Here is a 57,671-nt window from a genome sequence, read left to right on the forward strand (position 1 = left end):
CCGATAGGCAGCTTTCTATAAAGATTCATTATGAGCCTCCTTAGCTTTTTTTTATAATTATATAACAAAATACCCTTATGTACAAGCTGAGCTAACACGGAAACTTTAACAGGAAATCTTTCCCTAACGCTCCCTTTTAAAATACGCTCATCTGTGGTATAATACAATCAAGAGAGGGCATAGTTATGACTACTTCAAACAGGAAATATAAAGACTCAGTGTTTGTCGACCTTTTCAGTGAAGATGAAAAGGCTAAGGAAAATTTCTTGTCGCTTTATAATGCTTTACATGGAACAAGTCTGCCGCTTTCGTCTCCTGTCGAAAATATACGGCTTGAGAACGTTATGTACATGAACATAATCAACGATGTTTCCTGCCTTGTAGATAATAAGATTATTGTGCTTGCAGAGCACCAATCCACAATAAACGAAAATATGCCGTTACGCTTTTTAGAATACATCGCCCGGATCTATGAAAAACTGCAAGCACCGACAGACAGGTATTTAAGAAAATTGTCAAAAATACCTACGCCTGAATTCTATGTTTTTTATAATGGCAAGGAAGACTATCCTGAAACTACGGTTCTAAAACTTTCGGATGCATTTATAACAAAGCCCGAACACGCTCCGCTGGAACTTACGGTTCAAGTACTTAATATCAACACGGACAAAGCAAACAAAATCTTAGCAGACTGCAAACCGCTTGAAGAATACAGTCTCTTTGTAGAAGAGGTAAGAAAACAAACCCAACTTGACAGCGAAAACGGCTTTACCAATGCGGTAAAAATATGTATAGAAAAAGGAATCTTAAGAGAATATTTACAGCGAAAATCACGGGAGGTAATAAATATGTTAGTAGCAGAATACGACTATGATACGGATATTGCGGTACAGAGGGAAGAAAGTTTAAGGATAGGTATCCAGCAAGGTATCCGGCAAGGTGTACAACAAGGCATACAACAAGGCTTTGCCGACGGTTCATACAAAAAAGCTCTTGAAACGGCAAAATTGATGAAACATGCGAATTGTGAACTTGATTTTATTATGCAGATGACCGGTCTCAGTAAAGAAGAAGTGGAAGCACTGAATTAGTTGATAATTGCTTAATTACACATTACCAATTAAATCTACCGCTTTCAAGTTGGGGTGTCTTTCGGCTTGGGGCGGTTTTTTTGTGCGCGGGTATACTGGGATAACACGTACCCTTGAATCTCCAACATTATGAGTATATAATATATACAAGGAGAGACTTATGGAATATGAAGGTAGAATTTGCAGGCCTCCTATGGAGAGAGCCTCTTTTATGCTTCCCGTAATGGCCGGCTGTTCATATAATAAGTGTAAGTTTTGTAATTTATTCCGCAGTATAAAATATAGGGAATTACCTCTTTCGCAAATTGAAGAGGAGCTTATACGCGTAAAAGATTTAAACGGCAGCCTTTCAAAAATTTTTTTAGGAGACGGAAGCGCATTCAATTTAAAAACGGAACATCTTTTAAAAATATTGAATTTAATTCATAAGTATTTTCCCGATTGTAATTGCATAAATACGGATGCTACAATTACAGGCATTTTACAAAAAACCGATACAGAATTGGAAACCCTATATGCGCAAGGTATAAGAACTCTTTATATCGGAATAGAAAGCGGTTTAGACGATGTTCTTTTATTTATGAATAAGGATCACACAAGAGCCGAAGCCGAAAAAGCTGTATCAAAAATACAAAAGTACGGCTACAAGTTTGGCGCCCACATTATGACGGGTATTGCAGGAAAAGGCAGGAGCATTGAAAATGCCGAGTCAACGGCAGAATTTTTAAACAAGACAAAACCCATTCGCGTTATAAATTTTTCAATGTTTCTCCACAATGAAGTTCCTCTTTATAAAGACATAAAAGCGGGAAAATATGAGGCTGCAAGCGAGATGGAAAACCTTAAAGAAGAAAAAAGATTGATCGAGCTTTTAGGCAATGAATCTTCCCCTATCTTTTATGACGGTTTCCATGATTATCTGGAGTTTAGAGTAAGAGGAATTCTTCCAAAAGATAGGGACAAGATGCTAAAAAACGTTCAAGCCAAAATTGAAAGCTATAACCCTCTACAAAATGATTACTCTTTTGTAAGCGGAGAATGCACTCCTTCTCTTGAAAAAGCTGACGGCTCAGGCAAAATATGGAAGACTGCCTAGATAGAATCTAAGGCAAAACTCCTAGTTTGCAAATTTTCAATCCGTAACAGAACGGAGCCATTTACCTGACCTGATACGCCAAAGCCCCAAGAGGGCCTTAAAAGGTTCTTCGCTAAAAAGACAAATATAAATTCCCCATGCCGGAATAGAGGTATAAATAGATAAAAAATAGGCCAGAGGAATGGAGACACACCACATAACGGCCGTATCGCAGATTATACCGAAACGGGTATCGCCTCCGGCTCTTATTATGCCGACAAGCATACACATATTAAAGGCCTTTAACGGATAACAGCAGGCTAAAATTATAAAAAGCTTCATTACGGTCTGCAAAACTATTTCTTCTACATTAAAGAAAATCGGGGTCAAATACGAAATCGGGATAAGCATTGCACCGACAAAAGCCGCAACAAAGGGAGCAAAGATTGAAACCTTCGCCGCATAAGTTTTTGCCTCGTCATAATTTTTCTCGCCGATTTTTTTTCCTATTAAGACACTGACTCCATTACCTAAGCCTATAAAAATAACCCATGTCAACATAGAAACCGTGTTTGTAATATTGTAAGCGGCATAGGCAAAGGTACTGACTCCTGCAAATATTTTATGATGAAATGTAATACCTAATGACCACAAAGATTCGTTTATTAAAACCGGTAAGACTATTGCAAAGTATTGTCTGATAAATTTAAGATCAAAGTCAAAATGATTTTTTAGTTTTCCGAGTATGGGATATTTCTTTTTCTTTGTTACCGAAAAAAGAATTATAAGCTCGGCGACTCTGGAAGCTACAGTTGCAATAGCAGCTCCTCTGACCCCAAGAGCAGGAAAGCCCAACAAACCGAAAATCAAAATAGCATTCAGTATAAGATTTACAAAAAGTGAAACTAGTGTTGCACCGACCGCTACCCTTACCTTTTCTATAGAACGCAGGGTAATCATAAAAATAAAGTTTACCGCAAAGGGTAAAAAACAAAACGCCGAAACACTGAGATAGTCTACTCCTTTTTCTATTACAGCCTCATCCTTTGAATAAAGGGATAAAATTTCTTTCGGGAAAATAGAGCAAGCTAAGGTAAAGAGGGTACTGAAAAAAACTGCAACAATGAGAGAAACGGTAAAGGTTTTTTGTAAGCCTTTAAAATCTTTTTTACCCCAAAATTGAGCGGTAAAAACCATACCGCCCGAACCTATGCCGTACAAAATCAAGTTCAATAAAAAGAATAATTGATTCCCCAGCCCTACTGCCGCAAGCTCGATAGTGCCGAGCCGCCCTATCATTATTGTATCCAATATATTTACAAAAGAGCTTATAAAATTTTGCAATATTATGGGCACGGCAATTATAAATAAGTTTTTTAAAAAAGATTTATCAGAAAATACCGATCTTAAATTTACAACCGGTTTTGAATTTACAGTCATAAGTTTCCAAGCTCCTCGTGTTAAAAATGTAAAATTTCATTTCGATGCTTTATTCCTAAAAGAGATAAATTATTTTCAAGGCTGATACTTTGATCATAATTATCTTTTAGGTCAATCAAAAACCTGTTCATAGAAAAGTGCTGATAAAGATAAATTTGCGGTTCTTTTTTATCCGCATATAAATTCTTCATTTCATTTGCATAAGCATAAAATAAGCCGCGGGGTTTAAGCTCACTGTAGCCCACAAGCCATATAGGGCAGCCCAGTTTTTTTTGAAGTTCAGCCGTTTTTTGAGCCGTAAAAATTTGAGACTCTTCATAGAATTTTTTAAAAGAACCGTCCTCAGCTTTTTTTAAAATATAATCGAGCTGTTTTGTCTTTGCAGTATGGATAGGCGTTTTGTTTAGGATAATAACATTCTTTCTAAAATCGATTCCGAACGAGGGATTTTTTTTAAAGAAGTTATCGGCAATCTTTCCTGCAAGACCCACAAGATATTTTTGATTTTTATGAAGCTGCTCATTTTTCCCCGGATTATCGCCCACAACGATGAGCTTGATTTCGTCATCTTCGCTGACCAAATTCCAAGAATGATTATACACAATCGGAGTTTCTACAGGATAGGGAGGAGTTTTATTAGCTAGAGCCGCCTCTTCTTGAAGCACGGCCAAGCCCTCCTTAAAAAATGAAGCATTTTCTTTTTTAAAAGATTGGGCGGCACAGTTTTCTAAAGAAGGCTCCTTATATCTATACCCTAAAATATCAAGGTAATGCATACATTCATTTTTATACTCGCTTTTAAATTTGCAAAAAGCGTTCCATTTATATTTTTCCATCAGCGGACTATTATATCAGATTACCTATGTTTTTGAAAAGCACCGTTGGTAATTGATTAATGGACAATCTGTAATGTAATTACCAATTATCCATTAAACATTACCAATTAAATTATACTTTAAATTTGGAAACTTCGTTTGCCAAATTTTCAATGCTTTGCTTGTTCTTTTGACTTATTTCATTTACTTCCTGAACGGCATTGCTGATTTGTACGGCACCGGAAGCCATCTCGTTCATGCTGTCGGTGATAACGCGGGTAAGCTCATCGAGTTTTTGCATTTCTTGAGCTACATTCTCACCGCCTCGCAGCATTTCGGCGGAACCGTCATTTACCTGATTGGTTATCATATTGATGTCTCGAATAGCCGTCAAAACTTCCTTGCTGCCGTTCTCCTGTTCACGCATAGCATTCATTAGGTTTTGGCTCATCGTTCTAACTTGCTCGGAAAGGGCAAAAATAGCGTTAAATTTTTCTTCTGCCGTTCTTGAAGAGGCTGAAAGAGTTTCAATTTCGCCTGAAAGAACTTTAAGCGTTTCGGTAATGGTTTTACCTTGCGTGCTGGATTCCTCAGCGAGTTTACGGATTTCGTCGGCAACGACGGCAAAACCTTTTCCCGCTTCGCCTGCGTGGGCGGCTTCGATTGCAGCATTCATCGCCAAAAGGTTTGTCTGGCTTGCAATGTGCTGAATGACGCTTGAAGCTTCCAAAAGGCTGCCTGACTCTTCGGCAATACGTTGGGTTACGCTGTTTGCGCCTGAAATTGTCTCTTTACCGTCTGCAGTAGCGTTTGCAAGAGTTTTTATAACATCATCCGTTTTGCCGAGGGTTTGTGTGATGGAAGCTATGTTCCCGACCATCTGCTCGATAGCCGAAGAAGATTCTGCAACGCTCGCCGCCTGATTTTCGATACTGCCGTTAAGCTGTTTTATCGTGCGGATAATTTCTTCAATAGTAGCTGCCGTTTCGCTGACGCTTGCAGCTTGTGTAAGTGTCTGCTGCTTTACACCTTCGATATTTGCACTTATTTGGTGCACGGCACTTGCGGTTTCGGTCATGTTCGACGCAAGCTCGCTGCCTATATTTTCCATATCAACAGTGTTTAGACTTACTTGTTTAACAGATGAACCTATCTTTGAAATAGTTTGGTTAAAGTATTCGGATAGGTCGGTAATCTCATCATTACCGTGAACAGGAAGCCTAACGGTAAGGTCGCCTTCACCCTGAGCAATGTTTTTAAGAACTTTAACAGCAATATTTATCGGCTTAATCATTCCTCTGGCAACAAAAAAGACTATTACCAGCGCAGCAGATATAATCACTGTTCCGATACCTAACACCGAAGTACGCAAAGCATCGACATCTCCCATAAACTCTCTTACCGGAGCGCGGATAATAACCGACCAACCGGCTGTTTTCATCGTCGCAAAAGAAGCTATATAGGATTTACCCTGATATGTATAATAACCGACATCGTTTTTATCGGTACTCAGAACATGCTTCAAAAAAGCGGCAGTCGAAACAAGTTCGCTGTTTGTCTTTGCTTGCTCAATAATATTAACTTGGTTTTTGACAAGCTCGTTATCGTTATCGGCTATAATAACACCTCTGTCACCCATCATATAACAATTACCGGTTTTACCTACGACGATGTCAGATATATATTCCGATAACCGTAAGCCGTTTATGTCGGCTGATAAGACCCCGACTATATTATGCGTAGAATCGAAAATAGGAACAGCAAAGGTTGTTACGAGCGTTCCTGCAGCCCTTTCTATATAGGGTTCTGTAGCAAAGTTTTTCCCTGCAAAAGCCGTTTTAAACCATTCTCTGTCGCTTACCTGAACTGAACCTCCTGTATAATAAAAATTTCCGCTTTTATCGCTTACATTCATTTCTTTTATCTTATCATTAAAACTTGCTTCTCTCTGTAAAATAGCTACTTTTTCGCTATATGAATAAGAAGAATCATATAAAGCGGGCATCCTTGCAACGCCTTCAAGGAATTGCCATAAGGCGGTAACACGCCCGTCAATAATTTCTGCCGTATCATTTGCCTTATCAATTAAGTGCGTTTCTACCTTTTCCGTAACGGCTCTGCGTGCTCTGCGGGTGGCAAGAAAACCTTCCGTAGAAGAGGCGATAGCTATCAATAATCCGAAGATTATGATCAATTTATTCCGCAATGAAAAACGTTTTTTAGTTTTACTCTTTTTATTGTCCATAGTAAAAAACTCCTTACAGTTTTATTTAATTTAAGGGCAGAACCCTTAAAATCTCCCATATTATTTTTAGATTGACGGGTCTCAATCTGGGTGAGAATTTATTAGGGCATAGGAAAAGCTCCCGGCTGCAAGGCATTACATAGCGATAGAAAAGTTCATTTTGTGTTTTCATCTTCGGTAAAAATATCGGCAGATGGTCAATCGGTTTTATGCAGCAGTCTTCGTATTTTTTGTTTGCCGTACTCATAACTTTTTCCTAACTCGTTCTATTATAGCATAGATTAGCGTATTTTAAAAGAGATAAATATAGATATTTAACAATAAAATTAAGAAAACACTTAGCAATCTTCTGCAACCGAGACGGTTACACCCTCGTGCTTAAACTTGTCTAAAATTATTTTGCCTCCGAGGAGGAAGGCGGAAGGGGCCGAAACATTATAAACTCCGACGGTTTTTTTTACAAAGTCGGACTTTTCAAAATCATCTTCTATTCTTTCTATTTGACTTTTAGAAAAAAAGACGGGATTTATTTTTAATTCTTTTGCAAATTCAAGCAAACCTTTTTCATCTTTTTTTAACTCTATCGAGGCTATCGCCTTAACTGCCTTTAAGTCTTTATTTATTGAATCAAGGGCATGCTTTACCGCCTCGGCAACCGTTTCTTTATCCACACCCTTTTTTAAGCCTATCCCTAAGTTTAAATTTTTAGGCACCAAGTGAACCATGGGAAAGGGACTGCATAATGCCGATACGTCCTTTCTTTTTTTATTTGAAACGATGATAAGGCCTTCAAGTTTTTTTTCTTCGGTTAAAGCCTTTAGCTTTGAATTAAAATTTTTTTCTTGTAAAATAAAAAGATGCGGGTAATTTATGAGCGGTGCCTTATCTTCGGAATAAAAGCCTATAGATTTTTCGTCTACCATAAGGGCGGTAATTATTTTCGCGTCCTCCATTGACAAGATAGCATAATTGTTTTTTTGAGCAAACAAGTCGACGGCTTCTATATTTCGGCCATCGGAAGCCGTTGTAATTACGCTAACAGCACCGATGGCTTTTGCTATTCTTTCAGTGAGAGCATTGGCTCCTCCCAAGTGTCCCGACAAAAGCGAGATTACAAAACGCCCCAAATCATCGATCACGATTACCGCAGGATCTTGAGTTTTATCTTTTATATAATTCTTTATCATGCGGACGGCAATACCGGTAGAAGAAATAAAAACAAGGGCATCCTTATTTTTAAAATCATCAGGAATAAGGGAGCGGATACCTCCGGCTGTTTTTGCGTTATAAAAATGCTCAATTATCCAATCGTCTATCAAATCTGATAATTTTTCTCCCAATAAATTTCCTTTTTCGGTAAATGAATAGACCGCTATTTTTTTCATTTTTCCGCTTTTCTGAATTCGTGAGAAAATTCGGGATTATAAAGCTGAGACCTTTCATAATCTCCAGCGATAAAATTCCCTACCAAGATTTGAGCTGTTTTATTTACACCGGCTTTTTTCACTTTTTGAGCAATATTGCCGAGAGTTCCTATGATTATTTCTTGATCTTCCCAAGAGGCCTTGTAAATTACGGCAACAGGGGTAGCTTCATCCTTATAGCCCTTAAGGAGTTCTGCAACTACATTTTCTATATTTTGCACAGACAAAAAAATCGCCATCGAGGCCTTGTGTGCTGCAAGACTTGCCAGTTTTTCATCTTGAGGAACAGGGGTGCGTCCTTCCATGCGGGTCAAAATAACTGTCTGGCTTACATCGGGAAGAGTAAACTCTTTTTTGATGGCCGCCGCCGCTGCCGCATAAGAGCTAACGCCCGGGATAACCTCATAGTCTATCTTTAGCTTATCAAGTGCATCCATCTGTTCCCTGATAGCCCCGTAAATTGAAGGGTCTCCGGTGTGGAGCCTCACAACCTGAGCACTTCGATTTTCATTCATAACTTTGATAACTTCTTCAAGAGTCATTGAAGCCGAATTATAGGTTTTGCAATTATGCTTTGCAAACATAAGGTGCTCCGCTGAAACCAAAGACCCCGCATAAATAATAACATCGGCTTTTTCAATCAGTTTGCGCCCTTTTACCGTAATTAAATCAGGATCCCCTGGACCCGCTCCTACAAAATAAACCATAATATTCCTTTTTTGTTTTTATAATAATTATTCTACTATTCTTTAAAGGGATGTGTCAACGGCTAAAAACCCCTTACATAAATATTAAAAATCATATATAATAAAATAATTATGGGAAAAACATTTGTTTTTGTAAACCAAAAGGGCGGGGTCGGGAAGACGACTTCCGTGATTAATTTGGGTGCATACATTGCACTGGCAGGAAAAAAAACTCTTTTAATAGACTTTGACCCTCAAGGGAATATGTCTTCCGGTGTCGGAATTCAAAAAAAGCGGCCTACCGTTTATGATGCCCTTGCCCAAAAGACCTCAATAAAAAATACTATCTACCCTACTACGGTAAAAAATTTATCGGCAATTCCGGCCTCTATAGACCTTTCAGGAGCAACAGTAGAGCTCGTGGAAGAAGCCGACAGGGAATTCTATCTTAAAAATTTAGTCGAACCCGTAAAAGGCGAATATGACTACATCTTAATCGACTGCCCTCCGTCTTTGGGCATCTTGACCTTAAACGGATTGGCCGCAGCCGATCAAGTGTACATACCTCTCCAATGCGAATACTTTGCCCTCGAAGGATTAACCCTCCTTTTGCAGACCGTTCAAAGGGTACAGCAGAGCATTAACCCTTCACTTGAAATAGGCGGAATATTTTTTACTATGTTCGATTCAAGAACGAATCTTGCCCAAGAAGTTGTACAACAGGTATCCTCATATTTTAAGGACAAGGTTTTTTCAACCATTGTCCCGCGGAATGTAAGGCTATCCGAAGCTCCCTCACATGGAGTTCCGATTTGCAATTATGACGCAAAATGTACGGGAGCAAGGAGTTACGAAAAACTTGCAGATGAGGTACTGAACCGTGGCTAAAAAATCGGCATTAGGAAGGGGCCTTAATGCCCTCTTGGAAGAACAACCGGCAAATCAGATAGTGGAATCACTGAATGTTTCCGAAGACTCAATTATCAATATTGACCCTAAACTGCTGCAGCCGAATCCATATCAGCCCCGAAAAACCTTTGATGAAGAAAAAATAAGCGAGCTTGCAGAATCAATAAAAGAACACGGAATAATTCAGCCGATTGTAGCCGAAAAACATGAGGACAAGGGTTATTTTATAATAGCCGGAGAAAGGCGCACAAGAGCGGCCATCAGCTTAGGCTTGGAAACGGTTCCGGTAATCCTACGCAGCTTTGAAGAAAAAAAGAAACTGGAAGTAGCCCTTATCGAAAACATTCAGCGGGAAGATCTAAACGCAGTCGATGAAGCCCTTGCCTACCAAGAGATTATGGAACTTGCAGCCATAAACCAAGAAGAACTTGCAAAGAGAGTCGGCAAAAGCAGGTCGGCGATTACAAACAGTTTAAGAATATTAAAGCTGCCGGAAGAAATGAAAGATGCTTTGCGGGTAAATAAAATAACGGCTGGTCATGCACGTTCTCTACTATCAATATTAAATCCTGCCGATCAAAAAATTCTTTTTTCGAGAATTTTAGAATCTGAATTATCGGTTCGCGAAGCCGAGTCAATGGCAGCCGATCTTAATTCTGGAATCGGCCGCATAACAAAAAAACAAAAAAAGAAACGCAATCGCTTTCCACCGATGATTTTGAATTAAGAGATATTGAACAGCAGTTTATAAACTCCTTAGGTACAAAGGTTCAAATAAAAGGAAACTTAAAAAAAGGAGTTGTCGAAATATCATACTTTTCAAAAGATGATTTGGATATGCTATATAAAAAGATAAACTCTTAAACCGGAAAAAATTGGAGGATGATATGGCAAAAAAAGCAAGCGAATCAAAAACTACAAAAAAGGCTAAGACACCGGCAAAAACCGCTGCAAAAAAAACGGCAAAGGCTCCGGCTAAAAAAACTATTTCCGCCTATAAACAGTCGACGGCCGAAAAAAAACTCGTTACCGAATTAGCGGAACTTACAAAGCAAATGGATGCTGAAGGCCTCTTATTTTTAATAGAACAGGCTCGCGTTCACTTATATAATATGCAGGTAGAAGCTCTCGAAGAAGACTTGCAGGCAATAGAAGAAAAAAGAGCCAAAACCGTCAGCGTAAAAAAAGCACAGCCTAAAAAAGATTTTAGGATTGAAAGAGCAAGCGACGGTTCCGTGTACCACATAATAAGCGGCGGAAAATGGAAGCTGATCAATGCGGATGAACTTTTCAGTATTCTAAAAATCGTAAATGCAAAACTGGATGACAATGAAATAAGGCTAAACCTTATTCACTGGTTTTTTAAAGAAAGGGGAGACTTTGTTTCCGATCTTGGACTTGCAGATACCCACGATCCTCGATGGCTGGAGCTTATAAAACTTTTAAAAACAAATTTTAAGATAAAGATATAATGAGCCCTCAATTTAAAAACCTAAAAAAAACACTTGATGCTCTTGTAGTAAAATACGAAAAACCGGCCTTTATACCTGCCGATCCTATAAGTATTCCGCACCGTTTTTCTAAAAAAGAAGACATAGAAATTTCAGGCTTTTTTGTTTCTATTTTTGCATGGGGAAATAGAACCGCCATCTTAAAAAGTGCGGATAAACTGATGGCTCTCTTACAAAATCAGCCTCACGCATTTTTAACTCAAAGCACACCGGCTCAACTAAAAATAATAAACACTTTTTATCACCGCACACTAAACGGAGAAGACAGTCTCGCCATAGCAAAGGCTATAAGACGCATTTATTTATCGGGTTCGAATTTTGAAGAATTATTTAAAACTAAAAATCAGGATGAGCCTTTGATAATCAGGATGAGCCGATTTAGAAAAGAATTTATCAAAAACATGGATCCGCATAATACAAAGCATATAGCCGATATGGAAGGCGGTTCTGCAGCAAAAAGACTGAACATGTTTTTACGCTGGATGGTAAGGTCTAAGGATAAGGGGGTCGATTTCGGTTTATGGAAAAGCGTTAAACCGTCTGAGCTCTATCTCCCTTTGGATGTTCACTGTGCCCGAAGAGGAAGAGCTCTAGGCCTTTTAACCCGCAAACAAAACGATCGCAAAGCCGTAGAAGAAATAACGGAACGCCTTAAAGAATTTTGTCCCGACGATCCTGCAAAATACGACTTTGCTCTTTTTGCCCCCGAAGTCGAAAAGGCCTTAGCAGAAAGATAAGAGTTTTATCTCCACAGGAATTCGGGATAGTAGCCTTCTTTTACCTTATTTTCAAGCTCTTTTTTAACAATTTCTCTGTCTTCGGGATAGGTCATTCCGAACCATCTTTCGGTGGTAGTATAAACCTTAACCTTTCCTAAACCCTTTTTCATCATTGCCCCGACACCTTCAGGCAAAAGACATTCGGCTTTTTCGCTTTCTGCATATTTATGGATAAAGTCTTTAAAATACTCATTCATAAAATCGAAAATTTTAGGAGAGAAGCCGAATAGGTTCATCGAGACGGTTTCCTTACCTGAAAATTCAATGTTCTTTCCCTCATGTTCGGAAATAATCTTTTCGACTGAACCTTCTTTTTTGTATGCAATATCCTTGTGTTCGGTTATTCCGATAAGGTAACCGTTTCCTACTTGGCAGACACCTCTCGAAACTGAACCGGATCGGCTCAATGTTTTATCCAAGATATAACCGACCATAGCGTGTTCCGTAGAATCGTTCGTTAGGGTTGAAAGATGGGTTGCTATCGTTTTATAAGCGGAGCGGCCGTAGTAGTCATCGGCATTTATAACGGCAAAGGGTTCATTTATCTTTAACTCCGCAGACAAAATAGCATGAGCTGTTCCCCAAGGTTTTTTCCGGTTAACAGCCCTTTTTATCTGCTCATCGGTTAAAAAACCGTCCATAGATTGGAATACATAATCGGCATTACAATTGCGTGCAATCCTATTAAAAAAACGCTCTCTAAAATCGTTTTCAATATCTTCCCTAATTATAAAGACAACCTTTCCAAAGCCGTTATTCATAGCGTCATAAACGGCATAGTCCAATAAGGTTTCATCATGCCTGCCGACAGCAGCTATTTGTTTTACTCCTCCATATCGGCTGCCCATTCCGGCAGCCAGAACCAAAAGAGTTGGTTTCATAAATAAACCTCCTAGAAATAAAGTTAGGTTAAAATCCAACCTAAGCCATCATATCACATAATCGGAATAAATAAAAGACATTCTCAAATTTTCCCCAAAGGTTGACATTATTATCAAAAAAATACTAAAATAGCCTCCATAAAATTATAAGCGAGAAAACTATGGCTATTATAATAAAAACAACGGGGAAGGCTATCCCAAAAAGGATAATGCACAACAGCGATTTTCCCGCTTCCTTAGATACTTCTGATGAATGGATCAGAAGCCACACAGGGATAGGAAGCCGCTACATAGCTTCCCAAGAAGACACAAGTGCATCCCTCGGTGCCGAGGCCTGTAAGCAGGTCTTGGCAAATGAAAATCTAAATCCTCAGGATATAGACTTAATTATCTGTGCCACAGCCACGTCAGAATACCAAGGCTTTCCGTCGAATGCCTGTCTTATCCAAAAAGAACTTGGTGCAAAAAATGCGGCATGTTTTGACCTGTCGGCAGCATGTTCAGGCTTTTTATACGCAATAGATACGGCAGCAGCCCTCATGGAAAGGCACGGCCGGCGTTATGCCCTTGTCTGCGGCACCGAGGTTTTAAGCAAAATAATCGATTGGCAAGACCGTTCTACCTGCGTACTATTCGGAGACGGGGCCGGGGCAGCCCTCCTTGAAAACACCTTTGATAATTCAAAGAGGGGCATAGGCTCGGTAATTTTAGGTTCTGACGGAACAGGTTATGAAGCTCTTTATATGGCAGACCATCTAAAAATGAATGGAAGAACCGTCTACAATTTTGCAGTCGGCGTTATAACCGAAACCGTAAAAAGCCTTCTTCAAAAAGAAAACATCAATATGGAAGATGTAGACTTGGTTGTATGCCACCAAGCCAATAAACGCATTTTAGAAGCCGCCGCAAAAAGACTTAACACCGATATGAGCAAATTCGCATGTAATATGGAAAACTACGGAAACACTTCGGCCGCCTCCATTCCGATAACCCTCGATGATTTGAGGCTTCAAGGAAAATTGACTGAAGGAACAACAATAATTACGGCAGGCTTTGGGGCCGGGCTCACATGGGGCGGTGCCGTAATAAGATTTTAGTAAAGAGAGGACTATGATGAACAGTATATTTTTATTTTCGGGGCAGGGAGCCCAATTTAAGGGTATGGCTCAAGATATTGTTGATGAATACGGAGCTGCAAAGGACCTAATCAAAAAAATCAGCGATATAACCGGAGAGGATATCGATACCCTTTTACGGCACACCGAAAACGAAGAGCTTTCAAGGAGCGATAAGAGCCAGTTGGCTATAATTGCGGTTGAGACGGCTATTCTTGCCGTTTTAAAAGAAAAAGGAATAAACCCATCAGCCGTTGCAGGTTTCAGTCTGGGTGAGTTTTCAGCCCTCTATGCTTCCGGTATTTTAAGCTTTGAAGATATGATACGCATCGTACAAAAACGAGGGGCTATTATGCAGGCAGCCTGCGATAAGATTGCAGCAAAGGCAACGGAGGGCTCCGGTGCCCTGGGTATGTCGGCTATTTTAAAACTTGAGCCCGAAAAGGTTCTGGAGCTATTAAAGCCCCATTCCGATCCCAAAAGCGGAATAGTTTTTGCCGCCAATATGAATAGTCCCGTTCAAACCGTTATTTCGGGAACGGCTGAGGGCTTAAGCCTTGCAGAAGACTTGTGCAAGGAAGCCGGAGCAAAAAGGTGTGTCCGCCTTGCGGTTGCAGGCCCCTTCCACTCACCCCTAATGGAAGAAGCGGCAAAAGAATTTGAAGAGGTCTTAAAAAGCTTCGACTTTAAAGCCCCTCAAATCCCTGTATTTTCAAACGTTACGGGCAAGCAAGTAAAATCGGGAGAAGAAGCAAAAGCAAACGCAGTCCTTCACCTTACTCATCCCGTCCTATGGACGAGCGAAGAAAGGGAAATCGCTTCTTTAAGCGGAAGCTTAAAACCCTGCCGCCTCTTGGAAGTAGGCCCGGGAAACACCCTGTGCAATCTTTGGAGAGACAGCGGTTTTGCATCGGATGAACTCGCATGTTCACCGACAGGAACTTTGGAACAGCTAAATAAGATTATCGAATAGAAACGGAATATGCGGTTTATAAACAAACAGCTTGAAAAAATTTAAAGGAGATGTCTATGTCGGAACTTGCTTTTGAACAACTTTCAGCACAAGTTGATATGCTTTCCTATACGGAAAGAATTAGGCTGCTTGATAAAATAGTTAAGACTTTACACAAACCTGTAAAAACTCATAAAAGGGAAGATTCAGACTTTAACGCTGCCTTTGGATTATGGAAGGACAGAAACATTTCAGTTGAAGAGATAAGAAATAAGGCATGGGGACGTTCTTAATGCTTTACCTTTGTGATACTTGTATTCTGATAGACTACCTTCGAGGGAAACTTGAGGCTCAGCAAAAACTTCAACAAGACAGAGAGCAAGGTTTGGGGATGTCTTCCGTTACTTATATGGAGTTAATGGTTGGGGCTTTGAACAAGCGTGAAGCCGGTATTATAAAAAAGGCTTTTTCGGATTTTGAGATTGTGGAAATTTCTGAAACAATTTCTATAAAGGCAAAGCACCTGATTGAAAAGTATACTAAAAGTCATGGACTTTTGATTCCTGATGCTTTGATTGCCTCTACGGCATTAGAGTTGGGATTGCCGTTGTATACTACAAATATCAAAGACTTTCGGTTTATTACCGATTTAATTTTGGCATAGATTAAAATGTAAAACGATTTTATCTATAGAGTTTTGTGAGAAAGAATTTTTTGCTAAAGCACAAAACATCGTAATTAATGGAGGTATGAATGTTATTAAAAGGAAAAAAGGCATTGGTAACAGGCTCTTCGAGAGGAATCGGAAAAGAGGTTGTTAGAAGATTCATTGAAGAGGGAGCCGAAGTTTGGGGCTTATGTACAAAACCTTCTGCAAGCAAGGCGGAAATGGAGGCTTTTGCAAAAGAAAAAGGAAGCGTATTTCATGAAATATACGCCGACTGTGGCAATGTGGAAGGCCTTACCGAAACGGTAAAAAAAGCCCTCGAAGAATCGGGCGGCTTTGATGTACTTGTAAACAACGCAGGTATTACAAGAGACGGCCTTTCATTTAGGATGAAGCTTTCCGACTGGGAAGATGTTTTACGCGTAAACTTAACAGGCGTTTTTGTCGCCTCGCAAATTGTTTCTTCCGATATGATTAGAAAAAGAGCCGGATCGATTATCAATATGACAAGTATCGTAGGCCTTCACGGTCAAGGCGGACAGGTAAACTATTCCGCAAGCAAGGCAGGCCTCATAGGTTTTACAAAGAGCCTTGCAAAAGAAACGGCAGGAAGAGGAGTACGCGTAAACGCCATCGCCCCCGGCTATATTGAAACCGATATGACCGCCGCCGTAAACGAAGAAATGCGGAAGGCATGGGTCGAGGGAATCCCCTTAAAAAGAGCCGGACAGCCCCTAGACATAGCAAATGCCGCAGTCTTTTTGGCTTCGGACTTATCGCTTTATATAACCGCCCAAGTCCTAGGTGTCGACGGCGGACTGGGAGCATAGGCTATTTGCCGGTCTACCTGCATAAGGGTTGACCGGCTAAATAATGTTAAGCGGACTATGCCGCGGACGAGCTCGGTTTATAGAGTAATAGTATAAAAATCAAAAATAGAGTATAATTAATTCACATGAATAACTTGAAAACAGCTTTTGCAAAAAAAGATATTCAAAATAGATTTAATATTTCTCTTGCCACTGTAAACAATTGGATAAAAACCGGTGTAATTCCATCGCCTAAAGACGGATATTATACAAAAGATGTATATTCAGCCTTGATAACTTCTATTGAAACAAGTACAAATAGACTACAATCAAGAGCCAATCGCTCATATCAAAATTCTTCAGATCTTATATTTTTAGGAATCAAAGATAAAAAACGAAAAGAACTTCTTGTAAAACTTATTGAGGAGTTTGAAAACAGTAATCTCTCTATTCCGGAAGCAGTCGCTTGCCTAGGAAAACAAATTCTTATAAACAATAATTTATACGATAAAAACTCAGAAATTTTTACAAAAATAAATAGTATTTATAACGGTAAAAATATTTTCCAAAATTTTCATATAGAAAATAAGAATGATGATATTTTAGGTGCTTTTTATCAATCAGTGCAAAGCATTGCCTGTAAATCAAAGGATGGTTCATTTTACACGCCTGCTGAACTTCTTACTTCAATCGAAATTCCATTGAAAGCAAAAGTGTTAGACCCTTGCTGCGGAAGCGGAAGCATTTTAATCAATACACTCACAAAGCAGCATAATCCATCAAATATTTTTGCCTTTGATATTGATGAAACCGCTCTGTTAATCTGTTATATCAATCTTGTTATATTTTTTGAAGATGCATTTATTTCTCCTCATATTGAACGGCATGATTTAATTTTTACGGATACAAATAATTTGTTCAACCAGAATAAGGAAAAATATGATTTTATTGTTACAAATCCGCCGTGGGGAAGTAAACTCTCAAAAGAACAGAAAGATTTTTTGTTAAATACTTATCCGCTTTTAGATACAACAGAAGTTTTCAGCATCGCTTTATATAATTCGATGCAAAAATTATCTGAAAAAGGTGAATTAAATTTCTTCCTTCCTGAATCCATATTAAATGTTTCAACTCATAAGAATATTCGAAAATTTTTATTAAACTCTGATCGAAATATAGATATTCTACCATTGGGAATAGCATTTAAAGGAGTCCAATCAGAATGTGTGCTTTTAAAGCTTTCTGAAATTGTAAAAGGTAGTATCAAAATTACTGTTAAAAAAGAAAAAACGAACAAACTCAATATAAATAATATTTCTGCACCGGATTATTTTATATCTTATAATATTTCTGAAAATGATGATAAAATTTTAAATAAGATTTATTCTGAATATTCCGTGAAACTTCCCACCAATACGAAATTTGCTTTAGGTATTGTAACAGGAAATAATAAAAAATATGTTCACAAAATCAAAGGTAAAAATGAAGAAGCTGTGTTTCGAGGAAAAGATATATTACCGTATAAATTAAAATCACCGGAAACTTTTATAAGTTTTACTCCTGAGATATTTCAACAGGTTGCACCCGTAGAAATGTACCGTACTAAAAAAATTGTTTATAAATTTATTTCCGACAAAATTACCTGTGCATTGGATAAAAATAATTTAGTTTTAAACAGTGCCAATGTTATTATATCTAATAATTATCCCATGGAAATCTTAGTTTGTTTGTTCAACAGCCCAATCTATTCTTTTATCTATCAGAAAAAATTTAAATCAAAAAAAGTATTAAAACAACACTTTCAAGATTTTCCATTACCTATATTAAACAATGATCTAATTAAATTATTTTATGATGTATATGCAGACATATTGGCAGGTATAAAGAAACAGGAACATGCCGATAAAATCATTTGTTCCTATTTTAAAATATCAGAGACCGAATACAATTACATTAAGGAGAGTGTTTATGGAAACACTTGAAAATGAATTGGAACTCTTGATTTCAAAAGTCAAAAACGCTGATAATTTTTGCTCTGAAATTGAAAACATTCAAAATGTATATCCGTTCAATAAATACGAGTACATTATAACAAAACTCGTTGAAGAAAAGATTCTTTCTTATGATGATTATCTTGAACTAAGAAATGATTACATCAATAGAAACTTATATCTATATGTTTTTGAAATTTCTGCACCTAGAGGTTTCGGAGATACATGGGGATTTAGTCATTTACTTGCCGTAGAGCCTGAATTAAAACGGCCTTCAAAGAAAATTGATTTGACTTATAAAGGTCAGTATGATTTGTATTTACCGTACATGGGTAAGAGTATAAAAATTGAAGTAAAAGGTTCTCGTGCTGTAGATAGAAATAGACCTAATGAGCCTTTGTATATGAAAGCACTTTCTTCTAATTCGACAAAAGATTTTCTTATGAATTTTCAACAAGTAAAACCGACTTGTTGTGATGTCATGCTTTGGTTTGCTGTTTATAGAGATTGTGTTAAATATTGGGTTTTGAAAAATACAGATATATATGATTTGAATTTTTCACCCCAGCATAGAAATGCCGAAACTGCAACTAGAAAAGAAGATTACAAAAAAACCGATATTTACGAAGGACAAGTAATGATTACTCGTGAAAATATTGATTCTATACAGAAATTTCAAGTCGAAGGTCGAGCATTAAGACAAGCAATAATTGAAAAATATGAAGAATAATCGATAATAGTAAATTCAAATAATTGGCATATGATTTTTTTATAAAATATTATATACTATGAGGAATGGAGGTATGATATGATTGTAAAACCTATGGTTAGGAACAATATTTGTCTAAACGCCCATCCGCAAGGATGCAAAAAAGGCGTTGAGGATCAAATAGAGTACACAAAAAAGAGAATTACTGCTGATGTAAAAGACGGAGCAAAGGCTCCTAAAAATGTGCTGGTACTCGGCTGCTCGAATGGTTACGGACTTGCAAGCCGAATAACGGCAGCATTCGGCTATGGAGCTGCCACTATCGGCGTTTCCTTTGAAAAGGCCGGAAGCGAAACAAAGTACGGCACACCCGGCTGGTACAATAATTTGGCCTTTGACGAGGCGGCAAAAAGGGAAGGTCTTTATTCCGTAACTATAGACGGAGATGCCTTTTCCGATGAAATCAAAGCACAAGTAATCGAAGAAGCCAAAAAGAAAGGAATTAAATTCGATCTTATAGTTTACAGCTTGGCAAGCCCCGTGCGCACCGATCCCGATACAGGCGTTATGTACAAATCCGTACTCAAGCCCTTCGGCAAAACCTTTACCGGCAAAACGCTCGACCCGTTTACCGGCGAGCTGAAGGAAATTTCGGCGGAGCCCGCGAACGAAGAAGAAGCTGCCGCCACGGTTAAGGTTATGGGCGGCGAAGATTGGGAACGCTGGATAAAGCAGCTTTCAAAAGAAGGTCTTTTAGAAAAAGGCTGCATTACCCTAGCCTATTCGTACATTGGCCCGGAAGCCACGCAGGCCCTCTACCGAAAGGGCACCATAGGAAAGGCTAAAGAACACCTTGAAGCAACAGCCCACCGCCTAAACAAGGAAAACCCGTCAATACGGGCATTCGTTTCGGTGAACAAGGGCTTGGTAACAAGGGCAAGTGCGGTAATCCCCGTAATTCCCCTATATCTCGCTTCCTTGTTTAAGGTTATGAAAGAAAAAGGAAACCACGAGGGCTGTATCGAGCAGATTACCCGTCTTTATGCCGAAAGACTCTACCGCAAAGACGGCACAATCCCCGTCGATGAAGAAAATAGAATCCGTATCGATGACTGGGAGCTTGAAGAAGACGTTCAAAAGGCGGTTTCAGCTTTAATGGAAAAGGTAACCGGCGAAAACGCCGAAAGCCTAACCGACCTTGCAGGTTACCGCCACGATTTTTTAGCCTCAAACGGCTTTGATGTCGAAGGCATCAACTACGATGCCGACGTAGAAAGGTTCGACAGGATTTAATTGAGGTAATGGCAAAAAAAGCTAAAACGGATATTCGATCTTCGGCGGCGGAATATTTGACTTTTGTTGCAGCGGGCGGTAAAAGCGCTGAAAATATCGAAATACGGTATGAAGATGAAAATATTTGGCTGACTCAAAAAATGATGGCTGTTTTGTATGATGTTGATGTAAGAACAGTCAACTATCATATTAAGAAAATTTTTATTGATAGTGAATTGCAGGAAAATTCAGTTATCCGAAATTTTCGGATAACTGCCGCTGACAGAAAAGACTATGACACAAAACACTACGGATTACAAATGATTATAGCCGTCGGCTTTAAGGTTAACTCTGAGCGGGCTGTGCAATTTAGAAAGTGGGTCAACCGTATTACAAAAGAGTACACAATCAAAGGCTGGGTCATGGATTCGGAACGGCTGAAAAAAGGCTCTTTTCTTACGGACAAATATTTTGAAGAACAGCTGGAGCGGGTTAGAGAAATCAGGGCAAGCGAACGCAAGTTCTATCAAAAGATTACCGACCTGTATGCAACTGCTTTAGACTACGATAAAACAGCCGCTGCTACCAAAAGGTTTTATGCAACGGTACAAAACAAAATGCATTTTGCCGTCCACGGACATACGGCTGCGGAGCTTATTTATGAGCGTGCCGACAGTACGCAACCGCACATGGGACTGACTACATGGCAGGATGCTCCCGAAGGCAAAATTAAAAAATCCGATGTTATTATTGCAAAAAACTATTTAAGCGAGACTGAACTTTCGCAGTTAAACCGGATGGTAACTTCATATCTCGACTTTGCAGAAAATATGGCGTTGCGGAAGATTCCGCTTACCATGCAAGATTGGGAAACGCGGCTTACCGGTTTTATCGAAATGTTCGAATACGGACTTTTAAAAGATGCAGGAAAGGTATCTGCAGAAATTGCAAAACTTCATGCCGAATCCGAATTTGAAAAATACCGCATCATTCAAGATAAGACCTTTGTTTCCGATTTTGACAAATACTTAGCGGAATTGGAAAATACCATTAGCGGATAATTATAAAATATGGAAGATTATAATAAAGAGTTTAAAATCGATATTCCTAAAAAGCAAAGTGCACTTAAAGCTGAAATCGTCTCTTTTTTAAATAGCACCAATGGAGAAATCTATTTAGGTGTAGATGACAGCGGAACTATACATTATGATCTTATAAACGAAAAAAAGAAAAAATGGGAAGAAATACTCTCAAATTGGATTGTAAATGCTTTTAATCCCGATGTAACGAATTTAATATATATCTATCCAAATGAAACACCTTTTAGGATAAAGATTCTTAAGGGAAAAGAAAGACCTTATTTTTATAAAGACGGAGAAGGTTTTAATACAAAAGGCGTATATGTCAGAGTCGGCAGTACAAAAAGACTTGCAAGTTTTGATGAAATTCAAAGAATGATACGGCAGCATAGTCAGCATGATTACGAGCGTTTGTTATGTCATCGGGATGATTTAACCTTTAATTATGTAGAAAATAGATTTAAAGAAAAAGGAGTCCTTTTTAACAAATATGCTCTATCCCTCATCGATAAAGATGATAAATACAATAATGCAGCTCTCTTATTGAGTGACCAAAATCCTACTACTAGTAAATTTGCAGTTTTTCAAGGCACTACGGTGAATATCTTTTTGGATAAAAAAGAATTTACAGGTTCTATCTTAAAACAATTAGATGAAGTTCTCTATTTTGCCAATTTATCAAATCGAAAAAAAATCACCATTACCGGAAAACCTGAACGGGATGAATATTTGGATATTCCCGAAAGAGCACTCAGAGAAGCTATCGTAAATTGTTATTGTCATAGAGATTGGACCTTAAGCGGAGATATAAAAATAGAATTTTACGATGACAGAGTGCAGATTTTTTCTCCCGGCAGCTTGCCAGACGGATTGACATTGGAAAACATAAAAATGGGCATGGTTGCAAAAAGAAATAAAATTATCGTAGATACTCTGGATAAAGCCGATGTTATTGAAAATTATGCTTCGGGCGTACGCAGAATATTTGAAGATTATGCACATTTTAAAAAACAACCCGAATATTATATTTCCGATAACGGGGTAATAGTTACCTTATTCAATCGAAATTATGATGTCCAAAATGACGGTCAAAGTGGCGGCCAAAATGATGTTCAAAATGATGTCCAAAATGATGTTCAAAATGATGTCCAAAATGATGTCCAAAATGATGTTCAAAAATTGAGTGCGGAACAAAGAAAAGAAAAAATCATAGAACTGATGAAATCAAATAACAAAATCACAATTGATATGATAAAATGTATGATCAATGTATCAAAACCTACCATTGAGAGGGATATAGCTAAGCTAAGAAAAGATAATAAGATTGAATATGTAGGCAGCGCCAAAGACGGCCGCTGGATTGTAAAAGTAAATAATTAGACATTTACATATGGAGGATTTCGATAAATAGTTATGAAAAAACTTTTGATGATACCGATTACAGTATGTTTATTGTCAGGCGGTGTAAGAGCCTTTGCCTATGGAGTCAATAGCTTTACGGTTTATGATGCACAAGATAAGATTGTACACAAGATAACCGATAAAGACGAAATCAATGCGTTGTATCTGCTTTTTCAAGAATCTTTACTGATAGCAGCTGATGAAGCTTCGTTTACGGAATTGCCTAAAGACGCACAAGAGTTATACCGTTATGTTCTTTCGTATAATTACGGTGATAACGATGAGCAGGATTTTAACTTTATTGTATATAAAAATTATCCTCTTTGCCGAATTTCCGTTTCTCAATTACAGAAAACGGAGGACATCCCAAAAGAATTAACATGGAAACTTTTTAAATACGCATACGAAATCGTCAGTAAACCTGCCGAGGTGAAAAAGCAGCTTTCTTATTCTGTGAAAAATTCTTATATCCGCATATACGATGATAAGAACACTCTTTTGCTATTTATTACAGGGGAAAAAATTCTGGATATATTCGATACATTGTTTGGAGAAGATATTGCCGAAATCGAACCAGAAGAAAGAAATTTGAAAAGCCTTTTTACCGCCGAAAGCATTCATAATGGCCGAGAAGTCCTTGTGCATTATTCATTTATGGATGATGACAAAATTATGAAGCTGTATCTTTACAAAAACACAAAAGAAATGAATATAACAACCGATACCGGAGTTCTAAAAGTAAACCTTTCAGAAGAAGCGTATAGAATTTTAAGCAGCCCTAAAAGCTTTCAAAAAGAATTCGAAAAAAGAAGATGATAAAAAATGAAGTTAATAGGACAGTTGGTAATAAATAAATGGATCCAAGGGAAGGAACTATAACGGATTTTTCTTCTTCCGCCGAGTTAAAAGCTGCTTTTGAAGCTGCAAAGGCAAAAAACTGGAGATTCTATAAACGGGATACAGTTGGAAATGAGGAAGAGGTTTAGGATGCTTAAAAATGGATTTTTATAAGGGATAGACACTCTGCCCGTATAAATGATAAAATGTCGGCCTTTGCGGTTAACTAAATAAATAAAACTTAAGGAGTTTTTATGAAAGAGGATTTTATTTTAAAGGTGATAGAAAAGTTTGAAAAAGGCGATGCCGTGGTCTTGCAGATAAAGCAGGATGACTGCGAGCTTATCTTAAAAAAAGAAGGAGCTTTCCCTAAAAAGGAAGCTGTCATCCAGTCAGGTGCGTGCGGAGGAGTGCAGACAGCCTATCCTATGCCCTATGCAGCTATGCCGGCAGGATTTCAATCCGGTTTACAGAACGGATTTCAGACAGCTCCGGCAGGAACAACCGGGCAAGCGGCAGCACCTCAAGCAGCAAGTCCTGCTGCAGAAGCTCCGGCTCAAGCCTCACCCGCCGTTTCATCGGCTAACCTACTCGAAGTAAAAAGCCCCATTGTAGGCACCTTTTATAGGGCACCGTCTCCGGATTCTCCTCCCTATGTTGAAAAGGGCAGCACAGTAAAAAAAGGTCAGCCCCTTTGCGTGCTTGAGGCTATGAAGATGATGAATACCCTCGAATGCGAATATGACGGGGTTATCGAGGAAATCTTAGTTTCAAACGGAGACCTTGTAGAATTCGATCAGGTCTTGTTTAAGATAAGGGCTAAGTAGGAAGGTTCCTATGATTAAAAAAATACTTATCGCCAACAGAGGCGAGATAGCCGTGAGGGTTATCCGCTCCTGCCGCGAAATGGGAATAAAAACCGTCGCCGTTTACTCTACGGCGGACAAGGACTGCCTCCATGTGCTTTTAGCTGATGAGGCAGTCTGCATAGGCCCGCCCCCCTCGGCTAAAAGCTATCTTAACAGGGAAGCTCTAATCACGGCAGCCCTTTGCACTTCTTGCGAGGCCGTACATCCGGGGGTAGGCTTTTTATCGGAAAACGCAGGTTTTGCCCGCGAGGTAGAAAATGCAGGGCTTTTTTGGATAGGGCCAAAACCCGGCACAATCGAAATGCTCGGCGATAAGGTCCGTGCCCGCGAAACAGCCGTAAAAAGCGGACTTCCTGTAACCCCCGGCTCGGATGGAGCTATAAAGGAGTTGGCCGAAGCTAAAAAAACGGCCGAAAAATGCGGCTATCCTGTTATCATTAAAGCAGCCTCAGGCGGCGGCGGAAAGGGAATGCGCATCGTCTATAAAGAATCGGAATTAGCCGAAAACCTAAAAATCGCTTCCGCCGAAGCCGAAGCCAATTTTGCCGACGGCACGGTTTATATCGAAAAATATCTGGTAGATCCGCGCCATGTAGAGCTTCAAATTCTAGGCAATGGTAAAGGAGCCGTTTCCGTTTTGGGTGAAAGGGATTGCTCTGTTCAAAAAAATCATCAAAAGCTGATAGAAGAAAGCCCCTCTCCGGCTGTAAGCGAGGAAATGCGGGAAGCCATGTGTAAGGGAGCTGTCAGCCTTTTTTCTTCCCTTAAATACCGCGGGGCAGGAACAATCGAGTTCCTCGTATCGGGCAATAATTTCTACTTTATGGAAGTAAACGCCCGAATTCAGGTAGAGCATCCCGTTTCGGAGATGATTACCGGCACCGATATAATTGCAGAACAAATCCGTGTTTGTACAGGGGAAAATATGAAGTTTGCCCAAGGGATTTTGCCCACCAAGGGATGGGCTATCGAAGCCAGAATAAATGCCCGCTCTCCGGGGCTCATAAAGAATTTGAGGGTTCCCGGAGGAAACGGAGTGCGTTTTGACAGCTTTTTGTACCAAGGCTATTCGGTAGTTCCGTTTTATGATTCAATGACGGCTAAACTCATAGTTCACGGAACCGATAGAGCCAATGCCATTCAAAAGCTGCTTTGTGCCCTTGATGAGCTTAAAATTGAAGGCATCACTTGCAATATTGAAGAACAAAAGATTATACTTAACTCGAAAAAGTTCAAATCCGGTGTTTTCGGTACCGGACTCTATGAAGAGCTTTTTGGAAGTAAGTAAGAAAGTTTTTATAGGGAGACTTAAATGGATTGTCCTAGTTGTAAAGTATCATATGATGAAGAGGTGTTTACAGATAACCTGATGGTATGCCCTCATTGTAATTATCATTTACGCATAGAGCCGAGGCAAAGAATCACCTATCTAACCGATGAGAATTCTTTCAAAGAGCTTTATGCCAATCTTAAAACCTGTAATCCCATCGAAATGGAAGGTTATGAAGAAAAAATTTCGGCTGCAGAAGAAAAAGCGGCCTTAAACGAAGCCGTTATTACGGGTTCTTGTAAGATTAAAGGAAGAGATGCCCTTTTAGCCCTCATGTCCTTTCACTTTATGGGAGGCTCCATGGGCTCCGTTGTAGGCGAAAAGATTTCGCGCCTTATGCTAAAGGGAGCCGCTGAAAGAATACCTGTAATTATCTATGCGACTTCAGGCGGGGCACGAATGCAGGAGGGGCTTTTTTCTTTAATGCAGATGGCCAAAACTTCAAGTGCGGCCGCCGAGCTGGATGAAAAAGGGGTTCCTCTTTTTATAATGCTTTGTGACCCGACTACGGGAGGAGTTACGGCAAGTTTTGCAATGCTCGGAGATATAACGGCAGCGGAACCGGGTGCCCTTATCGGCTTTGCAGGCCCAAGAGTTATCGAAGGCACTATACGACAGCAGCTCCCCGAAGGATTTCAGAGGGCGGAATTTCAGTTGGAAAAAGGCTTTGTGGACTGTATAGTACCGCGCCAAGAGCAAAGACAATTTTTTGCCCGTATGATTGACGCTCACAGCCTCGGCCTTAAAGAAGCCCCTAAAAAGAAAAAGACAGCAGGAGAGAACTAATGAGCGGCACAGATCAAACAAACTTATTAAATAATTTAAAGGATATAGCCCAAAAAGCGGGACTTGATATAAGCGAGGAACTTGCAAAAATAAATGCAAAACTTGAAAGCTCAACAGCTCTTGCAAAAACATGGGAAAGGGTAGAACTCGCCCGCCACAGCGACAGGCCTAGAACATTGGACTACATAAATTTGATTTTCGATAATTTTACCGAACTTCACGGAGACCGTTTTTTCGGAGATGATCCCGCAATGATAGGCGGAATAGGCTTTATCGACGGAAGGCCGGTTACGGTGATCGGCACCCAAAAGGGAAGAAACTTGCGCGAAACCATTGAAAGGAACGGAGGTATGGCAAACCCTGAAGGCTACCGCAAAGCCATGCGCCTTGCAAAACAAGCCGAAAAGTTTAAAAGGCCGATTATTACCTTTATCGACACACAAGGTGCCTATCCCGGCCTTGGAGCCGAAGAAAGAGGAATCGGAGAAGCTATTGCCTTTAACTTACGGGAATTCAGCCGCCTAAAAACTCCCATAATCTGCATAATCATAGGCGAAGGAGGTTCCGGCGGAGCTCTCGGCATAGGGGTGGGAGATAAGATTTACATGCTTGAAAACGCCATATTCTCGGTTATATCCCCTGAAGGATGCGCTTCAATCTTATTGAGGGATTCAAGCAGGGCAAAGGATGCCGCAGCCATGCTTAAAATTACCAGCCGAGAGGTTCTTGACCTAAAGGTAATCAACGGCATAATCCCTGAACCCGAAAAAGGAGCTCACACCGATCCCAAAAAAACCGCCGATGCTATCAAGGAACAAATCCTAAAAGATTTAGCCGACCTTACAAAACGCGACCCTGCAGTTTTGGTAAAATACCGAAGCAAAAAGATAAGAAGCATAGGAAAATATTCGGAATAAACGGAGATTTCTATAAACTAAGCGGTTAAAAATAAAAAACGAAAGAAACCGCAATGGACACCAAGACCGCAAAGCTGTTGAGAGGCGTACATTCTTGTACACTTCTCAACGCTATAAAGGATATAGAAGCGGTTTTCATATAGGCACAATTACCAATTAACCCTTTGCGGCCCCTGCGGTTTCATTTCTTTTTACTTAACAGCATTTTCAATCATTTCAATATTTTCATCATTTGAAATAATTTCGAGAGCTTTCATAATATCATTATAAAGAATGCGGTCTTCGGTAACCTTGGAAATGTGTTTTCGGATAAGCTTCATCATCTCGCCGGTTCCCTTTCCGTATTTTTTTACTCCCCGTAAATCACAGGCTTGAGCAGCCGTAAGCCATTCAATAGCAAGAACATGGCGCACGTTTTTAACGATTTCGGTTATTTTTCGGGCAGCTGTAGTTCCCATACTTACGTGGTCTTCCTTGTTCCCCGATGAGGTGATAGAGTCAACACTTGCAGGGTGAGCCAATACCTTGTTTTCTGAAACAAGGGATGCGGCCGTGTATTGCGGAATCATAAAGCCTGAATTTACTCCTCCGTTTTCTATTAAGAAAGCAGGAAGGCCTCCGTTTAGTTGCGGGTTTACAAGGCGCTCGATTCGGCGTTCGCTTATATTTGCCAGTTCGCTTACGGCAATGCCTAAAAAGTCCATAGTTATAGCGATTGGCTGCCCGTGGAAGTTTCCGCCCGAAATAACATCATGATTGTCGGGGAAGACGAGCGGATTATCGGTTACGGCATTGATTTCTATCTCTAAAACCTTGCGCACATATGCAATAGCATCGGCGCTTGCTCCGTGGACTTGCGGAACACAGCGGAGGGTGTACGGGTCTTGGACATCATTTTCTCTTGTGTTGATAGAAGAGCTTCCTTTTAACATTTTGAGGATAAAGGCGGCCGTATCAATTTGCCCCTTGTGAGGGCGGGACTTATGGATTCGGGGGTCGAGGGCTGCAGTAATTCCTCTAAAGGCCTCAAACACCAAGGAGGCTCCCATGTTGGCGGTTTTTAAAAGCTGCTCGGCATCATGCAGGGCTAGGGCTCCGATACCTGACATTACGGGAGTTCCGTTAATTATGCCGAGACCGTCTTTTCCTGAAAGAACGACTGGCTTTAAACCGGCCTTTTCAAGCGCAGCTTTTCCTTCTATCAGCTTGCCTTCATAATAGGCTTTTCCTTCGCCTATCATTACTAGGGCTATGTGGGCAAGGTTTGCCAAGTCGCCGCTTGCTCCCAATGAACCTTTTTCGGGCACATAGGGAGTTACGCCCTTATTTAGCATATCTACAAGAATATCCGGAATAGACGGGGTTACACCCGAAAAACCGCTTGCATGTGTGTTTAGCCTTAAAAGCATTATGGCTCTAACTATGTCCTCCGGGAAAGGATTGCCGACACCGCAGGCATGGCTTAAAATTAAGTTTCTCTGCAAGGCACCGTTTTGATCCTTAGTAATTGTTACGGTAGATAATTCACCAAAGCCGGTCGAAATACCGTAGGTAGGCTTACCGCTTTTTACGATATCGTCTACAATTTTCTTTGAATCCTTGATTCTTTTTTTTGCATCTGCGGATAGTTTTACTTCCGCTCCATGGCGGGCAACAGCTACAACATCTTCGATCGTTAAACTGCTGCCGGTTACCGTTACAGGTTTTACCTTCATTTTTTGCTCCTTGTATTTGTATTTTTATAGCTGACCTATTTTATAAGTTTAAATTCTGCAATTACGGGATGGTGATCCGAAACTTCAAAATTTAAATCAATAGTTTTTACTCCGGTAATTTCAACATTGGGAGAACATATGAACCCATCTATTATCGTGGTGTAATTTTCTCCCTTAACGTAGGGCTTTTCCAAAAGACGAACTGTAGGCGTAGAGCTATCAAATCCCCATTTCCAGTCCTTTCCGATAAAATCGGCAGGAGAATATTCTATCCATTCAAGAAATTTATCAGGGGTAGTATAAGGCATAAAAAGGCTTTTTTCTACACCCGGAAAAAGAGAATTCCAATCTCCGCCGGCAATTACCCAATGTCCATCATTATAAAATTTTAAAGCAAGGTTTTTTAGATATTCCATTTCCTGCTTTCTTAATATGCCTGCTGCATCGTAAGCCGAAAGATGTAAGTTTATTATATAAAGATTTTTACCCGGAACATCGGTTTTAATTTCAGAAACAAGAAGGCAGCGCTTTAAGTTGACGGTTTTTAAGGGCCATGAAAAGGTGCCGGGAAGCTGATGACGTTCAGCTTTTTTTATTACGTATTTACTTAGCGTAAAGACACCGCTCTTAACCCGACCCAAGGGATTTGACACAGGAGCGGGCACAAGGACGGCATTGTAGTTCGCTGCAAAGACTGAATCATAATCGGCAAAAAAATCGGATATGGCTTTTTCTTGATTTACATAAAAGCTGCGTTTTGATTTTAAGTCGATTTCTTGGATTAGGTTAATACCGCAATCTTCTTTTTTAAGCAGAGCTTTTACTTTTTCGAGATTATATAATACGGTTTCCTTACTTCGGGCCGTCACATTTTTTCCCCCGTCATAAAAAAAGTCGTTTTCAGCATCAAGGCTGCAATAGCCGATGTTCCAGCTTAAAACTTTAAAGGCTTCATCAGCCTGAATGACTTCTTCTTTTGATCTTTTCGTTATATTTGCATTTTCAATCGGTTTAGGCCGGTATTCGGCTATGGTAACAAACACAAAAAAACCGGCAGTCAAAAAAATCAATACCGCTAAAACGGCCAAGGGAATAAAAATAAATAATTTGCGTGAAAGCATATCAGCCCGCCTTTTATTAAACTTATTGCTCTTTTTAGGATTATATCTAAAAAAACAGTTTTATTCAATTACAAAAGGTTAATATTAAGGGTTGATATCTGTTGAAAATTTGTTGATAATCTTGAATTATTAAAAAATATTGTGTATAATATAGGAATGACTATTTATACTGATTTACTGCATTTACTTAGATTGTTTTCTTTACGCAGAGACAGTGCCCAAGTTACACTGCAGCCTTTTCAAGATTATCTCCATCGTTATGCACGCCGGTTTTTACAACAAAAGCCGGAACTGGCTGTCCACCTTGAAATTTCTCTTGACACTCTTTTAAATGAACTAAAAAAAATCCAAGAGGATGGAGATATCGAAATAACAACGGATAAGTCCAATACAACCATTATATTCGTTCCATATTACCACGTAGATAATATATCCCGTCAATACGCAAATCTTGAGCAGCATCCCGATATTCCTTTTCCTCTTTTATCCGATCTGCCTAAAAATTTTCCGGGAAAACTTTTAAAGACAATCACCCTTTCAGATGACATAGCCTTAATAAATCCGGAATCTAAGGAAAGTTCTTTTTTATATGTACTAAACTATAACGGCGATATTCCGGCTCTCATCTTTCCGGGCTCTTACAAGACCGAAAAACTTTTAAATTTGGCATTAGATAAGGTTAAACTTTTTTTATCAAAAGATGAAAGCAGGGACTACATGCAAAAAAGGCTTCTGGTCGCCAATCCGGGTAAAGAATTTACGGTTAAAACTTTCATAACAAGAGCAATGTCACACAGCGTTAATAGTTTTCAAAATGTCAAAGAATCGGGCGACAACTATATATTGTGGGGTCAACTCTGTGCCTTTATAAAACAAGAATTTGCCAAAAAGAATGAAAAACTCCCCGATGAGATAGCCTTATTACAAGCCGTCGGCATTCTGGAATATTTAAATAACTATTATAGAAACAGAGTCCAAAAAGATATTCAAACGGACACGGCTTTAAAGAACCTCCTTCTTGCTTTTCAAAAGGCACCGTATTATTTTACAATGAAGCAAATAACCCAATTTACAGATTCCAGAGGGGTGCCCTTACTCGGACAATATTCTGAGGAAACTTTACAAAATTTTATGAAGGAAAAAACAAGCACTTCGGAAAAATACATAATTCCCGATATTCTCAGCTTTACAAATTCTTCAAATGATAGGTTTTACCTGCTTACAGAAAAAGTAGTGCCCCTTTTAATATCTCTCATAAACGAAGCAAGAAAACCCGTTAGGGAACTGTGTATAAAAAAATGGCACGAAATGCTCCTTAATTTTGAGCAAGACGAATCAATGAAAAACGATGCAGCTTTCAATGAATTGTTAAAAGAAATAGTCTCTCATTCAACTCCTAATTTATACGGTCTTTTAAATGCTCCTTTTATTTTATCCATAATTGCAGATCCCCGGTTAAATGAAATTCAAGCGATGGAGATAAACCGAATTTTTCCGGCAGGAAAACCTGCTGCCTATAATGAAATTTTAATGCTCAATAGATATGAGATTTTAAGCGACACTAAAATACTCCTTCCATTCTGGTACACTATTCCGATAATTTCTTCGATAATTGCTTTTTTCAAACGAAAGAAAAAAAAGCCTCAGCCTGTACAGCCTGAAAAAAAAGAAACTGTCTATAAAAAACCTAAACTCAAGTTAAAAGATGTTGCAGAAAAAATCGCTGCCGAATTTCTTCCTGAAGGCATGACAATAGATCAAGCTCTTGAAAAAAATTTGGATGAATGGAATCACACATTGGGTCACCCTGCAAGAGAGAATCTAACTGAAGATGTAAATGCCTTAATTCGTGATTATTTACGGGGAGTAAATAGAACTATTTCAGTTACAAGTTTTACTGCTGACAGAGTAAGAGGGCTGGCTAAAACACTTTTGGAATCTCCCGGCCTTTTAAAAATAAAAGAGCGAAATGCTATCGAAAACTATGTAGAGCTGTATATTCTAAAGCTGGTATCACAATATTCTTAAGCGCCGAATAATTTTATTTAATTTACTTAAGCCTCTTTAGACCAGTCCGTTTCTTTATCCATTTTGATCAGCACGGATTTTGTAATTTCTGCAATAGCTTCTTTTTCATTGACCTTTCTATTTTTAAAGATACATCTATGAGCTAGGACATAGGGAGCTATCATTTCAATATCAGTATCTTCAACCCAGTTCCGTCCATCAGAAAGAGCTATCGTTTTTGCAAGATGCAAAAACTGTAAAGAAGCTCTGGGAGATGCACCTAACTCAATATCCGGATGCTCTCTTGTTTTATTGCAAATATCTATTATAGCTTTTTGTAATGCCTTGTGACAATACACCCTTTCTTGTTCTCCGCGGGACTCAATTATATCGCCGATAGTTATAATGGGAAAAAGTTTTGAAAGAGCAAGCACACCTGGGTTGCCTTGAAGTATTTCAAGAGCCGATTCATCATCAGGATAACCTATAGAAAGAGACAACATAAAACGGTCAAGCTGAGCAGGAGGCAGGGGATAAGTACCCAAAGTTTCCACGGGATTTTGAGTAGCAGCCGTAAAAAAAGTATCGGGCAATTTATAAGTTTGTCTTCCAACAGTTACCTGTTTTTCTTCCATAACCTCAAGAAGAGCAGCTTGAACCTTAGGAGGAGTTCTATTTAATTCATCGGCCAAAAAAATATCGCAAAAAACAGGGCCCTTTACAAATTCAAAACTTTGAGTTTGTGCATTAAAAACATCAACACCAGTAATATCATAAGGAAGTAAGTCAGGGGTACATTGGATTCTTTTAAACTCGGCAGTGTTCTCGCAGTCTTTTTTTATTAATTTAGCTAAGGCCTTCACCATTGTCGTTTTCCCAACACCGGGAACATCATCTATAAGAACATTGCCGCCGCTCAAAAACGCTGCAACAAAAAGACGGATAACATCATCTTTACCCTTTACAACTAAACCGATATGTTTTGTAAGCTCATCTATTATATCTTTTGTGTTCATACCAAACAGTATAACCGAAAATAGGGTTTTGTTCTATATCACAAGACCTTATAACTTAAAACTAAAAATATCTTTTACCAAGACATTAATGGAATTTTTAAAATGTTTTTTATCCAATTTTTCAATTACAAAATTTTTACTATAAAGAGTATACCCGTTTTTATCGGTTAATTTAAAAGAAAGGTTTTTATCGGAATATGTCAACTGAAGAGAAAATTTAGAATTATCATCTTCTATAAAACGGGATGATGTTATCAATTTTTTTATTTTTTTGAATTGAGTTTTATGTTTTCGGTTTTGTCCATATCTATATTTATTTTTACTGGTAATTTTATATCATGTTCCAAAAAACCTGTAGGATTCAAATCAAAAAGAGATTCTAAGTAAAGATAATAAAGCTGCGGAGAAGTTTGTTTTGCAATCTTACTTCCTTCAGCATATAAGTTTTTAAGAGCAAATTTTTCCCATTCCGGATCCATTTTTGAAATACCTTCATTAAGCATTTTTAAATCCGATTCAATGATGCCTTTGTCTGCAAGATAAGCACCTGCACTTTGCGGAATAAGCATAGTTTCTATAGACTCTGAATTCTTAAGATATTTAAGAGCCTTTTTTCCTTTTCCTTTAAAGGCACGATAATAATAAGTATTGGCATAAAGAGTATTTGCAACATCCTCAGAATACCTTTTATTATTTTGTTTATATTCTTTTGCAACTTTTAAAGAATATAATCTAAAAACCGCATCATAATATTTATATTTTAATTTGTAGTTTATTTTATTATTTAAATTTTTTATCCAATCAAAAAAGTTTAAGGTCAATCTGGTTTTTTCAAAATTATATTTACGAATGTATAATTCTCTTTTTAAATCATAAAGATTGCTTTTAAATTCATTTACACTCAAACCGTAATCTGAAATCCATGCCTCACTTATATTTTGAAGTTCATTTAAAATATACTGTTCGGCTTTTTCAATATGTCCCGTTTCCAAAAACAAATTTATAATACTTAATGTCGAAAGAGGAGTGTCATCATCGGCAGCGGCTGAAAAATAAGAAGAAAGAGCCTGTGTAAAATTATTTCTTCTTTCTTCAAGTTCTCCTATCATCATATAGCTTGAACTGCGCTCTTTCATATCTAAAGCAGCCTTTGCATCCTCTATGGCATTTTCAAATTGATAAAACTGACTTTCTAAAATAGCTTTATTATAATAATAGATAGCCCCTGAATACTTTCTATCCAGTTTTTTTGCTTCATTTATTGCTTTTACATAAAATTCTTTTGATTTTTTATAGTCAAAGATTTCATTGTATAAGGTTCCCAAAGAATTATAAACCGATAAATCTTTTCCGTAACGCTCTATGTTATTCAATAAAAAATTTATTCCTTCCTCAGGCCTGTGACATTTAAAACATAACCAACCGTAATTAGCGGCTGCAAAGCGGTCATGAGGAATAAGATATAAATAATTTTTAATATACACCAAGGCTTCTTCATATTTGTTTAAGGAAGACGCACAGCCGGAAAGATAAAACAAGATGCTGCTGTTATCAGGATTAATATCCTGGCCTTTTTTTAATATCTTATATGCCGGTTTATATAATTCTTGATTATAATAAATTTCCCCAAGCTTTAAAAACAAGCTGTCGTTTTGCGGGTACCTTTTTATTCCGTCCTGTAAAAGGGATAAAGCCCGTTCCCAATTTTCAGCTTCTATAGCCTTTTCGGCTTCAAAAAGAATAGTATCCGCATTCTCAGTATGTAGAATGAATGATAAAAAAGAGAAAGTCAATAATATAATAATTTTTCTGTTTTTGCTTTTTAAGAGTTTTTTTGCAATTTTTACATCGTCATCCGTACACTCCGGTGCAAATTTTGCTTTTTGAATCAGAACATTCATTTGTGTACCCTCTTCAGAACTCTGTCTTTTTTTCTTAAATAATCGTCCGGCTGTAAGTACAACCCTCCTATTATTTTTTGAAAATTTTAATATAAGATAAGGCCGTATTTTGTAAATTATAAATATTAAAACCGCAAAAATAATTATAATAAGCATAAAAAAAGACATATTTTCTTTGAAAAACCGTTTTATATATGTACCTATATTTGAAATATCATATTCTTTTTCGGTAATTTCAGTAATTTTAATTTCACTGCGTTTTTCTAAAATCTCACTTAAAAGAGAGTTAAATTCTTCACCTCCGGCATTCATACCAAAATTAATATTTTCTCCTTCTGCGAGCTGAGAAGTTGTAGGATCAAAACTGACCCAGCCTATAAACGGAAAAAAAACTTCAACCCATGCATGAGCCATGTTTGCTCTTACGGGATAATAATTCATAATTTCAGATTCGGGCTGAACAAAAAATCCTACGGCAACACGGGATGGGATTCCTACACTCCTAAGCATAAGCGCATAAGAAAATGCAAAATAAGTGCAATAACCTTTTTTTGTTTCGGTTAAAAAATACTTTAACTGGTTACCGTCAGGAGCCTTGCCCGGTTTTAAAGAATAACGGTAATCTCCATCCGTAAAATAGAATTTAAGAGCTAGAATTTTATCCAAATAATCCGGAATATTTTCGGTTATCTTTTCTGCCGTTTGATGCACAAGTTTAAAACTTTCATCATCAATTTTTGTATAAAAATCCAAATCTTCCTTTGACAGTCCCTCCCCATCATCCCCTGAAGGAAAGGCTTCTCCGTAAATGTCCGATGCAAAATCAAATATTGCATCGCTGAATACCTTATATCCTCCGTTAAATTTTGAACTATCCCAAATTTCATATGGAATTATTTTTGTCGGATAATCCATAGCTATAAAGGATGAAGATGATAAGTTGACAAAAAAATATTCCTGCTCGGCTTTTTCCCGCATTGAAAAAGCTCTATGTAAAATATCTTTTTGCCCCTTAGGCAAAGATGTAATTTGAGCGTTCTCAGATGGAGCTTTCTTTTCATAAAAGCCTTTTGCAGGATCCCATCCTGAAAGATACATTCTTCTTAACATATTATGCGAAAAATTTTTATCAAAATGAGTAACTAAAACAAGGTCATCACTCATTTTGATTTCACTTTGCAGCCTCAAATAATCTGAAAAATCAAATCGAAATAGAGTCGGCTGCAATAAACCTCCATGATTAACCGATGCGGCCTCATTATAGTTTTTCAGTACAAAAAAGATTATAAAAGAAAAAAAGATAAAAACAATAAAAAAAATTTCAGTTGTTTTTTTTCAAAATTAAAAGACAGAAAAAGACGGAAAATTTCAAGTACGGAAAATATTAACGAAAGGAAAACCGCATATATCGGATGTTCAAAAACAGACATTGAAAAATTTCCTTGAGTCCAAAAAAGAAGAGCAAAAATGCTAAAAAAAACTATGGATTCATAGCGGCGGTATTTTTCATTTTTACAAAAACCAATAGTAGAAATCGAAATAAAAAGGGTTTGAAGTATCAAAAAAGGAATAATAATATCTAAACGTAAATATAAAATATCAAACAATTCTATCGATATGATTTTAAATATAAATAAAATAAAGAATAAACAAATAATTACACTTAAGCATATTAAAATAAATGCCGATGATGGTTTTATTCGTTTTTCTTGAAATTTATAACATAAAAAAATTACAATCAGAGTCCAAAAAGGAAGAATAAATGAAGGTAAAATTTCAAACAAAAATAATGATGGAATAACACTAAGTATTATAAGCGAAAATATACGCAAAAGAAAATTAAGCTTATATCGAGTAAGCATAAAATCCTCCATTTCTCAATGCATATTTTATAGTTTCAATATTTTCATTCATTTGTTTTGACAAAAGACGGTATTTTTTTTGAGAAAATGTATAAAACAAAAAAGAATGTAAAATATTTTTTGGTTTATAAATTATAGTTTCAAGGCCGGTATAAAAGGCACATTCGTTTTTATAATCCGAAAAGTTTCTAAAAAACTTTTCAAAAATTTTATTACCTGATTGTACAGGCATAAAAAAATAAAGCAAATAATTTTTTTTATTTTCATCATCAATAAAGAAATTCTTTTTTAATTTAGGTTCATACTCACTCTTTTTATTCAAAATTTTAAGTTGAGGAATGGAAAAAATCCTTTTTATTGTTTCTTCGGCATCCGTCTCATCAACATACACTAATTCCGTTTCATAAGAGTTTTTTTCGTTATCATAAAAAAGAATTTTAAAACTTATTCCGTTTTGATGTAAATAAAAAGCTATCGATGAAATCAAATTAATAAACTCATCAAATTTTTTTTATAAAATTCAAAATCGCGGCTTACAACGGGGGTTTCAACATAAACTGTAAAAAAAGACCTCGGCGGCGGAATGTAATCACCCTGTTTTATACTAAGTTCCTGAGTATGAGCGTATAGTTTCCAATTAATCTTTCGTATATCATCCCCGGGGAAATAAGGGCGAGTATCATAAAGTTCATCAGTTCGTCTCAAATTTATCGTATGATCGGAGGTTTCATTTAAAATTGCAGGAAACGAAAAAGTTTTTATTTCACTTAATACCGGATAAATAAAAACTTGAGGTATTGACTTTTCTTTTTTCAATAAACGGAATGAAAAAAAACCTGCAAGATCGGAAAGTTCAATATATTCTCTTTCTAAAAAAAATCTGCCTCGTTCTTCTTTTGGAATAGAAAAAAAAGTCTGTTCTCTTTTAAGTTTGATATTAAATCTTAGTCTTCGGCTTTTTTTATCATTCAAATCCGACGAAAATTCAAAAATGTAAAAGATAATTACTCCGGGTAAAATAATAGGAAAAAGATTTTTTCCTATTCGGTTTCCTACAGGTAAAATAGAAATTTTTTCATTTTTTAGTTTTATTAAATAATTTGTTTTTTCACATAAGAAAATAGAAATAATAAGGCACACTAAGGATAATACAAAATAAAGGCATAAACAAACGCCGCAAACAACCGCAAATAATTCGCCTCGAATACCGGCTCCCGTCAACAAGAGGATTGAAAATAGAATATAAATAATCCCGGGAACCGTAAGCTTAAAAACCTTCATCAAATACATCCTAACATTTTTTAGTTAAATAATCAAGGAATGGACAATCCGATAAACCGGTGGTGGAATAAAAAAAAGCCAGGCAGCATCCTACTTTCCCACTTGATCAGCAGTATCATCGGCGTAAGAGAGCTTGACTTCCGTGTTCGGGATGGGAACGGGTATTACCTCTCCACTATGGCCACCTGGCAATAAAAAACAAATTAAGGACTTAAAACCGTATCTTCAGTTTTAAGTGCAAGAATAAGGTAAGAGAATGAAGAAAAAAGGTTAATTTTTTATATATAGAAAAAAGAAACAATAATATGGTCAAGCCTCACGACTTATTAGTATTGGTCGGCTTAACACATTACTGTGCTTAGACCTCCAACCTATCAACCTTGTAGTGTGCAAGGAGTCTTTAGGAGGGTTAAACCCTCAGGGATACGTAGTCTTGAGGCGGGCTTCCCACTTAGATGCCTTCAGCGGTTATCCCTTCCGAACGATAGCTACCCGGCAATTACCCTTGGCAGGATAACCGGTACACCAGAGGTTCGTCCATTTCGGTCCTCTCGTACTAAAAACAGCTCCTCTCACGTATCCAACGCCCATAGCAGATAGGGACCGAACTGTCTCGCGACGTTCTGAACCCAGCTCACGTACCGCTTTAATTGGCGAACAGCCAAACCCTTGGGACCTGCTTCAGCCCCAGGATGCGATGAGCCGACATCGAGGTGCCAAACATTCCCGTCGATGTGAACTCTTGGGGAATATCAGCCTGTTATCCCCGGAGTACCTTTTATCCGTTAAGTGACGGCGCTTCCACTCGCTACCGCCAGATCATTAAGACCTACTTTCGTATCTGCTCGAGCTGTCACTCTCGCAGTTAAGCCTCCTTGTGCCTTTACACTCGCTGCGCCGATTTCCAACCGGCGTGAGGAGACCTTCGCGCACCTCCGTTACTCTTTAGGAGGCGACCGCCCCAGTCAAACCGCCTGCCTATCACTGTCCCCATCCCGGCTTCACGGGAAGAGTTAGAAACCTGATTTATCAAGGGTGGTATTTCACTTGCCGGCTCCACTCAACCTAACGGCCAAGCTTCATAGCCTTCCACCTATTCTACACATGATAAACCAAGTCCCAATAATAAGTTGCGGTGAAGGTTCACGGGGTCTTTCCGTCTAACTATGGGTAACCGGCTTCTTTACCGGTATATAAATTTCACCGAGTCTCGCGTTGAGACAGTGCCCAGAATCGTTACACCATTCGTGCGGGTCGGAACTTACCCGACAAGGAATTTCGCTACCTTAGGACCGTTATAGTTACGGCCGCCGTTTACCGGGGCTTCAATTCAAAGCTTCACATTGCTGTTAACCTCTCCTCTTAACCTTCCGGCACCGGGCAGGTGTCACCACCTATACGTCCCATTGCTGGTTCGCAGATGGCTGTGTTTTTGATAAACAGTCGCCTGGGCCTGCTTTCTGCCGCCTCCTCAACTTTTAAAAAAAGGAGGCCACACTTTTTCCGAAGTTACGTGTGCATTTTGCCGAATTCCTTAACGCGAGTTCTCTCGAGCGCCTTAGATTTCTCATCCCATCTACCTGTGTCGGTTTACGGTACGGTCTTTTATAACCTAACCTTAGACAGTATTTCCCGGCACCTTGATTACGCCCGCTTCGCTCCACCTTAGTTTCACTCGCTGTCGCAGCTTACCTTGGATGACGGATTTGCCTATTCATCCTTTTTAACGGCTCGCTTACTTTGACCGGCATCCGTTAGCCGGCCGGGTTTCACCTCATGCGTCCTGCCATCGAAATTATAAAAGGTATCGGAATATGAACCGATTTCCCATCGACTACGACCTTCGTCCTCGCCTTAGGGGCCGACTTACCCTGGGAAGATTACCTTTACCCAGGAAACCTTAGATTTTCGGCGGGGAGGGATCTCACCTCCCTTTTCGTTACTTATACCTGCATTCTCTCTTCCATTTCCTCCAGCACCTCTCGCGAGTATGCCTTCATCAGTTAATGGAATGCTCCCCTACCGCCTTATGCTTTAATCGCATAAGACCCGTAGCTTCGGTATACTGCTTAGCCCCGTTACATTATCTGCGCATGGACACTCGACCAGTGAGCTGTTACGCACTCTTTAAAGGAATTGCTGCTTCTAAGCCAACCTCCTGGCTGTCTAGGTATCCACACTTCATTTCACACTCAAGCAGTATTTGGGGACCTTAGCTGACGGTCTGGGCTGTTTCCCTTTTGACTTGCGAACCTTAGCGCACGCAGTCTCACTCCCATACGTTGATTATCGGCATTCAGAGTTTAACTGGGTTTGGTAGGCTTTGACGCCCCCTAGTCCAACTAGTGCTTTACCTCCGATAATTTTATATGAGGCTGTCCCTAAAGGCATTTCGGGGAGAACCAGCTATTTCCGGGTTTGATTAGCCTTTCACTCCTAGTCACAAGTCATCCATACCTTTTTTAACAGATTATAGTTCGGTCCTCCACAAGGTTTTACCCTTGCTTCAACCTGCTCATGACTAGAATCACTCCGGCTTCGGGTCTACGACATGCAACTAAACTTCAGCTTTCGCTGATACGCCCTATTAAGACTCGGTTTCCCTTAGGCTCCGGAACTWCTATTCCTTAACCTCGCTGCATATCGTAACTCGCAGGCTCATTCTACAAAAGGCACGCTACTACCCCATAAAGGGGCTGTAACATCTTGTTGGTTTACGGTTTCAGGTTCTATTTCACTCCCCTTACTGGGGTTCTTTTCACCTTTCCCTCACGGTACTTGTTCACTATCGGTAGCTTGAGTAGTATTTAGCCTTGGATCGTGGTCGACCCTGTTTCCGACAGGATTCCTCGTGCCCCGCCGTACTCAGGTACTGCATCAACAAGTTCCGATTTATTTCGCTTACGGGGGTTTCACCCTCTTCGCCAGGCTTTCCCAAAACCTTTCTGCTATAAATCGAATTTATCACTTGTCGGTCCCACGCCGATGCAGCCCTTCAACTCCCTCTATAAGGGTTTAGGCTCCTCCAATTTCGCTCGCCGCTACTTTCGGAATTCTCTTTTTGATTTCTTTTCCTTGAGTTACTTAGATGGTTCAGTTCACTCAGTATCGCTTTACCTCTCTATTTTATTCAAGAGCGTAATGTTAGTATCACTACTAACGGGTTACCCCATTCGGCTATTTCCGTATCACAGGATGTGTGCTCCTACACGGAACTTTTCGCAGCTTACCACGGCCTTCTTCGCCTCTCAGCTCCATAGGCATTCGCCATAAACCTATTTCTTCGCTTGACCATATTATTGTCCCTTCTTTCTTTCACTTTTCGCTTAAAAAGAAGTTTTGTATTTTTCTTAAGTTTCACGCTGTAATGTACTTACATTCCAGCGCCTTCATTCCCTTCCCTATCTATGTCAAATATCTTTTCGCCTTTTCTTAGCGATTGGGCGAATAAAAACCTTGTCGTTAAACAAGGCCTTATGGAGATAAGGGGATTCGAACCCCTGACCTACGGCTTGCAAAGCCGCCGCTCTAGCCAGCTGAGCTATATCCCCTCAGTTATTTTATAAAAAAGAGTTTCAGGAAAGAACAGAAAGAAGTATCAAATTGTCTTGTGTACTTCAAGACTATTATACAAGTATTAGTTTGTATATTATTTAGAAAGTTAAAACAACCTTCTATACTTACCCTTTCTCTTAGAAAGGAGGTGATCCAGCCGCACCTTCCGGTACGGCTACCTTGTTACGACTTCACCCTCCTTACCAAACGTACCTTCGGCACCGTCCTCCTTACGGTTAGACTAGCGACTTCGGGTACCCTCGACTCGGATGGTGTGACGGGCGGTGTGTACAAGGCCCAGGAACGTATTCACCGCACCGTGCTGATGTGCGATTACTAGCGATTCCAACTTCATGAAGTCGAGTTTCAGACTTCAATCCGGACTACGATTGCTTTTTTGCGTTTTGCTTGACCTCGCGGTGTCGCTTCGATTTGTAGCAACCATTGTAGCACGTGTGTAGCCCTGGACGTAAGGGCCATGATGACTTGACGTCATCCCCACCTTCCTCCGATTTTGTCATCGGCAGTTCCGCCAGAGTCCTCAGCTTTACCTGTTAGTAACTGGCAGTAGGGGTTGCGCTCGTTGCGGGACTTAACCCAACACCTCACGGCACGAGCTGACGACAGCCATGCAGCACCTGTCAAGAGCCGTATTGCTACGCTGCCATATCTCTATGTCATTGCTCTTGATGTCAAACCCAGGTAAGGTTCCTCGCGTATCATCGAATTAAACCACATGCTCCACCGCTTGTGTGGGCCCCCGTCAATTCCTTTGAGTTTCACCCTTGCGGGCATACTTCCCAGGCGGTACACTTAATGCGTTTGCGTCGGCACCGAAGCTCTTGCCCCGACACCTAGTGTACATAGTTTACTGTGCGGACTACCAGGGTATCTAATCCTGTTTGCTCCCCGCACCTTCGTATATCAGCGTCAATCATCGGCCAGAAACCCGCCTTCGCCACCGGTGTTCTTCCAAATATCTACAGATTCCACCCCTACACTTGGAATTCCGGTTTCCCCTCCGTGATTCAAGTTAAGCAGTACCCAATGCAGTTTACGAGTTGAGCTCGTAGATTTCACACCAGGCTTACCTAACCGCCTACATACCCTTTACGCCCAATAATTCCGAACAACGCTCGCCCCTTACGTGTTACCGCGGCTGCTGGCACGTAATTAGCCGGGGCTTATTCGCATGACTACCGTCATCAGAGAAGCATTCCCCTCTTCCCCTTATTCTTCATCTGCAAAAGAATTTTACAACCTTTCGGCCTTCTTCATTCACACGGCGTCGCTCCGTCAGACTTTCGTCCATTGCGGAAGATTCTTAGCTGCTGCCTCCCGTAGGAGTTTGGGCCGTATCTCAGTCCCAATGTGTCCGTTCACCCTCTCAGGCCGGATACCCATCGTTGCCTTGGTGAGCCTTTACCTCACCAACTAGCTAATGGGACGCAGGCCCATCCTAAAGCGGAGCCGTAGCTCCTTTTCCTTATACGGCTTTATCCGTATAAGCACATTCGGTATTATCTAATATTTCTACTAGCTATCCCCATCTTCAGGGCAGGTCACCCACGCGTTACTCACCAGTCCGCCACTCTAGGGGAGAGCAAGCTCTCCCTTACCGTTCGACTTGCATGCTTAAGACGCGCCGCCAGCGTTCGTTCTGAGCCAGGATCAAACTCTCCATCATTATTATTTCAAGCCGCCCTTAAAGAGCGGTTTGATTTCTAATTTAAGTTTGTCCCTTATTTTTAAGGAATTTGGTAAAGGCTAATCAGCTAACCCTTACCGGTTTTTGATACTTTCCTTACCAAAAGCTTTTCGCTTTGGCTATTTTTGTTCTTTCCCTTCCCTCTTAGTTTCAAATATCATTTGCTAAAAAGCATAAAATGCTATTTAGCGAGCAAAAGTGAGTATACATTATTTCCTCACTTTTTGTCAAGTGCTTTCTAAAAGTTTTTTTATTTTTTTTAACATTTTTGCAGCTTTTAAACTGCTAAACTTAAGAAGCCTCGTCTTCATTCAAAAAGCAAAACTTTCAAAACTTTTCTGGTGTTTTCTGCGCTTTTCAATGCAATCCCGCCCTCTCAGACGGTGAAAGCGAATATATACCTTTCTACAACTTTTGTCAAGTCCTTTTTATAAAATTTATAAGCCTGGATTTATTCAATCCTGAACCATAACTTCCGCCCTACTTAACATCCTTTTACATTTATGATATTATTCCCTTTACTTATGGAAAAAAATAGCAATAAAATATCAAAAGAAGTTTTTTCGACACTTTTGTATCTTTCCCGCCTTTCTTTATCGAAAGACGAGGGTCTCATTATATCGGGACAGGTAAATAACTTGGTCGGTTATTTTGAAATCTTGGATAAATTTGCGGACAGCAGTTTGGATTCTTCGATGTATGCAAAACACAGTGAAACAGACTTACGCTCCTCCGAAGTAAAAGAAGGCCTTGCTCAAAGCGACCTTAAAAAAATGACTTCGGAATATATGGATAATTATTTTAGGGTTCCAAAGGTTTTGGGCTCAGGAGCCTAAGGAGATAAAATTTCATGATAACTGATTTGACATTTACACAGCTGCGTGACAAATTAAAAAATAAAGAATTTTCTTCCCTTCAAATTCTTAGAGCGTTTAAGGATGAGTATGAAAAAGATTTAAAACATCCTCTCCCATTAAACGGATTTATAGAATTTTTTGAAGATGCAGAAGAGAATGCAAAAAAGGCGGATGAGCTTATAGCTCAAGGCGTTTCCTTTGATGAAAAGCCTCTTTTGGGCCTGCCCATCGCAGTAAAAGACAATATCTCAATGGCAGGAAAGCTTTGCACATGCTGCAGCCGCTCATTACAAGGCTACTATGCTCCATACAATGCAACGGTAATAGACCGCTTATTGGAAGCGGGAGCCGTTTTAATGGGAAGAATAAATATGGACGAACTCGCTATGGGTTCTTCAACCGAATTTTCATGCTACGGTCCGTCAAGGAATCCCGTTGACAGGGAAAGAACTCCGGGCGGCAGCTCAGGAGGTTCGGCTGCAGTAGTTGCAGGAAATCAAGCTCCCTTTTCTTTAGGAACTGAAACGGGAGGCTCGGTTCGTCTTCCTGCTTCTTATTGCGGAATTTACGGCCTTAAACCGACTTATGGGCTTTTTAGCAGGTACGGGGTAGTCGCCTTCAGCTCTTCCCTTGACCAAGTCGGCCTTTTCGGAAAAGAAGCAGCCGACATAGCCCTCGGTCTCGCCGTTATGGCAGGAAAGGACGAAAAGGATGAAACTTCGGAAGAAGCCGATTTTTCTTCGTTATTAAAACTATCTGCCTACTCAAAAGAAGAAATAGCCTCATTAAAGTTTGCAATCCCCAAGGAATTCTTAAATACCCAAGGCTTAGATCCTGAAGTAAAAAAAGTCTTTGACGAACTCTGTGCTTGGCTTACCAAAAACGGAGCAAAACTTGAAGAAGTTTCCATACCTGTTTTGGAGGCATCCATTCCGACATATTATACCCTTGCAATCTCGGAAGCAGCAAGCAATCTTTCCCGCATAGACGGAATAAGATTCGGCCTCCGCAAAGATACCGGCAAGGGAAATGACGAGCTTTATATTCAAACAAGAAGCGAAGGCTTCGGCCCCGAAGTTAAAAGACGGATTATAACCGGCAACTATGTTCTTTCAAAAGAATTTTCAGGAGATTGTTACGAAAAAAGCTTAAATGTAAGAGCAAAAATAGCTCAGGGAGTAAATGAGGTTTTACAAAAATACGACTTTATAATCTGCCCTACGGCTCCGGCCCCGGCCTTTAAGCTTAACGAAAAAGTAGACGATCCTATCGCTATGTACCTTTCGGACCTTTTTACAACCTTTGTAAACCTTGCCCGTATTCCGTCACTTTCGGTTCCGGCAGGAAAAACAAAGGCAGGTCTTCCGGTAGGTATTCAATTTTGCGGAAAGAAATTTTCTGAAGACCGTATCTTAAAACTTGCAAAGGCCTGGGAGGAACAAAATGCTTAAACACGGCAATTTAGAATATGAAATAATTATAGGCTGCGAAATACACTGCCAGCTTTTAACAAAGACAAAGGCTTTTTGTGCTTGCGAAAACCGTTACGGCGGTATACCCAATACGAGGGTCTGCCCCTGCTGTCTCGGTCTGCCCGGAGCGCTTCCCAGAGTAAGCAAGGAATATGTAGAATTCGGAATTAAGGCCGGACACGCCCTCGGCTGCCGGATAAATAATTTTTCCAAATTCGACAGAAAGCATTATTTTTATCCCGACCTTGTAAAGGGCTATCAGATAACTCAATTTTACACACCGCTATGTGAAGAAGGTGAAGTCGAGGTGAACCTTGCTGCTCCAAATGAAGAACCTAAATTCAAAAAGATAAGAATTGAGAGAATCCATTTGGAAGAAGATGTAGGCAAAAGCCTTCACATAGAAGGCTCGCACAGTTATATTGACTTTAACCGCTCAGGCGTGCCTCTAATAGAAATTGTTTCAAAGCCGGATATGTCTACGCCCGATGAGGCTGCGAAATATATGCAGACAATCAGAGAGATTTTAAAATTTATCGGCGTTACCGACGGAAACATGGAAGAAGGAGCCCTGCGCTGCGATGCAAATGTCAATCTAAAAATCATCGACAAGGGTGTAGAATTTAGAACTCCTATTTCCGAAATAAAAAATATGAACTCCTTTAAGGCTGTAAAGGATGCCTGCACCTATGAGGTTTCCCGTCAACTGGAAGAATACAACAGCAAGGACCGTATCGCTTTTAAGACGGGCTTTAAACGCACCATGGGCTGGGACGAACTTTCGGGGCAGACCGTAGTACAGCGTACAAAAACAATAGCGGAAGATTACCGCTTTATGCCCGAACCGGATTTAAGAGCCTTGGAGTTGAGCGATAAGTTTATCAAAGAGGTAAGTGATTCGGTCGGAGAATTACCGGAAGCAAAACGGCTCCGTTTTAAAAAAGAATATCACTTGTCGGAATTCGATGTTCAAACCCTGACTTCTGAAAAAGAGCTGGCAGAATGGTTTGAACAGGCGGCTAAAAAATCTTCTTCTCCCAAAAAATGTGCCAACTGGATATTGGCAGAAGTTCTGGCTATTTTAAACGAAACAAACTCTTCTCTTTCGGATTTAAAATTCGGGCCTGAGGCTATAGCCGAGCTTGTAAATGTTATTGAAGAAGGAAAGATAACAAGCAAGCAGGCCAAAGATGTTTTTGCCGAGATGATAGCTTGCGGTAAAAAGCCTTCTGCCGTAATAGCCGAAAAAGGCATGGAACAGGTAAGCGATTCTTCCTTTATCGAAAAAATCGTCGAAGAAGTTTTTGCCGAAAATGCCGAGGCCGTTCACGACTGGAAAAACGGGAAGACCAATGTTGCAGGCTGGCTTATGGGACAGGTTATGAAAAAATCGGGCGGCAAGGCCAACCCAAAACATGCGGCTGACCTTGTGAATAAAAGGCTGACACAATAAGCTTTTCAAACAATTACGGTGTCTTTCCCTTTTTACTTTTGGATTGAATCAGTCCCAATCCGAAAGGACATTCTCAAGCGGACATCCTGTCCGCTGCGGGGAAAGGGGCATTCCCTGCGCGGGGAAGAAGGTCTTTCATTTTCCCTTGGCGTTCCTTGCGGGCTTGGCGGTTTTATTGTACATCTGCTCCGCCTATTTTTAAAAAGGCTATTCAAAAATTGCCACAGGCGTTTCAAATGTTTTCGACTTCTTCTCTGCTGAGACCGGTAGCTCTTACGATAGCTTCTATGGCAAACCCCATTTCAAGTAAATTCTTTGCCGTTTCAAGCTTTGTTTGGTATGAACCGTCGGAAAAGCCTTGTTGTATACCTTGTTCAATTCCTTGCTCAATACCTTGCTCAATTCCTTGCTGTATTCCAATCCTTAGGCTTTCTTCTCTTTGTACTGCGATGTCCGTATCATAATCATATTCGGCTACTAACATGTTTATTACCTCTCTTTTGCAAATATGCGGGCATCTGCTGCGTCGCACGCCGAAAATAAATGCTCAACGTATACTCGATACGCATCCGCTTTATTTTCGGCTATCTCCTTGCATCTACTCCGCCTATTTGCAAAAGTACTCATACTATATAACCGCCACGGATGGCGGTGGTTCCACGCAAATGCGATGTTTTGAGCACAGCTCAAAACTCGACGATAAAAAATGTACAAGGACGTACATTTTTTATCAATTTTCTGTTTGAAGTACTCATAGCCATCCCCTCATTGATTGTATTATACCACAATTACCTCAATTTTGTAAGAGCGTTTTTTTTAATTTAACCGCAAAGATGCTAAGAGCGCAAAGGAATTTTGATGGTGTTTTGATGACATATTCTTTCATTTTCTCTTGGCGTTCCTTGCGGGTTCCCATGTTTTTTGTCAAGTAGGAATCAGCATTTTTTTTGAATCTGCGCTGCTGGAAAAGTCCTGTTGTCCCAAGTCAGAAATATCGCTGTTTCTCGGAAAAGTTCTGCATCAGGGGTGTTGATTAAATCATAAATTGGTATCTCGTTTTTTCTATCCCTTAAAAAATTCTCCGTATATCATAAGACATATCACAAACAAAAGTATCAGGCTTAAAGCGATAACGGCGTTTTCCAAACGTGCACCTGCAACACTGTGCCTTACTCCGTTGTTCGATATCAAAGATATTCCGCCTATATAAATTACCATAACATAAAGAAGTCCTAAACCTTGAATCGGTATAATATTTACACCTCCCTAATTCATCCACTTTTTAATTCGTGCGGAGGGTTTAATACCCCGACGCTATGCGTCGTAACAAAGGGTATTAAATCCGACTGCAACCACCTTATGAGAACAACATACCCCGATGCTCTGCGTCGGGGTTGTTGATTATTTCGGTAAAATCGGAAATCATTAAATTGAAATCATAATTCGGTGTTTTCTTTTTTTGTTTTTCTGCAACGGTTTTAAGAGCAATTAAAAAATACTCTGACAGTTTTTCTTTTTGCTGACTATGTGTTAATAGGCTGAATTCTTTTTCAAGATGTATAACAACCTCTATTTTGCCCGTATCTGCTTTAAATGGCCCGTATTGAAATCGAGGTCGCAAGTAATATCCGTTTTCGGAAATTTCTTCTTTTGTGTATAGTTTCTGTAATTCTTTTGCAGCTTCTTGACTTGATAATTTGCGTCCCGATTCATCGATGATATAGTTTGTTTTACAATGAGCATTATCATAATAGCTGAAAGCACATTTTAAGAAAATACAATTTACGGCTTTGCCGTATTTTTCAGGACGCATCTTTTTATTCAATTCGTCCTGAAGTTTTTCCTCAATACTTTCTATAACCGGTTTGGAATTTTCATAACAGTTGGATATTGTACGCACAATCCAAACAGGATTTTTAGGAATCCAATTGCGTTGACTTTCAATTTTTATGTCTTCTATATTTTCGGTTACGGGATAATCCCAACACACCGGTTGTTTTTTGTCTTTGCAGTCGGGAGCGGGATAATAGGAAGTTCTGCCCTGCTCCATCGTAAATCCCGTTTTTCTTTTTGACCATATTGCTTCGACAAAACGGAGCTCTCCGAATTTATTGCAAAAAAAGGTGCGGGGATTACCGTTAAAAAACACACCTCTTGATGCTTCCACAGGTTCATGATTTCCCCAGCCGATTACGGCAAGACATTCGCAAAGCCGCACCGCCTTGTTCCACTCCGATACGCTTTTATAATCCGTATATTTTAAAAATTCCGCAAAAAGTTTTTCACGCAGTTTTTCAATATCGTTTTGAGAATGTAAAAAATCTTCCAGTTCCGATAAATCGTTAATTGCATAAATTTCGTTCATATCCGTTTTCCTTTCCATATAGTTTAGCTATTGATACCGAGCCCATTTGTTTAACAGCAATCCCAACTTCACTCATATTACCTTAAGACGGTTTAAAAATATTACCGTCTAATTTCCAATATCTAATTCTTGTATCGCTGCCGCATTTTTTGCAGCAAGAATTTTTAGATGCCGAAAAACCGATTCCGCTTTGTTCTGCAAGTTTTATAATCCGCTCTCTTTCTTCAACTAAGTTCGGAATATCCGGTATGAGGCAAGCGGAAATCAATTCTTCCGTTTTGTTTTTTAAAACAGCCTCTTTTACCATTTTAGGTAAAAGAAGTGAAGCCAAATACGAATCCGTTTCTCTTTTGTGTATTTGTGAAAAACCGCAAGACTCACACTGAATGCCGGTTAAGATTTTCCGTGTCCGGCTTTCTGCGAATATTTTTTCAATATTGATTTTTTTTCCTTCTTTTATTATATTTGCAATTCCGTAAGAAAAGCATTTAAGATATTCCATCAACTCATTTGCCCATGATTCAGCCTCGTCGTTTATAGTATGATTATTTACCTTGCAAATCCAAATATCATTTATACTGCCCATTCCTCCGTAAGCCCCAAGATGATGCTCAACGCTGCCTGTGCTTAAGTATTCTTCAATATCGGTTTCAATCCATTTTTGCCAAGTACAGGACGTTTCGGTAAACAATTGTTTTAAAGCTTGCAATGCATAAATATAGTATCTATCATTTTCTCTTAGAAAATCCGGAAATTGTTTCACAATACGCTCGTCTATAGTTTACCTCCTCCTGTCCCATTTTTCTAAAGATTATTGAATAATTTCTAAACCATGTAAATATGCAAATTTGATTAAACTTGCACCGTAAAAGTCCTCAAAATGTAAATCGATATTTTCTTTTGGAATTTCTTTTAATGAGCTATAAAACGAAATATATTTTTTCTTTAACTTATCTTCTTTGATGACTTTATTAAAATATCTTTCAGCCGGCTCTTTGCCGCCAAAATAGTAGATATAGTAGAGCAAAGCATACCCTTTTAATGAGCCGTTTAAAATTCTTTCGATATTTTTATTTGTATCTTCAAAGTCTGCAAATAAAGGCATAATGTGTTTATGTAATAATCCCGTAATTTGCGTTACGGTATCTTTATAGCTTGCTCCGGCCAACTGCCACCAAGCGCCCGCTTTTCTTCCGGCTAAAGAACTAAGTTCTCCGCCGTAAATAATTCCTTCACTGGTTATGCCTGCTTTTTTCATAGCCTTTGAATAAATTTTGATATGCGGAATAAACTCAACAGTAGATTCACAGTTGTGTCTATTGGCTTGAAAATATATTTCAAAAATAATGTCTTTGTTATTTGCAATTTTTCGTAAAGTCTTTCCTTTACCTAACACTTTAAAGTCGGGGAAATTGCGTGCTATTTCTTGCCATGCTTTTTCGCAAAGTTCTCTTGGTTTCATAACTTCCTCCTAAAAACTCATTTCCAAAATTCTAATATTTCAAAATCTTCACATTTTAATAAATGGAAACCAAAACATTTTGACCTGCTTGGGCTGCTTCGTTATAAAAATCTTTAAGTCCGGCAAATGCACATTTAAGTTCATCTATAATTTCTTCTTTTTCATCTTCATAACCCCAGATATTCGGATACAGTTTATTTTCCTTACATTTTTGCATACTGAAGTTTTCCAAAAGAGAATCAATATCGGTTTCATTTAATTTTTTCACGATTAATGGTATGTTTTCCTTTTTTGTATATCCGATAAAATCTTCGCATTCTTCGAAAGAATTTACTCCGACAATTGCTTCACTGAGCGGGTTACCCTCTATCGGCTTTCCTGCTGAAACACCGGTAAGTACAAAATGTAAAACGTCCCACATTTTATCCATGTCGAATAAAATACAGTCTTCGGCTTCTTGCAGTTCTTCCGTAAAATCCGCAATATCTTTTTCGGTCATAAGTTTTTTTAAGTCCCTATCACTTATGAGTTGATAGTTTGCAATCATTCCCATATCAAATTCTCCTTAGCTGTTATCTAAATTATCATTCTTGTGGATACCCTTGTCTTTTGTACTACGTTATTAAGATAATGTCAATCGAGACTACACTCCAACCCGAATGGGTCTATTTCTATATTACTATCAAATACATACCCATACAGAATAGGATTACCACCCGCCAATATTCCGCCAAAGGCGGAGAACAGAAAGCAAAAAAACGCCTCGATTGAAGCGTTTGTGAATTATATAATTTCACCCATTTCTAAGAATACCACATTTTCATAATTTTGATTTTTACAAAACTCTTTTACTCGTTCTGTACACAATAAAAAACCAGAGTTTGTAAGGGTAAAGAAGTCAAAGTCGCCGATTACATTGGAACTGAAAAACAATCCTTTGCCTTGCTCTCTTGGAATAATGACATCGCCTCTTAAATCTGCAACTCCTATTATTTCTTCTATCCCCCGTTCACTCCTTATTATCGTACTTCGAGGAAGACAGTCGAAACTTATCGGACTAAAAAAAGCGGTTAAGGGAATAGTTTCCTTGGGTAGCCATTTTAAACGTCTGATGTTTTTTGCGTTTAACTCTTTATCTGTTTTATTGTATCTCAATTCCACACTTTTCAGCTCTTTGAAATTTTCTTTTAACAATTTAAAAATCGAATTCTTACAGACATTTATCGCATAGCAAAAAACAAAATCACCAATTTTATCTCCACCGCTACACCAATCGTCCCACCAAACATCCAAAACATCAACTTCTTTAATGTTTTGTTTATTACTTGGTCGAAGAATGGCAAAACTATCTTTTCCCGCATAGCTCGTTATATTATATATTTTCATTTTTTACACTTCGGTTTATATTTATCTATTCCATTGTGTGATGTAAATATGTAGCAGACAATCCAAAATATCAACCCAACCATTTACATCAAAGACATAGCTATATAAATTTAATCCTCCTAAAATAGAAATCGGGTCTTGACTTATGTAACAACCTGTCTCTGAATTATACCACCTATATCGATTATAGTAAAGTCCTCGCATTGCCCTTAACAACACTAGTAAAATCTGAAAATTGAGATACATTTTTAAGAAACATATCCTCATAGTGAACTTTAGTATTTTTGATACGTATAAATCCAAAACCTGTATCATCATGGGGATAAGCAATAAGTCCTAATTCATCAAAAACAAAAAACAATGCCCGTCAATTCCTTCATCCATCATCATTAATAAAGAGAACATAGCTATAACATCATAATCCGTAGTGAGAAATTTTTTGAAGCCTAAAGATAGGCAATTAGCATTATCGTAAATAGAAGCACTCATTGTTTTTATATATCCAAAATCAATCAGATATTTTTCTATGTATTTTATGTAATTGTTTATATTGCTGTTATTTAGATTATATTCTTTTACTTTAAAAATATTAGAAACTATTATTATATTATTTGTATGTTTTCTAAAAAAATGCATAAAATAACCGACTATTTTATTTGCGCGAAAAATAGTAAAAGGCTTATTTCTTCTGCAATATCCTTTCCAACCTTTACTGTCGGTATAAGAATTTAAATTTATCCATTCTTGAATATTAAAATTTGAGTTATCCATTATCGTGTTCATCTATCTACTTTTATCCCACCAGTTTTTGATAATATTTCTCCAATTGTTTTATATTCCGTGCTCTTTTTAAAGAATCGGCATCATTTTTATCTGTATAAGTCAGCCATTTATTATATAAGCCATATAAAATTTTCTGTCCGGTTTCGGTTAAATCGAGATTCGTATATAAGAGTTTTATAATTCGGCCTTCTCTGTCTACAGGATTTTCCTTTATCAGCTTTTTTTCATAGGCAAAATTAAGAAATGTAAGATTTTCTTCATATAGTTTATAAATAGTTTCGGGATAGCCTCTATAACTTTGAAATATAAATCCTATATCAACGACAACTTCTTTTAGAAAATATAATTCATGATAGACATAATGTATGATTTTTTCAAGGTTCTCCTTATCTTCAAGATTTGTAACTTCAATGAATTGATAATACTTCCAATTAAATAAATTTACCGTTTTAAAACAAGGCAGTATATTCTCCGTTTTTTCAAAAGTCGGTGCATAAAGGACATAAAATTTTTCCTGATACAGTACGCCGATTCGTTTCCCTGACACAAGTACAATATACTCTTCAAAAATAGCTTCCAGTGAAAAATTATTTATTCCTTTACATTGTTTTTCCATATATTGAGCAAATTTTTTAGTGGTCATTTATTTCCTCTCTCCTAATCCGAACATAAGTCATATTCGGTTTTACTTTATCAAATTATACATGATTTTACGGTATTTTTCTATATACTAAAAATATAAAAACAACTACTTTAATATATAGAAAATCCTAATTAAAAATGATATAATATAAACAATATTTAATTGGTGAAGGGCTTTTACATGGCAAAAGAAACAAATACTTTAAAAGAATTTTTAGACAGCGAAATCTATTCGGAGCTGATTCGGCTTACTGACCCGGTAAGTATTGAAGAAAAAATCAAGGATATTGAAATTTCCCGATTACATGATAGATTAAAACAATGTCAATTTTTATTGGAAGGTTTTACTTGTAAATTATCTACCGAAAAAGAACTGGCTGAATGGTATTTGCATCTAATCAAAGAAAATAAAAGCGATATTGTTCTTTGGACAAAAGAATTTTGGAAGTACAGTAATGATACGCCGGATGAATATCCTGACGGCGAATTTGCTTCGGAAGAAGAACTTGATGAAGATGAAAAATCAAAACTTATTTCAGTCGGCAAATATACAAAGTCATGTTTAGCCATGTATATGGTGGAATTCGATATATTAAAAAATCATCCTGAAATTTTAGCAGATTATTATAAAAGGCTGCGTATTCCGGGTGCGGTCAAATATGCAAGAGAAATGAAAAAACTCTTTGCCCGAATATTCGGGGAAGGTTAAGGCTTCTTCAAGATTTGCTAATCCTTACAAAAAGTTTTTATGGGAGGTATTAAATGGCACGATACGAACTTGGCGCAATTTACGAAATAGATGCAGGCGAAAAATCCTATTATGCCCGCCTTTTAAATTGCGATTTATACGGAGTATTCGCCCCCCTTTCCAGTGAAGTATCAGAAGAAGCATTTGAAAATACACCGTACCGCCTGTATATTTCTACCGGCAGCTATGCAGTAAAACGAGGCTTTTGGAAAAAGCTTTTTCCTTCGCCCGATAAAACGGATATTGAACGCTGGAGCCGTCCTCTGCATTTAGTTGTATTTACACCTTGGGACATTGAAGAAGCCCTCAACCGCCGAACTTCATTTGACAAATACGGCCATACTGAAATACTTGATGAAAAAACTTATATTCAATGCCTTAAACAAGGCTTTATTTCAATCATTCAACCTATGTATGAAAAAATCCCTCAGTTCCTCAATAATTATTACGATGATTGGCCCGCAAGTGAAATTTACAGCGATGTTCTAACCGGCACCGGCACCGCAGAACATCAACAAAAACAAATGAGCAATTTAAAGAAAATAGGATTTGATGTTTCGAAGTATCACCATAAAAGAGGTATAAAAGGACTAAACTATGATTTAAAAAAGGAGGTAAAATGAATTTAGAAGAAGTAAATAAACTAATTCAAAATGGTGAAAAACTCGATGTGGAGTTTAAAGAATCAAAAGACGCCTTAACTAAAGATATTTATGATTCGGTATGCTCATTTAATAATAGAAATGGCGGACATATATTGTTAGGAGTCACCGATAAAAGAAAAGTAGTCGGTGTTAATCCTGATAAAGTTGACAAAATAATAAAAGAATTTACAACTTCTATCAATAACTCGCAAAAGGTTTATCCGCCTTTGTATTTAGTACCCGTTCCGGTTAAACTAGGCAAGAAAACTATTATTTATATTAGAATTCCCGAAGGTTGCCAAGTATGCAGACACAATGGGAAAATTTGGGATAGATCTTATGAGGGCGATATAAATATCACAGATAATTCAGAGCTTGTATATAAAATGTATGCAAGAAAGCAAAACTCTTATTTTGTTAACAGAGTATATCCAAATCTTGGAATAGATTTTTTAGATACCCTTGTAATTGAAAAAGCCAGAAAAATGGCAATTGCAAGAGATCAAAATCATTCATGGAAATATATGAATGATGGAGAGCTTCTTAGAAGTGCCAATCTAATTTTGACTGATCCTGATACTAACAAAGAAGGCATTACCCTAGCTGCAATTTTACTATTTGGAAAAGACAATTCCATTATGTCAGTTCTCTCTCAGCACAAAACAGACGCAATATTTAGAGTAGAAAATAAAGATAGATATGATGATAGAGATGTTGTTATTACTAATTTGATTGACAGTTATAATAGGTTAATGAGTTTTGGACAAAAGCATTTAAATGATTTATTTATCTTAGATGGAATTGTTAGCGTTAAAGCTAGAGACAGGATATTAAGAGAAATAATTTCTAATACTTTAGCCCATAGAGATTATTCGAGCGGATTTCCTGCTAAAATGATTATTGATGAGGAAAAAATTATAATTGAAAATAGCAATTTAGCACATGGGATAGGAATTTTAGATATACAAAAATTTGAACCCTTTCCCAAGAACCCCTCAATATCCAAAGTATTCAGAGAAATAGGGCTTGCCGACGAGCTTGGTTCCGGAATGCGTAACACCTATAAATATGTTCAGCTTTATTCAGAAGAAAAACCTATTTTTGAAGAAGGAAATATATTTAGAACAATTATTCCACTTAAAAAGATTGCAACACAAAAAGTCGGCAGCGAAAATGTCGCTCAGGGTGTCGCCCGCAATGTCGCTCAGGGTGTCGCCCGCAATGTCGCTCAGGGTGTCGCCCGCGATAAAGGAGAAATTATTGCATTTATAAAAGAAAAAATAAGAAAAGATAAAAAAATAACAAGGCAAGCCATTGCCGATGCCGCCGGTGTAAGTAAAAAAACAATAGAACGATATATAAAAGAAATAGATAATTTAAAATATGTAGGAAGAGGCAGCAATGGACATTGGGAGATAAAAGGAGAGTCAAACTTATGGTAAAAGCATATCCGTTAATATTGGAAAATACCCCCTTTGTAAGTCATTGTATAGTCGGAATATATCCGCTAAAAGATAAAATAGCGGTTGTTCACTGTGCTTTCAATCATGCCGATAAAGAAAAAAATAATGCAGAAAAGTGCATACGGACTTATATCCTGCTCGATGTTTTTTCTAAAGATTTTACCGAGCATAGTAAGAGCCATCTTATATATCATCAGGAGAAATAAAATGCTTACACTGAAAGAATTGATTAAAAATCAAAAAAATTTTAATGAAAGCTTCTTTGCAGAAGTGTCGGATAAACTATGGGAAATCGGAGAAATAGAAGAAATTAAAAATCAAACCGATGATGATTTATTCCTTTTTCATATTGCCGTTAACATCATAGGAAATTGGAAGGGTGACGGTTGGTGGGAATTTATCTGTAATTATCCGCAGCTTATCCGGTATGTTCCCGGCACATTGGCAGAATTAAAATTATCTGATATGAAAACGGCCTTTGAAAACGCGATAAAATGTTTCCCTGAAAGTACGGTTTTTGAAGATTCGAGTACCTATGTAGATACGGTCAATTTTCTTCAAAATGTCAGATTCAAAATAAGCGATACATATTTAAATTCGATTCCCGCAGATAAGAGAAAAGAAATGTCCGAGGCTTTGC

53 protein-coding genes, 1 tRNA gene, 3 rRNA genes and 4 pseudogenes (2 of these 61 cut by a window edge) are annotated in these 57,671 nt (G+C 38.5%); 31 read left to right on the forward strand and 30 right to left on the reverse strand.

Annotated features, from left to right (window positions below; translation table 11 throughout):
* Positions 1 to 29, reverse strand: partial view of an ATP-binding protein gene (locus JO40_RS02560; protein WP_044977765.1) — the 5' portion only. 1,588 nt of this gene lie to the left of the window's left edge; only the first 29 of its 1,617 coding nucleotides appear in the window; its start codon is at positions 27 to 29; its stop codon lies beyond the left edge, outside the window.
* A 156-nt stretch (positions 30 to 185) separates the two neighbouring features.
* Here JO40_RS02560 and JO40_RS02565 point away from each other — a divergent pair, with 156 nt between their 5' ends.
* Together JO40_RS02565 and JO40_RS02570 are read left to right on the forward strand one after the other, a co-directional pair.
* Positions 186 to 1,091 carry an Rpn family recombination-promoting nuclease/putative transposase gene (locus JO40_RS02565; protein WP_044977766.1) on the forward strand — a complete coding sequence of 302 codons (906 nt, stop codon included), beginning with the start codon at positions 186 to 188 and terminating at the stop codon, positions 1,089 to 1,091.
* A 160-nt stretch (positions 1,092 to 1,251) separates the two neighbouring features.
* Positions 1,252 to 2,187, forward strand: a complete 936-nt coding sequence (locus JO40_RS02570) for a radical SAM protein (RefSeq protein ID WP_044977767.1) — start codon at positions 1,252 to 1,254, stop codon at positions 2,185 to 2,187.
* A gap of 36 nt (positions 2,188 to 2,223) precedes the next feature.
* On the opposite strand, the gene JO40_RS02575 is transcribed toward JO40_RS02570, so the two are convergent.
* The 6 genes from JO40_RS02575 to cobM all read right to left on the reverse strand — a co-directional run bounded on the left by JO40_RS02575 (position 2,224) and on the right by cobM (position 8,797).
* Positions 2,224 to 3,606 carry an MATE family efflux transporter gene (locus tag JO40_RS02575; protein WP_044977768.1) on the reverse strand — a complete coding sequence of 461 codons (1,383 nt, stop codon included), beginning with the start codon at positions 3,604 to 3,606 and terminating at the stop codon, positions 2,224 to 2,226.
* A gap of 20 nt (positions 3,607 to 3,626) precedes the next feature.
* Positions 3,627 to 4,442 (reverse strand): hypothetical protein, encoded by an 816-nt coding sequence (locus JO40_RS02580; RefSeq protein ID WP_044977769.1) that lies wholly within the window; start codon positions 4,440 to 4,442, stop codon positions 3,627 to 3,629.
* 112 nt (positions 4,443 to 4,554) lie between these two features.
* Entirely contained in the window at positions 4,555 to 6,666 is a 2,112-nt protein-coding gene (locus JO40_RS02585; protein WP_044977770.1) for a methyl-accepting chemotaxis protein, read from the reverse strand.
* 25 nt (positions 6,667 to 6,691) lie between these two features.
* Positions 6,692 to 6,913, reverse strand: coding sequence for a hypothetical protein (locus tag JO40_RS13395; protein ID WP_144242229.1), 222 nt, complete (start codon positions 6,911 to 6,913; stop codon positions 6,692 to 6,694).
* Positions 6,914 to 7,004: 91 nt separating this feature from the next.
* Positions 7,005 to 8,051 carry a cobalt-precorrin 5A hydrolase gene (cbiG, locus tag JO40_RS02590; RefSeq protein ID WP_044977771.1) on the reverse strand — a complete coding sequence of 349 codons (1,047 nt, stop codon included), beginning with the start codon at positions 8,049 to 8,051 and terminating at the stop codon, positions 7,005 to 7,007.
* Positions 8,048 to 8,797, reverse strand: coding sequence for a precorrin-4 C(11)-methyltransferase (cobM, locus tag JO40_RS02595; protein WP_044977772.1), 750 nt, complete (start codon positions 8,795 to 8,797; stop codon positions 8,048 to 8,050). Before cobM ends, cbiG begins: the two co-directional genes overlap by 4 nt.
* 111 nt (positions 8,798 to 8,908) lie before the next feature.
* Between cobM and JO40_RS02600 the strand changes: the two genes are divergently transcribed.
* From JO40_RS02600 to JO40_RS02615, 4 genes and pseudogenes are all read left to right on the forward strand, one after another.
* The gene (locus tag JO40_RS02600) at positions 8,909 to 9,664 is read left to right on the forward strand and encodes a ParA family protein (protein WP_044977773.1); all 756 of its coding nucleotides are present in this window, start codon (positions 8,909 to 8,911) and stop codon (positions 9,662 to 9,664) included.
* Positions 9,657 to 10,549: pseudogene (locus JO40_RS02605) on the forward strand (ParB/RepB/Spo0J family partition protein). The gene JO40_RS02600 and the pseudogene JO40_RS02605 overlap by 8 nt, the downstream one beginning before the upstream one ends.
* 23 nt (positions 10,550 to 10,572) lie before the next feature.
* A complete protein-coding gene (locus tag JO40_RS02610) occupies positions 10,573 to 11,157 on the forward strand; it encodes a hypothetical protein (RefSeq protein WP_044977774.1) in 585 nt (194 codons plus the stop codon).
* Positions 11,157 to 11,933: a TIGR02757 family protein gene (locus JO40_RS02615; RefSeq protein ID WP_044977775.1), complete on the forward strand. Its 777-nt coding sequence runs from the start codon at positions 11,157 to 11,159 to the stop codon at positions 11,931 to 11,933. Before JO40_RS02610 ends, JO40_RS02615 begins: the two co-directional genes overlap by 1 nt.
* A gap of 5 nt (positions 11,934 to 11,938) precedes the next feature.
* On the opposite strand, the gene JO40_RS02620 is transcribed toward JO40_RS02615, so the two are convergent.
* Entirely contained in the window at positions 11,939 to 12,856 is a 918-nt protein-coding gene (locus JO40_RS02620; protein ID WP_044977776.1) for a nucleotidyltransferase family protein, read from the reverse strand.
* Between the two features lie 161 nt (positions 12,857 to 13,017).
* On the opposite strand from JO40_RS02620, the gene JO40_RS02625 reads away from it, so the two are divergent.
* The 16 genes and pseudogenes from JO40_RS02625 to JO40_RS02695 all read left to right on the forward strand — a co-directional run bounded on the left by JO40_RS02625 (position 13,018) and on the right by JO40_RS02695 (position 27,590).
* Positions 13,018 to 13,953 (forward strand): beta-ketoacyl-ACP synthase III, encoded by a 936-nt coding sequence (locus JO40_RS02625; protein WP_044977777.1) that lies wholly within the window; start codon positions 13,018 to 13,020, stop codon positions 13,951 to 13,953.
* A 16-nt stretch (positions 13,954 to 13,969) separates the two neighbouring features.
* Positions 13,970 to 14,944 (forward strand): ACP S-malonyltransferase, encoded by a 975-nt coding sequence (locus JO40_RS02630; protein ID WP_044977778.1) that lies wholly within the window; start codon positions 13,970 to 13,972, stop codon positions 14,942 to 14,944.
* Positions 14,945 to 15,000: 56 nt separating this feature from the next.
* Complete coding sequence (locus JO40_RS02635; protein WP_010698657.1) at positions 15,001 to 15,216, forward strand: hypothetical protein; 216 nt, start codon at positions 15,001 to 15,003, stop codon at positions 15,214 to 15,216.
* A complete protein-coding gene (locus JO40_RS02640; protein ID WP_002681772.1) occupies positions 15,216 to 15,587 on the forward strand; it encodes a type II toxin-antitoxin system VapC family toxin in 372 nt (123 codons plus the stop codon). The genes JO40_RS02635 and JO40_RS02640 overlap by 1 nt, the downstream gene beginning before the upstream one ends.
* 89 nt (positions 15,588 to 15,676) lie before the next feature.
* Complete coding sequence (gene fabG / locus JO40_RS02645; protein WP_044977779.1) at positions 15,677 to 16,420, forward strand: 3-oxoacyl-[acyl-carrier-protein] reductase; 744 nt, start codon at positions 15,677 to 15,679, stop codon at positions 16,418 to 16,420.
* A 125-nt stretch (positions 16,421 to 16,545) separates the two neighbouring features.
* Positions 16,546 to 18,381, forward strand: a complete 1,836-nt coding sequence (locus JO40_RS02650; RefSeq protein ID WP_044977780.1) for an N-6 DNA methylase — start codon at positions 16,546 to 16,548, stop codon at positions 18,379 to 18,381.
* Positions 18,368 to 19,120: a hypothetical protein gene (locus JO40_RS02655; protein ID WP_044977781.1), complete on the forward strand. Its 753-nt coding sequence runs from the start codon at positions 18,368 to 18,370 to the stop codon at positions 19,118 to 19,120. The genes JO40_RS02650 and JO40_RS02655 overlap by 14 nt, the downstream gene beginning before the upstream one ends.
* Before the next feature lie 78 nt (positions 19,121 to 19,198).
* Positions 19,199 to 20,392, forward strand: a complete 1,194-nt coding sequence (fabV, locus tag JO40_RS02660) for an enoyl-ACP reductase FabV (RefSeq protein WP_044977782.1) — start codon at positions 19,199 to 19,201, stop codon at positions 20,390 to 20,392.
* An 8-nt stretch (positions 20,393 to 20,400) separates the two neighbouring features.
* The gene (locus JO40_RS02665) at positions 20,401 to 21,432 is read left to right on the forward strand and encodes a virulence RhuM family protein (protein ID WP_044977783.1); all 1,032 of its coding nucleotides are present in this window, start codon (positions 20,401 to 20,403) and stop codon (positions 21,430 to 21,432) included.
* Positions 21,433 to 21,441: 9 nt separating this feature from the next.
* A complete protein-coding gene (locus JO40_RS02670) occupies positions 21,442 to 22,830 on the forward strand; it encodes an ATP-binding protein (protein ID WP_044977784.1) in 1,389 nt (462 codons plus the stop codon).
* A gap of 33 nt (positions 22,831 to 22,863) precedes the next feature.
* Entirely contained in the window at positions 22,864 to 23,667 is an 804-nt protein-coding gene (locus JO40_RS02675) for a hypothetical protein (protein ID WP_044977785.1), read from the forward strand.
* A 41-nt stretch (positions 23,668 to 23,708) separates the two neighbouring features.
* Positions 23,709 to 23,837: pseudogene (locus JO40_RS14990) on the forward strand (leucine-rich repeat domain-containing protein); the annotation flags it as partial.
* Positions 23,838 to 23,942: 105 nt separating this feature from the next.
* Positions 23,943 to 24,515 carry an acetyl-CoA carboxylase biotin carboxyl carrier protein gene (gene accB, locus JO40_RS02680; RefSeq protein ID WP_044977786.1) on the forward strand — a complete coding sequence of 191 codons (573 nt, stop codon included), beginning with the start codon at positions 23,943 to 23,945 and terminating at the stop codon, positions 24,513 to 24,515.
* Between the two features lie 10 nt (positions 24,516 to 24,525).
* Positions 24,526 to 25,845, forward strand: coding sequence for an acetyl-CoA carboxylase biotin carboxylase subunit (locus tag JO40_RS02685; protein ID WP_044977787.1), 1,320 nt, complete (start codon positions 24,526 to 24,528; stop codon positions 25,843 to 25,845).
* Between the two features lie 24 nt (positions 25,846 to 25,869).
* The gene (gene accD, locus JO40_RS02690; RefSeq protein ID WP_044977788.1) at positions 25,870 to 26,673 is read left to right on the forward strand and encodes an acetyl-CoA carboxylase, carboxyltransferase subunit beta; all 804 of its coding nucleotides are present in this window, start codon (positions 25,870 to 25,872) and stop codon (positions 26,671 to 26,673) included.
* On the forward strand, positions 26,673 to 27,590 hold the full coding sequence (locus JO40_RS02695) for an acetyl-CoA carboxylase carboxyltransferase subunit alpha (RefSeq protein ID WP_044977789.1): 918 nt from the start codon (positions 26,673 to 26,675) through the stop codon (positions 27,588 to 27,590). Before accD ends, JO40_RS02695 begins: the two co-directional genes overlap by 1 nt.
* Before the next feature lie 191 nt (positions 27,591 to 27,781).
* On the opposite strand, the gene hutH is transcribed toward JO40_RS02695, so the two are convergent.
* Together hutH and JO40_RS14380 are read right to left on the reverse strand one after the other, a co-directional pair.
* The gene (hutH, locus tag JO40_RS02700) at positions 27,782 to 29,305 is read right to left on the reverse strand and encodes a histidine ammonia-lyase (protein WP_044977790.1); all 1,524 of its coding nucleotides are present in this window, start codon (positions 29,303 to 29,305) and stop codon (positions 27,782 to 27,784) included.
* A gap of 35 nt (positions 29,306 to 29,340) precedes the next feature.
* On the reverse strand, positions 29,341 to 30,426 hold the full coding sequence (locus JO40_RS14380) for an endonuclease/exonuclease/phosphatase family protein (protein WP_245608968.1): 1,086 nt from the start codon (positions 30,424 to 30,426) through the stop codon (positions 29,341 to 29,343).
* A gap of 150 nt (positions 30,427 to 30,576) precedes the next feature.
* Between JO40_RS14380 and JO40_RS02710 the strand changes: the two genes are divergently transcribed.
* On the forward strand, positions 30,577 to 32,454 hold the full coding sequence (locus JO40_RS02710; protein WP_049992377.1) for a hypothetical protein: 1,878 nt from the start codon (positions 30,577 to 30,579) through the stop codon (positions 32,452 to 32,454).
* Between the two features lie 26 nt (positions 32,455 to 32,480).
* Here JO40_RS02710 and JO40_RS02715 read toward each other — a convergent pair whose 3' ends face one another.
* From JO40_RS02715 to JO40_RS02745, 9 genes are all read right to left on the reverse strand, one after another.
* Positions 32,481 to 33,449: an AAA family ATPase gene (locus tag JO40_RS02715; protein ID WP_044977792.1), complete on the reverse strand. Its 969-nt coding sequence runs from the start codon at positions 33,447 to 33,449 to the stop codon at positions 32,481 to 32,483.
* Between the two features lie 48 nt (positions 33,450 to 33,497).
* On the reverse strand, positions 33,498 to 33,707 hold the full coding sequence (locus JO40_RS14385) for a hypothetical protein (RefSeq protein ID WP_245608969.1): 210 nt from the start codon (positions 33,705 to 33,707) through the stop codon (positions 33,498 to 33,500).
* A 5-nt stretch (positions 33,708 to 33,712) separates the two neighbouring features.
* Complete coding sequence (locus JO40_RS02720; RefSeq protein WP_245608970.1) at positions 33,713 to 36,514, reverse strand: transglutaminase domain-containing protein; 2,802 nt, start codon at positions 36,512 to 36,514, stop codon at positions 33,713 to 33,715.
* Positions 36,515 to 37,195: 681 nt separating this feature from the next.
* On the reverse strand, positions 37,196 to 37,699 hold the full coding sequence (locus tag JO40_RS14390; protein WP_245608971.1) for a hypothetical protein: 504 nt from the start codon (positions 37,697 to 37,699) through the stop codon (positions 37,196 to 37,198).
* Entirely contained in the window at positions 37,696 to 38,493 is a 798-nt protein-coding gene (locus tag JO40_RS14395; protein WP_245608972.1) for a DUF58 domain-containing protein, read from the reverse strand. The genes JO40_RS14390 and JO40_RS14395 overlap by 4 nt, the downstream gene beginning before the upstream one ends.
* Before the next feature lie 77 nt (positions 38,494 to 38,570).
* Positions 38,571 to 38,682 (reverse strand): 5S ribosomal RNA (gene rrf, locus JO40_RS02730).
* A 116-nt stretch (positions 38,683 to 38,798) separates the two neighbouring features.
* Positions 38,799 to 41,786, reverse strand: a 23S ribosomal RNA gene (locus JO40_RS02735).
* A 184-nt stretch (positions 41,787 to 41,970) separates the two neighbouring features.
* Positions 41,971 to 42,044: transfer RNA gene (locus tag JO40_RS02740), tRNA-Ala, on the reverse strand.
* Positions 42,045 to 42,189: 145 nt separating this feature from the next.
* Positions 42,190 to 43,735: ribosomal RNA gene (locus JO40_RS02745) — 16S ribosomal RNA — on the reverse strand.
* Together the 16S, 23S and 5S rRNA genes with 1 tRNA gene alongside form the textbook arrangement of a ribosomal RNA operon.
* A 545-nt stretch (positions 43,736 to 44,280) precedes the next feature.
* Between JO40_RS02745 and JO40_RS02750 the strand changes: the two genes are divergently transcribed.
* From JO40_RS02750 to gatB, 3 genes are read left to right on the forward strand one after another with little or no spacing between them, the layout of a single operon-like run.
* The gene (locus JO40_RS02750; protein ID WP_044977793.1) at positions 44,281 to 44,592 is read left to right on the forward strand and encodes an Asp-tRNA(Asn)/Glu-tRNA(Gln) amidotransferase subunit GatC; all 312 of its coding nucleotides are present in this window, start codon (positions 44,281 to 44,283) and stop codon (positions 44,590 to 44,592) included.
* A gap of 14 nt (positions 44,593 to 44,606) precedes the next feature.
* The gene (gatA, locus tag JO40_RS02755; RefSeq protein ID WP_044977794.1) at positions 44,607 to 46,064 is read left to right on the forward strand and encodes an Asp-tRNA(Asn)/Glu-tRNA(Gln) amidotransferase subunit GatA; all 1,458 of its coding nucleotides are present in this window, start codon (positions 44,607 to 44,609) and stop codon (positions 46,062 to 46,064) included.
* Positions 46,057 to 47,538: an Asp-tRNA(Asn)/Glu-tRNA(Gln) amidotransferase subunit GatB gene (gene gatB / locus JO40_RS02760; protein WP_044977795.1), complete on the forward strand. Its 1,482-nt coding sequence runs from the start codon at positions 46,057 to 46,059 to the stop codon at positions 47,536 to 47,538. The genes gatA and gatB overlap by 8 nt, the downstream gene beginning before the upstream one ends.
* A gap of 232 nt (positions 47,539 to 47,770) precedes the next feature.
* Here the strand turns inward: gatB and JO40_RS02765 are convergent.
* From JO40_RS02765 to JO40_RS02805, 11 genes and pseudogenes are all read right to left on the reverse strand, one after another.
* Positions 47,771 to 48,037, reverse strand: a pseudogene (locus tag JO40_RS02765) (hypothetical protein); the annotation flags it as partial.
* A complete protein-coding gene (locus JO40_RS13830; RefSeq protein WP_158506563.1) occupies positions 48,028 to 48,165 on the reverse strand; it encodes a hypothetical protein in 138 nt (45 codons plus the stop codon). The pseudogene JO40_RS02765 and the gene JO40_RS13830, both read right to left, overlap by 10 nt.
* 435 nt (positions 48,166 to 48,600) lie before the next feature.
* A complete protein-coding gene (locus JO40_RS02770; RefSeq protein WP_245608973.1) occupies positions 48,601 to 48,756 on the reverse strand; it encodes a hypothetical protein in 156 nt (51 codons plus the stop codon).
* Positions 48,757 to 48,895: 139 nt separating this feature from the next.
* Positions 48,896 to 49,903 (reverse strand): hypothetical protein, encoded by a 1,008-nt coding sequence (locus JO40_RS02775; protein ID WP_044977798.1) that lies wholly within the window; start codon positions 49,901 to 49,903, stop codon positions 48,896 to 48,898.
* Between the two features lie 82 nt (positions 49,904 to 49,985).
* Positions 49,986 to 50,666, reverse strand: a complete 681-nt coding sequence (locus tag JO40_RS02780) for a DUF6966 domain-containing protein (protein ID WP_044977799.1) — start codon at positions 50,664 to 50,666, stop codon at positions 49,986 to 49,988.
* Between the two features lie 48 nt (positions 50,667 to 50,714).
* The gene (locus JO40_RS02785; protein ID WP_044977800.1) at positions 50,715 to 51,365 is read right to left on the reverse strand and encodes a DUF4304 domain-containing protein; all 651 of its coding nucleotides are present in this window, start codon (positions 51,363 to 51,365) and stop codon (positions 50,715 to 50,717) included.
* A 55-nt stretch (positions 51,366 to 51,420) separates the two neighbouring features.
* Complete coding sequence (locus JO40_RS02790) at positions 51,421 to 51,918, reverse strand: YfbM family protein (protein WP_044977801.1); 498 nt, start codon at positions 51,916 to 51,918, stop codon at positions 51,421 to 51,423.
* Positions 51,919 to 52,148: 230 nt separating this feature from the next.
* A complete protein-coding gene (locus JO40_RS02795; RefSeq protein ID WP_044977802.1) occupies positions 52,149 to 52,751 on the reverse strand; it encodes a hypothetical protein in 603 nt (200 codons plus the stop codon).
* 21 nt (positions 52,752 to 52,772) lie between these two features.
* Positions 52,773 to 53,018, reverse strand: a complete 246-nt coding sequence (locus JO40_RS15300; protein ID WP_420864564.1) for an RHS repeat-associated core domain-containing protein — start codon at positions 53,016 to 53,018, stop codon at positions 52,773 to 52,775.
* A pseudogene (locus tag JO40_RS02800) lies at positions 52,936 to 53,534 on the reverse strand (hypothetical protein). The gene JO40_RS15300 and the pseudogene JO40_RS02800 overlap by 83 nt, the downstream one beginning before the upstream one ends.
* 10 nt (positions 53,535 to 53,544) lie before the next feature.
* A complete protein-coding gene (locus tag JO40_RS02805; protein ID WP_044977803.1) occupies positions 53,545 to 54,177 on the reverse strand; it encodes a hypothetical protein in 633 nt (210 codons plus the stop codon).
* A 180-nt stretch (positions 54,178 to 54,357) separates the two neighbouring features.
* On the opposite strand from JO40_RS02805, the gene JO40_RS02810 reads away from it, so the two are divergent.
* The 5 genes in view from JO40_RS02810 to JO40_RS02830 are tightly spaced (at most 53 nt apart) and all read left to right on the forward strand, a layout consistent with a single transcriptional unit that may run on beyond the window.
* Entirely contained in the window at positions 54,358 to 54,885 is a 528-nt protein-coding gene (locus JO40_RS02810; protein ID WP_044977804.1) for a hypothetical protein, read from the forward strand.
* A gap of 53 nt (positions 54,886 to 54,938) precedes the next feature.
* Positions 54,939 to 55,547 (forward strand): hypothetical protein, encoded by a 609-nt coding sequence (locus tag JO40_RS02815; RefSeq protein ID WP_044977805.1) that lies wholly within the window; start codon positions 54,939 to 54,941, stop codon positions 55,545 to 55,547.
* Complete coding sequence (locus JO40_RS02820; RefSeq protein WP_044977806.1) at positions 55,544 to 57,010, forward strand: AlbA family DNA-binding domain-containing protein; 1,467 nt, start codon at positions 55,544 to 55,546, stop codon at positions 57,008 to 57,010. Before JO40_RS02815 ends, JO40_RS02820 begins: the two co-directional genes overlap by 4 nt.
* Positions 57,004 to 57,237 (forward strand): hypothetical protein, encoded by a 234-nt coding sequence (locus JO40_RS13405; protein WP_044977807.1) that lies wholly within the window; start codon positions 57,004 to 57,006, stop codon positions 57,235 to 57,237. Before JO40_RS02820 ends, JO40_RS13405 begins: the two co-directional genes overlap by 7 nt.
* A gap of 1 nt (position 57,238) precedes the next feature.
* A protein-coding gene (locus JO40_RS02830; RefSeq protein WP_044977808.1) for a hypothetical protein crosses the window boundary here: on the forward strand, positions 57,239 to 57,671 show its 5' portion. Its footprint extends 107 nt past the window's final position; the window shows 433 of its 540 coding nt (coding positions 1-433); its start codon is at positions 57,239 to 57,241; its stop codon lies beyond the right edge, outside the window.

This window comes from Treponema putidum, from assembly GCF_000755145.1.
In the GTDB taxonomy this organism is placed as follows: Bacteria; Spirochaetota; Spirochaetia; order Treponematales; family Treponemataceae; genus Treponema_B; species Treponema_B putidum.

Bases quoted from the DNA above. Each gene is read 5' to 3' on its own strand.
- JO40_RS02570 (WP_044977767.1), top strand. From the start codon at position 1,252: ATGGAATATGAAGGTAGAATTTGCAGGCCTCCTATGGAGAGAGCCTCT.
- JO40_RS02670 (WP_044977784.1), top strand. From the start codon at position 21,442: ATGGAAGATTATAATAAAGAGTTTAAAATCGATATTCCTAAAAAGCAA.
- JO40_RS02585 (WP_044977770.1), bottom strand. From the start codon at position 6,666: ATGGACAATAAAAAGAGTAAAACTAAAAAACGTTTTTCATTGCGGAAT.
- JO40_RS02720 (WP_245608970.1), bottom strand. From the start codon at position 36,514: ATGAGTGATGACCTTGTTTTAGTTACTCATTTTGATAAAAATTTTTCG.
- JO40_RS02610 (WP_044977774.1), top strand. From the start codon at position 10,573: ATGGCAAAAAAAGCAAGCGAATCAAAAACTACAAAAAAGGCTAAGACA.
- JO40_RS02815 (WP_044977805.1), top strand. From the start codon at position 54,939: ATGGCACGATACGAACTTGGCGCAATTTACGAAATAGATGCAGGCGAA.
- JO40_RS02675 (WP_044977785.1), top strand. From the start codon at position 22,864: ATGAAAAAACTTTTGATGATACCGATTACAGTATGTTTATTGTCAGGC.
- JO40_RS02820 (WP_044977806.1), top strand. From the start codon at position 55,544: ATGAATTTAGAAGAAGTAAATAAACTAATTCAAAATGGTGAAAAACTC.
- fabG (WP_044977779.1), top strand. From the start codon at position 15,677: ATGTTATTAAAAGGAAAAAAGGCATTGGTAACAGGCTCTTCGAGAGGA.
- JO40_RS15300 (WP_420864564.1), bottom strand. From the start codon at position 53,018: ATGAGGATATGTTTCTTAAAAATGTATCTCAATTTTCAGATTTTACTA.
- JO40_RS02810 (WP_044977804.1), top strand. From the start codon at position 54,358: ATGGCAAAAGAAACAAATACTTTAAAAGAATTTTTAGACAGCGAAATC.
- JO40_RS02775 (WP_044977798.1), bottom strand. From the start codon at position 49,903: ATGAACGAAATTTATGCAATTAACGATTTATCGGAACTGGAAGATTTT.
- JO40_RS02580 (WP_044977769.1), bottom strand. From the start codon at position 4,442: ATGGAAAAATATAAATGGAACGCTTTTTGCAAATTTAAAAGCGAGTAT.
- accD (WP_044977788.1), top strand. From the start codon at position 25,870: ATGGATTGTCCTAGTTGTAAAGTATCATATGATGAAGAGGTGTTTACA.
- JO40_RS02575 (WP_044977768.1), bottom strand. From the start codon at position 3,606: ATGACTGTAAATTCAAAACCGGTTGTAAATTTAAGATCGGTATTTTCT.
- JO40_RS14380 (WP_245608968.1), bottom strand. From the start codon at position 30,426: ATGCTTTCACGCAAATTATTTATTTTTATTCCCTTGGCCGTTTTAGCG.
- JO40_RS02715 (WP_044977792.1), bottom strand. From the start codon at position 33,449: ATGAACACAAAAGATATAATAGATGAGCTTACAAAACATATCGGTTTA.
- JO40_RS02615 (WP_044977775.1), top strand. From the start codon at position 11,157: ATGAGCCCTCAATTTAAAAACCTAAAAAAAACACTTGATGCTCTTGTA.
- JO40_RS02665 (WP_044977783.1), top strand. From the start codon at position 20,401: ATGGCAAAAAAAGCTAAAACGGATATTCGATCTTCGGCGGCGGAATAT.
- JO40_RS13830 (WP_158506563.1), bottom strand. From the start codon at position 48,165: ATGAGTACTTTTGCAAATAGGCGGAGTAGATGCAAGGAGATAGCCGAA.
- JO40_RS02785 (WP_044977800.1), bottom strand. From the start codon at position 51,365: ATGAAACCAAGAGAACTTTGCGAAAAAGCATGGCAAGAAATAGCACGC.
- JO40_RS02650 (WP_044977780.1), top strand. From the start codon at position 16,546: ATGAATAACTTGAAAACAGCTTTTGCAAAAAAAGATATTCAAAATAGA.
- JO40_RS14395 (WP_245608972.1), bottom strand. From the start codon at position 38,493: ATGAAGGTTTTTAAGCTTACGGTTCCCGGGATTATTTATATTCTATTT.
- JO40_RS02640 (WP_002681772.1), top strand. From the start codon at position 15,216: ATGCTTTACCTTTGTGATACTTGTATTCTGATAGACTACCTTCGAGGG.
- hutH (WP_044977790.1), bottom strand. From the start codon at position 29,305: ATGAAGGTAAAACCTGTAACGGTAACCGGCAGCAGTTTAACGATCGAA.
- JO40_RS02770 (WP_245608973.1), bottom strand. From the start codon at position 48,756: ATGGTAATTTATATAGGCGGAATATCTTTGATATCGAACAACGGAGTA.
- cbiG (WP_044977771.1), bottom strand. From the start codon at position 8,051: ATGAAAAAAATAGCGGTCTATTCATTTACCGAAAAAGGAAATTTATTG.
- JO40_RS02565 (WP_044977766.1), top strand. From the start codon at position 186: ATGACTACTTCAAACAGGAAATATAAAGACTCAGTGTTTGTCGACCTT.
- JO40_RS02790 (WP_044977801.1), bottom strand. From the start codon at position 51,918: ATGGGAATGATTGCAAACTATCAACTCATAAGTGATAGGGACTTAAAA.
- JO40_RS02620 (WP_044977776.1), bottom strand. From the start codon at position 12,856: ATGAAACCAACTCTTTTGGTTCTGGCTGCCGGAATGGGCAGCCGATAT.
- gatB (WP_044977795.1), top strand. From the start codon at position 46,057: ATGCTTAAACACGGCAATTTAGAATATGAAATAATTATAGGCTGCGAA.
- JO40_RS02600 (WP_044977773.1), top strand. From the start codon at position 8,909: ATGGGAAAAACATTTGTTTTTGTAAACCAAAAGGGCGGGGTCGGGAAG.
- fabV (WP_044977782.1), top strand. From the start codon at position 19,199: ATGATTGTAAAACCTATGGTTAGGAACAATATTTGTCTAAACGCCCAT.
- JO40_RS02655 (WP_044977781.1), top strand. From the start codon at position 18,368: ATGGAAACACTTGAAAATGAATTGGAACTCTTGATTTCAAAAGTCAAA.
- JO40_RS02795 (WP_044977802.1), bottom strand. From the start codon at position 52,751: ATGAAAATATATAATATAACGAGCTATGCGGGAAAAGATAGTTTTGCC.
- JO40_RS02685 (WP_044977787.1), top strand. From the start codon at position 24,526: ATGATTAAAAAAATACTTATCGCCAACAGAGGCGAGATAGCCGTGAGG.
- JO40_RS02625 (WP_044977777.1), top strand. From the start codon at position 13,018: ATGGCTATTATAATAAAAACAACGGGGAAGGCTATCCCAAAAAGGATA.
- accB (WP_044977786.1), top strand. From the start codon at position 23,943: ATGAAAGAGGATTTTATTTTAAAGGTGATAGAAAAGTTTGAAAAAGGC.
- JO40_RS13395 (WP_144242229.1), bottom strand. From the start codon at position 6,913: ATGAGTACGGCAAACAAAAAATACGAAGACTGCTGCATAAAACCGATT.
- cobM (WP_044977772.1), bottom strand. From the start codon at position 8,797: ATGGTTTATTTTGTAGGAGCGGGTCCAGGGGATCCTGATTTAATTACG.
- gatA (WP_044977794.1), top strand. From the start codon at position 44,607: ATGATAACTGATTTGACATTTACACAGCTGCGTGACAAATTAAAAAAT.
- JO40_RS13405 (WP_044977807.1), top strand. From the start codon at position 57,004: ATGGTAAAAGCATATCCGTTAATATTGGAAAATACCCCCTTTGTAAGT.
- JO40_RS02635 (WP_010698657.1), top strand. From the start codon at position 15,001: ATGTCGGAACTTGCTTTTGAACAACTTTCAGCACAAGTTGATATGCTT.
- JO40_RS02695 (WP_044977789.1), top strand. From the start codon at position 26,673: ATGAGCGGCACAGATCAAACAAACTTATTAAATAATTTAAAGGATATA.
- JO40_RS02750 (WP_044977793.1), top strand. From the start codon at position 44,281: ATGGAAAAAAATAGCAATAAAATATCAAAAGAAGTTTTTTCGACACTT.
- JO40_RS02805 (WP_044977803.1), bottom strand. From the start codon at position 54,177: ATGACCACTAAAAAATTTGCTCAATATATGGAAAAACAATGTAAAGGA.
- JO40_RS02630 (WP_044977778.1), top strand. From the start codon at position 13,970: ATGAACAGTATATTTTTATTTTCGGGGCAGGGAGCCCAATTTAAGGGT.